Origin of the sequence: Allobosea lathyri (assembly GCF_900108245.1) — a bacterium.
In the GTDB taxonomy this organism is placed as follows: Bacteria; Pseudomonadota; Alphaproteobacteria; order Rhizobiales; family Beijerinckiaceae; genus Allobosea; species Allobosea lathyri.
In genome coordinates, this window is sequence record NZ_FNUY01000022.1 from 1 (window position 1) to 46,874 (window position 46,874).

Annotated in this window: 51 protein-coding genes; 30 read left to right on the forward strand and 21 right to left on the reverse strand. The window is 65.7% G+C overall.

The genetic code is table 11. The annotated features are described in order from the left end of the window. Positions 1-550: 550 nt before the first annotated feature. The gene (gene rplS / locus C4S73_RS27290; protein ID WP_103875740.1) at positions 551-946 is read right to left on the reverse strand and encodes a 50S ribosomal protein L19; all 396 of its coding nucleotides are present in this window, start codon (positions 944-946) and stop codon (positions 551-553) included. A gap of 194 nt (positions 947-1,140) precedes the next feature. Between rplS and C4S73_RS27295 the strand changes: the two genes are divergently transcribed. From C4S73_RS27295 to C4S73_RS27330, 8 genes are all read left to right on the forward strand, one after another. After that, positions 1,141-1,929 (forward strand): SDR family NAD(P)-dependent oxidoreductase, encoded by a 789-nt coding sequence (locus tag C4S73_RS27295; protein WP_103875741.1) that lies wholly within the window; start codon positions 1,141-1,143, stop codon positions 1,927-1,929. A gap of 295 nt (positions 1,930-2,224) precedes the next feature. After that, entirely contained in the window at positions 2,225-3,088 is an 864-nt protein-coding gene (gene motA, locus C4S73_RS27300; RefSeq protein ID WP_103875742.1) for a flagellar motor stator protein MotA, read from the forward strand. A 22-nt stretch (positions 3,089-3,110) separates the two neighbouring features. Then, positions 3,111-3,980, forward strand: coding sequence for a flagellar motor protein MotB (locus C4S73_RS27305; RefSeq protein WP_200828113.1), 870 nt, complete (start codon positions 3,111-3,113; stop codon positions 3,978-3,980). Between the two features lie 459 nt (positions 3,981-4,439). Next, entirely contained in the window at positions 4,440-6,518 is a 2,079-nt protein-coding gene (locus C4S73_RS27310) for an elongation factor G (protein WP_103875743.1), read from the forward strand. Positions 6,519-6,811: 293 nt separating this feature from the next. Further along, a complete protein-coding gene (locus tag C4S73_RS27315; RefSeq protein ID WP_103875785.1) occupies positions 6,812-8,557 on the forward strand; it encodes an AMP-binding protein in 1,746 nt (581 codons plus the stop codon). 124 nt (positions 8,558-8,681) lie between these two features. Next, entirely contained in the window at positions 8,682-9,791 is a 1,110-nt protein-coding gene (locus C4S73_RS27320; RefSeq protein ID WP_160115923.1) for a sulfite oxidase, read from the forward strand. Positions 9,792-9,857: 66 nt separating this feature from the next. Further along, positions 9,858-10,094 carry a type II toxin-antitoxin system Phd/YefM family antitoxin gene (locus C4S73_RS27325; protein WP_103875745.1) on the forward strand — a complete coding sequence of 79 codons (237 nt, stop codon included), beginning with the start codon at positions 9,858-9,860 and terminating at the stop codon, positions 10,092-10,094. Continuing rightward, the gene (locus tag C4S73_RS27330) at positions 10,094-10,480 is read left to right on the forward strand and encodes a type II toxin-antitoxin system VapC family toxin (RefSeq protein WP_103875746.1); all 387 of its coding nucleotides are present in this window, start codon (positions 10,094-10,096) and stop codon (positions 10,478-10,480) included. The genes C4S73_RS27325 and C4S73_RS27330 overlap by 1 nt, the downstream gene beginning before the upstream one ends. Positions 10,481-10,489: 9 nt before the next feature. On the opposite strand, the gene mtaB is transcribed toward C4S73_RS27330, so the two are convergent. Both mtaB and dapF read right to left on the reverse strand, forming a co-directional pair. Next, complete coding sequence (gene mtaB / locus C4S73_RS27335; RefSeq protein ID WP_103875747.1) at positions 10,490-11,764, reverse strand: tRNA (N(6)-L-threonylcarbamoyladenosine(37)-C(2))-methylthiotransferase MtaB; 1,275 nt, start codon at positions 11,762-11,764, stop codon at positions 10,490-10,492. Next, a complete protein-coding gene (gene dapF / locus C4S73_RS27340; protein WP_103875748.1) occupies positions 11,764-12,648 on the reverse strand; it encodes a diaminopimelate epimerase in 885 nt (294 codons plus the stop codon). The genes mtaB and dapF overlap by 1 nt, the downstream gene beginning before the upstream one ends. Positions 12,649-12,790: 142 nt before the next feature. On the opposite strand from dapF, the gene C4S73_RS28970 reads away from it, so the two are divergent. Next, complete coding sequence (locus tag C4S73_RS28970) at positions 12,791-13,672, forward strand: GyrI-like domain-containing protein (RefSeq protein ID WP_146071523.1); 882 nt, start codon at positions 12,791-12,793, stop codon at positions 13,670-13,672. Between the two features lie 237 nt (positions 13,673-13,909). Here C4S73_RS28970 and C4S73_RS27350 read toward each other — a convergent pair whose 3' ends face one another. The 4 genes from C4S73_RS27350 to C4S73_RS27365 form a co-directional block, all read right to left on the reverse strand. Then, the gene (locus tag C4S73_RS27350; RefSeq protein WP_103875750.1) at positions 13,910-14,968 is read right to left on the reverse strand and encodes an MBL fold metallo-hydrolase; all 1,059 of its coding nucleotides are present in this window, start codon (positions 14,966-14,968) and stop codon (positions 13,910-13,912) included. Positions 14,969-15,017: 49 nt separating this feature from the next. Then, a complete protein-coding gene (locus C4S73_RS27355; protein WP_103875751.1) occupies positions 15,018-15,644 on the reverse strand; it encodes a LysE family translocator in 627 nt (208 codons plus the stop codon). Positions 15,645-15,889: 245 nt separating this feature from the next. Then, entirely contained in the window at positions 15,890-16,315 is a 426-nt protein-coding gene (locus tag C4S73_RS27360) for a hypothetical protein (RefSeq protein ID WP_146071524.1), read from the reverse strand. Between the two features lie 34 nt (positions 16,316-16,349). Next, positions 16,350-16,880: a CAP domain-containing protein gene (locus C4S73_RS27365; RefSeq protein ID WP_160115924.1), complete on the reverse strand. Its 531-nt coding sequence runs from the start codon at positions 16,878-16,880 to the stop codon at positions 16,350-16,352. Positions 16,881-16,894: 14 nt separating this feature from the next. On the opposite strand from C4S73_RS27365, the gene C4S73_RS27370 reads away from it, so the two are divergent. From C4S73_RS27370 to trmD, 9 genes are all read left to right on the forward strand, one after another. After that, entirely contained in the window at positions 16,895-17,428 is a 534-nt protein-coding gene (locus C4S73_RS27370) for a YybH family protein (RefSeq protein WP_244595827.1), read from the forward strand. 71 nt (positions 17,429-17,499) lie between these two features. After that, entirely contained in the window at positions 17,500-17,739 is a 240-nt protein-coding gene (locus C4S73_RS28090; protein WP_146071525.1) for a hypothetical protein, read from the forward strand. Between the two features lie 7 nt (positions 17,740-17,746). After that, entirely contained in the window at positions 17,747-19,345 is a 1,599-nt protein-coding gene (gene ffh / locus C4S73_RS27375; protein ID WP_103875755.1) for a signal recognition particle protein, read from the forward strand. Continuing rightward, positions 19,342-19,605, forward strand: coding sequence for a hypothetical protein (locus tag C4S73_RS27380; RefSeq protein WP_103875756.1), 264 nt, complete (start codon positions 19,342-19,344; stop codon positions 19,603-19,605). Before ffh ends, C4S73_RS27380 begins: the two co-directional genes overlap by 4 nt. Positions 19,606-19,613: 8 nt before the next feature. Continuing rightward, a complete protein-coding gene (locus C4S73_RS27385) occupies positions 19,614-19,874 on the forward strand; it encodes a hypothetical protein (RefSeq protein WP_146071526.1) in 261 nt (86 codons plus the stop codon). Positions 19,875-19,888: 14 nt separating this feature from the next. After that, positions 19,889-20,248 (forward strand): 30S ribosomal protein S16, encoded by a 360-nt coding sequence (gene rpsP / locus C4S73_RS27390; protein WP_103875758.1) that lies wholly within the window; start codon positions 19,889-19,891, stop codon positions 20,246-20,248. Between the two features lie 147 nt (positions 20,249-20,395). Further along, on the forward strand, positions 20,396-20,920 hold the full coding sequence (rimM, locus tag C4S73_RS27395) for a ribosome maturation factor RimM (RefSeq protein ID WP_103875759.1): 525 nt from the start codon (positions 20,396-20,398) through the stop codon (positions 20,918-20,920). Next, positions 20,910-21,581 (forward strand): HAD family hydrolase, encoded by a 672-nt coding sequence (locus C4S73_RS27400; protein ID WP_103875786.1) that lies wholly within the window; start codon positions 20,910-20,912, stop codon positions 21,579-21,581. The genes rimM and C4S73_RS27400 overlap by 11 nt, the downstream gene beginning before the upstream one ends. A gap of 163 nt (positions 21,582-21,744) precedes the next feature. Then, complete coding sequence (gene trmD, locus C4S73_RS27405) at positions 21,745-22,449, forward strand: tRNA (guanosine(37)-N1)-methyltransferase TrmD (RefSeq protein WP_103875760.1); 705 nt, start codon at positions 21,745-21,747, stop codon at positions 22,447-22,449. Positions 22,450-22,545: 96 nt separating this feature from the next. Here trmD and C4S73_RS27410 read toward each other — a convergent pair whose 3' ends face one another. Continuing rightward, the gene (locus C4S73_RS27410) at positions 22,546-22,977 is read right to left on the reverse strand and encodes a rhodanese-like domain-containing protein (protein WP_103875761.1); all 432 of its coding nucleotides are present in this window, start codon (positions 22,975-22,977) and stop codon (positions 22,546-22,548) included. 8 nt (positions 22,978-22,985) lie between these two features. Further along, a complete protein-coding gene (locus C4S73_RS27415) occupies positions 22,986-24,188 on the reverse strand; it encodes a pyridoxal phosphate-dependent aminotransferase (protein ID WP_103875762.1) in 1,203 nt (400 codons plus the stop codon). A gap of 239 nt (positions 24,189-24,427) precedes the next feature. Here C4S73_RS27415 and C4S73_RS27420 point away from each other — a divergent pair, with 239 nt between their 5' ends. Next, positions 24,428-25,243, forward strand: coding sequence for a transglutaminase-like domain-containing protein (locus C4S73_RS27420; RefSeq protein ID WP_103875763.1), 816 nt, complete (start codon positions 24,428-24,430; stop codon positions 25,241-25,243). A gap of 230 nt (positions 25,244-25,473) precedes the next feature. Here the strand turns inward: C4S73_RS27420 and C4S73_RS27425 are convergent, their stop codons facing one another. Both C4S73_RS27425 and C4S73_RS28975 read right to left on the reverse strand, forming a co-directional pair. After that, positions 25,474-25,707, reverse strand: coding sequence for a hypothetical protein (locus C4S73_RS27425; protein ID WP_146071527.1), 234 nt, complete (start codon positions 25,705-25,707; stop codon positions 25,474-25,476). A 42-nt stretch (positions 25,708-25,749) separates the two neighbouring features. Further along, positions 25,750-25,878: a hypothetical protein gene (locus C4S73_RS28975; protein ID WP_280177623.1), complete on the reverse strand. Its 129-nt coding sequence runs from the start codon at positions 25,876-25,878 to the stop codon at positions 25,750-25,752. Between the two features lie 332 nt (positions 25,879-26,210). Here C4S73_RS28975 and C4S73_RS27430 point away from each other — a divergent pair, with 332 nt between their 5' ends. Continuing rightward, complete coding sequence (locus tag C4S73_RS27430) at positions 26,211-26,687, forward strand: YaiI/YqxD family protein (RefSeq protein WP_425290383.1); 477 nt, start codon at positions 26,211-26,213, stop codon at positions 26,685-26,687. A gap of 83 nt (positions 26,688-26,770) precedes the next feature. Here C4S73_RS27430 and C4S73_RS27435 read toward each other — a convergent pair whose 3' ends face one another. Beyond that, positions 26,771-27,583, reverse strand: coding sequence for a crotonase/enoyl-CoA hydratase family protein (locus C4S73_RS27435; protein ID WP_103875766.1), 813 nt, complete (start codon positions 27,581-27,583; stop codon positions 26,771-26,773). A 142-nt stretch (positions 27,584-27,725) separates the two neighbouring features. On the opposite strand from C4S73_RS27435, the gene C4S73_RS27440 reads away from it, so the two are divergent. Then, positions 27,726-28,700, forward strand: a complete 975-nt coding sequence (locus C4S73_RS27440) for a Bug family tripartite tricarboxylate transporter substrate binding protein (protein WP_160115925.1) — start codon at positions 27,726-27,728, stop codon at positions 28,698-28,700. Positions 28,701-28,812: 112 nt separating this feature from the next. Next, positions 28,813-29,946 carry a PQQ-dependent sugar dehydrogenase gene (locus tag C4S73_RS27445; protein WP_200828114.1) on the forward strand — a complete coding sequence of 378 codons (1,134 nt, stop codon included), beginning with the start codon at positions 28,813-28,815 and terminating at the stop codon, positions 29,944-29,946. Between the two features lie 123 nt (positions 29,947-30,069). Here C4S73_RS27445 and C4S73_RS27450 read toward each other — a convergent pair whose 3' ends face one another. The 3 genes from C4S73_RS27450 to C4S73_RS27460 form a co-directional block, all read right to left on the reverse strand. Beyond that, the gene (locus tag C4S73_RS27450; RefSeq protein ID WP_103875768.1) at positions 30,070-30,363 is read right to left on the reverse strand and encodes a hypothetical protein; all 294 of its coding nucleotides are present in this window, start codon (positions 30,361-30,363) and stop codon (positions 30,070-30,072) included. Between the two features lie 73 nt (positions 30,364-30,436). After that, entirely contained in the window at positions 30,437-31,216 is a 780-nt protein-coding gene (locus C4S73_RS27455) for a class I SAM-dependent methyltransferase (protein ID WP_146071528.1), read from the reverse strand. 58 nt (positions 31,217-31,274) lie between these two features. Then, positions 31,275-31,631: a DMT family protein gene (locus C4S73_RS27460; RefSeq protein WP_103875770.1), complete on the reverse strand. Its 357-nt coding sequence runs from the start codon at positions 31,629-31,631 to the stop codon at positions 31,275-31,277. Between the two features lie 193 nt (positions 31,632-31,824). Between C4S73_RS27460 and C4S73_RS27465 the strand changes: the two genes are divergently transcribed. From C4S73_RS27465 to leuB, 4 genes are all read left to right on the forward strand, one after another. Then, on the forward strand, positions 31,825-33,009 hold the full coding sequence (locus tag C4S73_RS27465) for a lytic murein transglycosylase (protein ID WP_103875771.1): 1,185 nt from the start codon (positions 31,825-31,827) through the stop codon (positions 33,007-33,009). A gap of 149 nt (positions 33,010-33,158) precedes the next feature. Continuing rightward, a complete protein-coding gene (locus C4S73_RS27470) occupies positions 33,159-33,560 on the forward strand; it encodes a RidA family protein (RefSeq protein ID WP_103875772.1) in 402 nt (133 codons plus the stop codon). 101 nt (positions 33,561-33,661) lie between these two features. Then, complete coding sequence (locus C4S73_RS27475) at positions 33,662-35,251, forward strand: ABC transporter substrate-binding protein (protein ID WP_103875773.1); 1,590 nt, start codon at positions 33,662-33,664, stop codon at positions 35,249-35,251. A gap of 451 nt (positions 35,252-35,702) precedes the next feature. Then, the gene (gene leuB / locus C4S73_RS27480) at positions 35,703-36,812 is read left to right on the forward strand and encodes a 3-isopropylmalate dehydrogenase (protein ID WP_103875774.1); all 1,110 of its coding nucleotides are present in this window, start codon (positions 35,703-35,705) and stop codon (positions 36,810-36,812) included. Between the two features lie 80 nt (positions 36,813-36,892). On the opposite strand, the gene C4S73_RS27485 is transcribed toward leuB, so the two are convergent. Then, entirely contained in the window at positions 36,893-38,005 is a 1,113-nt protein-coding gene (locus C4S73_RS27485; protein WP_103875775.1) for a branched-chain amino acid ABC transporter substrate-binding protein, read from the reverse strand. A 280-nt stretch (positions 38,006-38,285) separates the two neighbouring features. On the opposite strand from C4S73_RS27485, the gene msrP reads away from it, so the two are divergent. Further along, the gene (gene msrP / locus C4S73_RS27490) at positions 38,286-39,245 is read left to right on the forward strand and encodes a protein-methionine-sulfoxide reductase catalytic subunit MsrP (protein ID WP_103875776.1); all 960 of its coding nucleotides are present in this window, start codon (positions 38,286-38,288) and stop codon (positions 39,243-39,245) included. 142 nt (positions 39,246-39,387) lie between these two features. Continuing rightward, positions 39,388-39,951 carry a methylated-DNA--[protein]-cysteine S-methyltransferase gene (locus C4S73_RS27495; protein WP_103875788.1) on the forward strand — a complete coding sequence of 188 codons (564 nt, stop codon included), beginning with the start codon at positions 39,388-39,390 and terminating at the stop codon, positions 39,949-39,951. Between the two features lie 553 nt (positions 39,952-40,504). On the opposite strand, the gene C4S73_RS27500 is transcribed toward C4S73_RS27495, so the two are convergent. The 3 genes from C4S73_RS27500 to C4S73_RS27510 all read right to left on the reverse strand — a co-directional run bounded on the left by C4S73_RS27500 (position 40,505) and on the right by C4S73_RS27510 (position 43,618). Then, on the reverse strand, positions 40,505-41,395 hold the full coding sequence (locus C4S73_RS27500) for a LysR family transcriptional regulator (protein WP_103875777.1): 891 nt from the start codon (positions 41,393-41,395) through the stop codon (positions 40,505-40,507). A gap of 144 nt (positions 41,396-41,539) precedes the next feature. Further along, on the reverse strand, positions 41,540-42,505 hold the full coding sequence (gene trxB, locus C4S73_RS27505) for a thioredoxin-disulfide reductase (protein ID WP_103875778.1): 966 nt from the start codon (positions 42,503-42,505) through the stop codon (positions 41,540-41,542). A gap of 129 nt (positions 42,506-42,634) precedes the next feature. Continuing rightward, positions 42,635-43,618 carry a mitochondrial fission ELM1 family protein gene (locus C4S73_RS27510; protein ID WP_103875779.1) on the reverse strand — a complete coding sequence of 328 codons (984 nt, stop codon included), beginning with the start codon at positions 43,616-43,618 and terminating at the stop codon, positions 42,635-42,637. Positions 43,619-43,845: 227 nt separating this feature from the next. Here C4S73_RS27510 and C4S73_RS27515 point away from each other — a divergent pair, with 227 nt between their 5' ends. Beyond that, positions 43,846-44,310 carry an Lrp/AsnC family transcriptional regulator gene (locus tag C4S73_RS27515; RefSeq protein WP_103875780.1) on the forward strand — a complete coding sequence of 155 codons (465 nt, stop codon included), beginning with the start codon at positions 43,846-43,848 and terminating at the stop codon, positions 44,308-44,310. A gap of 190 nt (positions 44,311-44,500) precedes the next feature. Here the strand turns inward: C4S73_RS27515 and C4S73_RS27520 are convergent, their stop codons facing one another. Together C4S73_RS27520 and C4S73_RS27525 are read right to left on the reverse strand one after the other, a co-directional pair. Then, positions 44,501-44,992: a hypothetical protein gene (locus tag C4S73_RS27520; RefSeq protein WP_103875781.1), complete on the reverse strand. Its 492-nt coding sequence runs from the start codon at positions 44,990-44,992 to the stop codon at positions 44,501-44,503. Positions 44,993-45,049: 57 nt separating this feature from the next. After that, positions 45,050-45,619, reverse strand: a complete 570-nt coding sequence (locus C4S73_RS27525) for a hypothetical protein (protein WP_103875782.1) — start codon at positions 45,617-45,619, stop codon at positions 45,050-45,052. Between the two features lie 185 nt (positions 45,620-45,804). Here C4S73_RS27525 and C4S73_RS27530 point away from each other — a divergent pair, with 185 nt between their 5' ends. Next, the gene (locus C4S73_RS27530; RefSeq protein ID WP_103875783.1) at positions 45,805-46,416 is read left to right on the forward strand and encodes a MarC family protein; all 612 of its coding nucleotides are present in this window, start codon (positions 45,805-45,807) and stop codon (positions 46,414-46,416) included. Positions 46,417-46,874: the final 458 nt, after the last annotated feature.

A 46,874-nucleotide genomic window follows, 5' to 3' on the forward strand; every position in this document is an offset into this window, starting at 1 on the left:
GTCGATGGCGGCCTGGGTGTTGGCGATGCGCTCGGGCCGGCCGACGCTGCCGTCGAACAGATCGAGATGGTCTTTCGAGATATCGATTCCGACAAAGCCAGGGGTTATGATCATGCTGCCTATCCCTGTACTGCGAGGTCCGGGTGCAAAGCGGCCTCGATCAACTGTTCAGGCTTGGGTCTCAAAGGCGGGCGAGGACCGGGCCGGGTCGCGATCTCCAAAGGGATCAGGGATCCAACGGTCTCTCGCCCGCTCAATAATCCCACAAAACAAACACACAGGGATCCATTCTGGAGCGCTTTTCGGTGACGTTCCGGCATGGATCCCGGGTTTCCCTACGGTCGCCCGGGATGACGGAGCGTTTTGCGCTGATGTTCAAGTCCTTGAAAACTGGGACATCATTTTCGGCTAGGCTCCGAGAGGCTGACCGGAAATGCCGGCAAGGCGACGCCGGACATGCCGCCCAAACAAAAACGCGGCCCCGAAGGACCGCGTTTGAATTCTTTTGCAAGCAGAAGAACCTGCCCGGGCAATCTTACTTGCCCGCAGCTTACTTGCCGGCAGCCTTGGTGGCCTTCGGCGCGCGGGGCTCGACGCGCTCGGCGATACGGGCCGACTTGCCGCGACGATCGCGCAGGTAATACAGCTTGGCGCGACGCACCTTGCCCTTGCGGATGACCTTGATGGAATCGAGGTTCGGGGAGAACAGCGGGAAGACGCGCTCGACGCCCTCGCCATAGGAAATCTTGCGAACGGTGAAGCTCTGGTTCAGGCCGCCGCCATTGCGCGCGATGCAGACGCCTTCATAGGCCTGGACGCGGCTACGCTCGCCTTCCTTGACCTTGACGTTGACCTGCACGGTGTCGCCGGGCTGGAAATGCGGGATTTCCTTGCCTTCGCTGAGCTTGGCGATCTGCTCTTTGTCGAGCTGTTCGATGATGTTCATGGGTCTCTCCATTGCCGCGGTCGCGTGTGTTCACGCGGGCGTTACGGCGCGCTGTTTTCAGTTGAGTGCCGGGCCTTACAGCAGAGTCGCGCGCTTGTCGAGCGATAGCGGCGGCAAAGCTGCGCTTGGCGACTGAAGCGCGGCCGTGCATAGGCTAGGGCCGACAGCAATAGCACCATTCCGGATCGAAAAACATGCCCGAGAACCCCAGCAAGGTCGCCCTCGTCACCGGAGCCGCGCGCGGCATCGGGCTGGCGACAGCCAGGCGTTTTCTCGGCGAGGGCTGGCATGTCGCGCTGCTCGATATCGATGCCGCAACGCTCGACACGGCGATGGCCGCGCTGGCGCAGCCCGACGCGACGCTGGCGCTGACCTGCGACGTATCCGATCCCGCCGCGGTCGCGGCTGCCTTCGACACGGCGATGAAGCGCTTGGGGCGGCTCGACGCGCTCGTCAACAATGCCGGCACAGCGGTATTCAAGCCCCTGCTGGAAACGACGCATGAGGAGTGGCAGCGGGTGCTGGCGGTCAACCTGACCGGGCCGTTCCTGACCACGCAGATCGCCGCGCCGCTGATGGCCGACACCGGCGGCGGCGCCATCGTCAACATCACCTCGATCTCGGGCCTGCGCGCCTCGACGCTGCGTGTCGCCTACGGCACCAGCAAGGCTGCGCTGGCCCATCTCACCAAGCAGCAGGCGGCGGAACTCGCCTCGCTCGGCATCCGGGTCAACGCGGTCGCGCCCGGCCCGGTCGATACTGCGATGGCCAAGGAGGTACACAGCGCCGAAATCCGCGCCGATTATCACGACGCGATCCCGCTCAACCGCTACGGGCTGGAGGAGGAGCTGGCCGAGGCGATCTTCTTCCTGTGCAGCGACAAGGCGAGCTACATCACCGGCCAGACGCTCGCCGTCGATGGCGGCTTCGACGCAGTCGGCATCGGGCTCACGACGCTGCGAGGCACGCGGCGCAATCTTTGACGGGGCGGGGTTGGGTTTCGGCCGTGCTCTACTCTGCGGTCATTGGCCAGCAACGTCCGCAAAAGGCTGGTGAGCCGAAGTACGGTGCGGCTGCTCGGCGGATCAGGATCGCGCCAACAGCTGCACGCCGAATTCCCACTCTGGCACGCCCCAAACCTCAAAGCCGTGGCCGTAGGACGACGCTTACAAACCTGCGGCGCCATGGCTCTTAACTCACCGTTAACCTTGATCGGTCATTCGGACCAGTAGTGGCTTCGCGCGGGCTGTACCTGCTGCGGCGCGAGGGTGGCAAACCATGCGGCTGATCGTCGGCGCAATCATCGTCTTTGTCTGCGTCTTCGGCAGCTACGCGGCTATGGGTGGCCACCTCGAGGTCCTTTGGCAGCCGTTCGAGTTCGTCATCATCCTCGGTGCAGCGATCGGTGCCTTCATCATCGGCAACCCCCCGCCGGTGCTCAAGGCCGTGCCCTCCATGCTCGGCACGATCCTGAAGGGCTCCAAGTACAAGCAGGAATGCTATGTCGAACTGCTGGGAATGCAGTTTTCATTATACAAGCTTGTGAAGCAGAAGGGCATGCTCGCGGTCGAGCAGCACATTGAAAATCCGAGCGAGTCGACGCTGTTCAACGCCTTCCCGACTTTTGCAGCGAACCATCATGCGGTCGAGTTCGTCTGCGACTACATGCGCATGTTGACGCTGGGCGCCAACAACGTCCACGAGATCGACGCCCTCATGGACGAGGAACTGGAGACGCACCACCAGGAGCAGGAGCGTCTCGTTTCGGCCATGCAGTCGCTCGCCGACGGAACACCGGCGCTCGGCATCGTCGCCGCCGTGCTCGGCGTGATCAAGACGATGGGGGCGATCAAAGAGCCCCCGGAGGTGCTGGGACATCTGATCGGCGGCGCGCTCGTCGGCACCTTCTTCGGCGTCTTCGTCGCCTACGGCTTCTTCGCGCCCATGGCGGCTTCGCTCAAGAGTGCCTTCGAGGCGGAAGCCAAATACTACCTTTCACTCAAGGCGGGCCTCCTCGCCCATATCAGCGGCCAGCCGCCGGTGATGGCGGTCGAATTTGCCCGCAAGGCTCTGATGAGCGACGTCCGCCCGACCTTCAGCGAAGTGGAAGCGGCAACCGCCGCTCTGCCCGCCAGCGTCTGACCCGATCTCCAGCAGGAACTCGATGGACAAGCCCATCCGGCCGATTATCATCAAAAAGGTCAAGAAGGCCGCTCATGCGCACCATGGCGGGGCCTGGAAGATCGCCTATGCGGACTTCGTGACCGCCATGATGGCGTTCTTTCTGCTGATGTGGCTGATCAGCATGACGACGCAGGAGCAGAAGATCGGCCTGGCGGAATACTTCGCGCCGGGGGCTGCGAGTCCTACGACCAGTGGTGCAGGCGGCATCCTGATGGGCAGCGCCCTGGACAAGTCGGGCAACAAGTCGTCGGTGCCTCGCGACGCGGCGACGGGCACCACCGCGCAGGACGACGGGCGCCCGGCTTGGTGGGGCAACGCCCGCGACCGCGAGCTCAACCGCCCCGCCGCCAGCGTGCAGGCCAACCACAGCGCCATAGCCAGCATCCGGCAGGCGCTCCAGAACATGCCCGAAATCGCCGAGCTGTCGCGCAACATCGTGATCGAGCAGACCAAGGAGGGGGTGGACGTGTCCCTCGTGGACCAGGACGGCCGCTCCATGTTCCGCGAGGGCTCGGTCCAGCCCTACGAGCGCACCCGTCTCGTGCTGGAGGCGATCGCGCCCACCCTGCGCCGGCTGCCCAACCGCCTGCGTGTCACCGGCCACACGGCCGCCGCGCGCCCGGGCTCGGTGGGAGGCGTCGAACCCTGGAGCCTCACCGCCGGGCGCGCGCTCGCCGTGCGCGATATCCTGTCGGGTGCCGGGCTCCCCAGCGACAACTTCTTCTCCGTGGTTGGGCGCGCCGACGCCGAGCCGGTCTTCCCCGACAATCCCTACCTCGCGCCGAACCGACGGGTGACGATCACGCTGCTCAATGCGGAGCCGCCGCTGCCCCCGAACCTCTTTCGCTGACGACAAGGCGCCTCGGTCGCCAGGTGTCGTGCGCCGGGAGCATGGTTGTCTTCGCGGTCGATATGGAGCCGCCGCATGATGGGGCTTCGCGGGCGCCCCTGGCGGCATGAGGGCGAACGCCCTCTCAGCGACCGGTTCAGCATCAATCGGCAGCCGACCCCAGCGCCGACTTCTTCAACACAATCGGTCGATGGCAGACCCGCCATCCCGCCATCCCGCCATCCCAGCCGACGCCGCGCATCCCGCTCCGCAGCGCAGCAGATAATTCGCTTGCGCAGGCCCCCTGACGGCGCAAACATGGCCTGACGATCCCTCTTCGACGGCCGCCCGACTCCGTCGGGCCGGTGCGACCGCCGCCCGACCGGCGTGGGCATCCATCCGTCCCCGCCGGCTTCACGCCGCGCGGGAAGCCTTGAGGCTTTGCCTTCCCCTTCGCGGCCAGTCCCGAAGGAGGACATCATGCCTGCGTCACCCCGGACCGGAGATACCGCGAACGGCGTCAGAGGCGCGGGGCCACGGTGCATCGCCATCGTCGGCCCCTTCCAGAGCGGGAAGACGACGCTGCTCGAAAGCATCATCGAGCGTTGCGGCGGGCTCTCCCGCGCCGGCTCGGTGAAGACCGGCAACAGCGTCGGCGATGCCGCCGCTGAGGCCCGCGCCCATCAGATGAGCACCGAGCTCAATGTCGCCGGAGTCGAGTTCCTCGGCCAGCGCTTCCATTTCATCGACTGCCCCGGTTCGGTCGAATTCATGCACGAGATGCGCCATGTCCTGCCGGTGGTCGACGCCGCGGTGGTGGTCTGCGAGGCCGATGACCGCAAGGCGCCCGCGCTCGAACTCGTGCTGCGCGAGCTGGAGGAGGCCGATATTCCGCGCTTCCTGTTCCTCAACAAGATCGACACGGCGACGCGCCGCGTGCGGGAGACGCTCGGCATCCTGCAGCGGGCCTCGCGCACGCCCTTGTTGCTGCGCCAGATCCCGATCTGGAAGAACGGCATCGCGATCGGCTTCATCGACCTCGCGCTGGAGCGCGCCTTCATCTACCGCGAGCATGCGCCCAGCGAGATCGTGCCGCTTGCCGTCGATGAATCCGTCCGCGAGAAGGAGGCGCGCTTCTCGATGCTGGAGAAGCTCGCCGATTACGACGATGCGCTGATGGAGGATCTGCTTGGTGATATGGAGCCGCCGCGCGACCGCATCTTCGACGATCTCGCCCGCGAATTGCAGGATCGCCATGTCGTGCCGGTCCTGATCGGCTCGGCCGAACGCGGCAATGGCGTGACCCGCCTGCTCAAGGCGCTCAGGCATGAGGCGCCCGGCCTCGACGAGACCCGCGGCCGCATCGGCGTCGTCGCCGACGGCCTGCCGCTCGCCCAGGTGATGAAGACCTGGCATTCCAGCCATGGCGGCAAGCTCTCGCTTGCGCGTGTACTGCGCGGCCGGCTGGCGGAGGGCGATGTCGTGACGTCCTCGGGCGGCACGGAGGCCCGCATCGCCGGGCTGCTCGATCTCAAGGGCGCCGAGCAGACCCGCCGTCCGGCGGTGGAGGAGGGCGAGGTCGTGGCCTTCGCGCGGCTCGACGGTATCGCGACCGGCGAGGCCTTCATGCTCGGCAAGAACCGCGCCGACGTCATCATTGCGATCGCGCCGCCCGAGCCGGTGCATGCGCTCGGCGTCGCGGTGAAGGACCGCAAGGACGATGTCAGGCTGAACGCTGCGCTGGCGCGGCTGGTCGAGGAGGATACCGCGTTGTCGATGGCGCATCTGGCCGAACTCGGCGAGATGCGCCTGTCAGGCCAGGGCGAAATGCATCTGCGCGTCACGCTGGAGAAGCTCTCGGGCCGCTATGGTGTCGCGGTCGACAGCCGGCCGCCGCAGATCGGCTATCGCGAGACGATCCGCGGCCATGCGAATGCGCGCGGGCGGCATCGCAAGCAGAGCGGTGGCCATGGCCAGTATGGCGATGTCGTGCTGGAGGTGGCGCCGCTGGCGCGGGGCGAGGGAATCCGCTTCGTCGACCGCATCACCGGGGGCGTCGTGCCCCGGCAATACATCTCCTCGGTCGAGGCAGGCGTGCGCGATTTCTGCCAGCGCGGACCGCTCGGCTTTCCGATCGTCGATATCGAGGTGACGCTGACGGACGGCTCGTACCACACGGTCGATTCCTCGGACATGGCGTTCAAGCAGGCGGCGAGGCTCGCGATGAGCGAGGCGTTGCCGCAGGCCAAGCCGGTCCTGCTGGAGCCGATCCTCACGGCGGAGGTGGTGATCCCGTCGGATGCGATGTCGCGGGCCTCGGCCATCGTCTCCAGCCGGCGCGGGCAGATCCTGGGCTATGACGGACGGGCGGGCTGGCGCGGCTGGGACCAGATCAACGCGCTCCTTCCCGAGGCGGAGATGGCGGGGCTGATCGTCGAGCTGCGCTCGGCGACATCAGGTGTCGGCTCGTTCAGCGCGCGCTTCGACCATCTCTCCGAACTTGCCGGCAAATCGGCCGACGCGGTCGTTTCGGCGCATGCGCTGGCACAGGCCAGATAAGGGCGGGCCAGATAAGGGCGGGCCAGATAAGGGCGGGCCAGATAAGGGCGGGCCAGATAAGGGCGGGCCAGATAAGGGCGGGCCAGATAAGGGCGGGCCAGATAAGGGCGGGCCAGATAAGTGCGGGCCAGGTGAGGGAGGTGTGACGAGAAAGGTTCATATCTAAACCTTTGATGGATGGTCGGCCGATCGGCGCTTGCGCGCGCCGCTGCGGTTTCGCAGTGTATGGTCATGAAAATGCGCCGGAACCCTCGTCATGACGAGGGCAGCCGGACGAGCGGGGGAGGATGACCATGAATGCGATCGGCTCCGTGGGCAGCGTTGGGCAAGGCAGCGCTGGCCATGACAAGGCCGGCCTGCGCCCTTGGCTGGCCCATTACCCGCCGGCGGTGCCGCCCGTGCTGGACGAGACGCAGTTCGGCACGCTGGCGGACCTGATCCGGGCGGCCTGCGCGACCTATGCCGAGCGTCCGGCCTTCGAGAGCTTCGGCAAATCGATCAGCTTCGCCGAGACCGGGCGCGCGGCGCAGGCCTTTGCGGCCTGGCTGCAGGCGCAGGGCTTCCAGAAGGGCGATCGTATCGCGCTGATGATGCCCAACATCCTGGCCTATCCGGCGACGATCTTCGGCGCGCTGCTCGGCGGGTTCACGGTGGTCAACGTCAATCCGCTCTACACGGCGCGCGAACTGACCCACCAGCTCAACGATGCCGGCGCACGCGGGCTCGTGGTGATCGAGAATTTCGCGCATGTCGTCGAGGAGGCGAAGCCGAACCTGAAGCTCGAGACCATCATCATCGCCACCGCCGGCGACCTGATGGGCTTCAAGGGCGCGATCGTCAATTTCGTGGCGCGCAAAATCAAGAAGGTGGTCAGGCCCTTCCACCTGCCGGGATCGGTCGCGCTGAAGGACATTCTGGCGGGGCCTGCGACGATGTCCCCGGTCAGCGTGATGCCCGGCGATGTCGCCTTCCTGCAATATACCGGCGGGACGACCGGCGTCGCCAAGGGTGCGACGCTGACGCACCGCAATGTCGCGGCCAATGTCGAGCAATCCGCGCTCTGGCTCGGCTGGGCGCTGGAGCCGCCGCTGGGCCGCAGCGACTATCAGCATGTCATGGTCACGGCGCTGCCGCTCTACCACATCTTCGCGCTGACCTGCTGCTGCCTGTTCATGCTGCGCATCGGCGCCAAGGGGCTGTTGATCGCCAATCCCCGCGACATCGCCGGCTTCGTCAAGACGCTGAAGTCGAGCCGCTTCACGCTGATCTCCGGCGTCAACACGCTCTACAACGCGCTCGCCAATCATCCCGAGATCGGCCAGGTGAATTTCGACGAACTGCGTTTCGCGGTCGCCGGGGGCATGGCGACGCAGGCGCCGGTCGCCAGGCACTGGAAGGAGGTCACGGGCCGGCCGATCGTCGAAGGCTACGGCCTGTCGGAGACCTCGCCGGTGGCCTCGATCAACCGGCCCGATATCTCCGAATTCACCGGCACGATCGGCTTTCCGGTGCCCTCGACCGATTTCGCAATCCGCGATGCGGAGGGCCATGATGTGCCTCCCGGCGAACCCGGCGAGATCTGCATTCGCGGGCCGCAGGTGATGGTCGGCTACTGGAAGCGTCCAGACGAGACCGCGAAGGTGATGACGCCGGACGGCTTCTTCCGCAGCGGCGATATCGGCGTGATGCTGCCGGACGGGCAGTTCAAGATCGTCGATCGCATGAAGGACATGGTCCTGGTCTCCGGCTTCAACGTCTATCCCAACGAGGTGGAGGAGGTGCTGGCCTCTCATCCCGGCGTGCTGGAAGCCGCTGTCATCGGATTGCCGGACGAGCATTCCGGCGAGGCGGTGACGGCCTTCGTGGTGCGCAAGGACGACACGCTGACGGCCGACGCGCTGCGCGCTTTCTGCAAGGACAGCCTGACCGGCTACAAGGTGCCCAAGCAGATATTCTTCCGCGACAGCCTGCCAAAGACCAATGTCGGCAAGGTGTTGCGGCGAGCTCTGCGCGAGGAGGTCTTCGCCGCGAAGGTGTAGGCGTCCTGAGGGCCCTTTCCGGGCAGGGTTGCGGCGAGCGGCCGGCTTGGCTAGCGTTCGGCGACTCAAGCCATCGCCGCCGACATGCGACGCAACCCCTTCGCCAGCCCGAAAAGGTCGCTGTTTGCCCCGTCGCCTTGTCGAATTGCCGCTGCTGCGCCGTCTCAAGCCTGGACTCTACGTCCATGACGAGGAGGCGCTGAACGCCGAGCCAGGGTTGGAACTGCTCGACGAGCCGATAACGCCGATCGATGCCTTCTTCATCCGCAACAATGGCGCGCTGCCGGAGATCGATCCGGCCCGGGAATGGACGCTGACCATCGACGGCGAAGTCGAGCGGCCCAGGGTCTGGACGCTGCCGGAGCTGCGCGCGACCTTCGAGACGGTGACGCTGACGGCGGTGATCGAATGCGCCGGCAATGGCCGGTCGCAGTTCTCGCCGGTGACGGACGGCCTGCCATGGCGGCTTGGCGCGGTCGGCTGCGCCCGCTGGACGGGCGTGCGGCTGAAGGATGTGCTGGAGCATTCCGGCGTGAAGCCCAGCGCAGTCTATACCGGGCATTATGCGCCCGACCGGCAGATCAGCGATCCAGCCAAGCCCGCGCTCTCGCGTGGCCTGCCGATCGCCAAGGCGCTTGCTCCGGAGACGCTGATCGCCTTCGGAATGAATGGCGAGCCGCTGGCGCCGCTGCATGGTGCCCCGCTGCGCATCGTAGCGCCCGGTTTTCCGGGGTCGGCCTGGCAGAAATGGCTCGACCGCATCTCCCTGCGGCCGCATGAGCACGATGGCGAGAAGATGTGCGGCACGAATTACCGCTTGCCCATCGTCCCGGTGCGACCCGGTGAGGCGATCGCCGACAGCCAGTTCGCCGTGATCACCGACATGCCCGTGAAATCGCTGATCAGCCATCCGACGCATGGTTTCATCTCGGCCGTAGGTTCCACCCTGACCGTCGCGGGCTACGCCTGGAGCGGCTCGATCCCGGTTGAATCCGTGCGGGTCTCCTGCGATGGCGGCGAAAGCTGGCGCGAGGCGGAGCTGCTGCCGGGCGAAGGCCCGTTCGCATGGCGCCGCTTCACGGCGGATTTCGCAATCGAGAAGGCAGGGCCGCTGATGGTTCTTGCGCAGGCCCGCGATCGCGACGGCAATGTCCAGCCGCTCGATGCGGCGCCCTGGAATCCGCGTGGTTATTGCAACAATCAGGTGCAGCGCGTCAGCGGGGCTGCGCGATAGGCAAGGTCGATGGCTTGTACTCTCTGTGAGATGGACTAACTTAGTCCACTCGAGCCGGGGCGCGTCATGAAGACAGTCAATATCCACGCTGCGAAGACGCATCTGTCCCGCCTTGTCGATGATGTCGCGGCTGGCGAAGAGGTGGTCATCGCCAAGAACGGCAAGCCGATGGCGCGGCTGGTGCCGTTCGAGACCGAGGCGAAAAAGCGCGTGTTGGGGCGCCTGGCGGGCAAAATTCGCATACCCGACGATTTCGACGCGCCGCTGCCCGACAATCTTCTGAAAGAGTTCCTCGGCGGTTGATGCGCATCCTGCTCGATACGCATGTGCTGATCTGGGCGCTGTCCGCGCCGGAGCGGCTGGGTGCTCAGGCGCGGTCCGATATCGAGAGCACCTCGAATGTCGTTATGTTCAGCGCCGCCAGCATCTGGGAAATCGCGATCAAAGCTGCTTTGCGCCGGGCCGATTTCGAGATCGAGCCGGATGAGATCGCTCTTGAAGCGAGCGCTGCCGGCTTCGTCGATCTAGCGATCTCGTCGCGTTCGGCGGCTGCCGTCAAAGACCTGCCGCTGCTGCATGGCGACCCGTTCGATCGACTTCTGGTCGCGCAGGCCACATCCGAACAGGCCGTCCTGTTGACGGCCGATCGCACGCTCGCGGCCTATCCTGGCCTGATCCGACTGATCTGATCGCGCAGGTCAGGCGGCCAGCAGTGCCCTTGCATCGGCTGCCCCTGCCGTTACCGGGACGATCTCGCCGGCCGGGACATCGCGGGCGAAGCGCACCAGCGTGAAATCCTCGGCGCGGCCGGTATTGCCGCGCTCCGTCAGCACGCGCAGGGGTTGGCCGAGGCGCGATTGAAGATGGCCGGCATGGGCGCTCGCCGCCGCGGCACGCAGGCGGCTGGCGCGCTCGCTCACGATCTCGCCGGCGAGTTGCGGCATGCGTGCGGCTGGCGTGCCGGGCCGCGCTGAATAGGGAAAGACATGGACGTAGCTGAGCCCGCAATCCGCGATCAGGGCGAGCGAGCGGGAGAACATCGCCTCGTCCTCGGTCGGGAAGCCTGCGATGAGATCGGCGCCGAACACCATGTCGGGCCGCAAGACGCGCATGTCCGCGCAGAACTTGACCGCGTCGTCGCGGCTGTGCCGGCGCTTCATCCGCTTCAGGATCAGATCGTCGCCGGCCTGAAGCGAGAGATGCAGATGCGGCATCAGGCGGCTTTCCGTCGCGATGACCTCGCGCATGATATCGTCGACCTCGACGGCGTCGATGGAGGACAGTCGCAGACGCGGCAGCTCGGGCACTTCGCGCAGGATCGACCGCACGAGCCGCCCCAGGCTCGGCGCGCCCGGGAGATCGCGGCCATAGCTTGTCAGGTCGACGCCGGTCAGGACGATCTCGCGCGCGCCGGCCTCGGTCAGGCGGCGGCATTGCGCGACCACCTCGTCCAAGGCGAGCGAGCGCGAATTGCCGCGTCCGAAGGGAATGACGCAGAAGGTGCAGCGATGGTCGCAGCCGTTCTGGACCTGAACGAAGCCGCGCGTATGGGCGGCAAAGCGCCCGGTCGGCTGCGCATGCAGCGTCACCTGCGCCATGATGTCGCCGACATCGGCCTTGTCCTCGGGCGCTAGGCCGGGCGCAGCGTTGAGGCTGTTCGAGCGGGCAAGCGCAGCCCAGGTCCCGGCCTGCATCTTCTCGGCATTGCCGATGACGCGCGCGGTCTCCGGCATGGTGGAAAAGGCCTGGGGCTCGATCTGGGCGGCGCAGCCGGTGACCACGACCGGCCGGTCAGGCTGCTCGCGTTTCAGCCGGCGGATCGCCTGCCTTGCCTGACGCGTCGCCTCGGAGGTCACGGCGCAGCTGTTGACGATGGCGATGTCGCGCAGGCCGGCGGCCTCCGCCTGCAGCCTGATCGCCTCGCTCTCGACGATATTGAGACGGCAGCCGAAGGTGACGACCTCCAGCGCCATCAGGCGGCTCCCTCGAACAAGGCAGGCGCAAGCGTGCCTTCCCATTCGAACTCGACGGGGCCGGTCATCAGGACGTGGTCGTCGCTCTCGCGCCATTCGATGGTGAGATCGCCGCCCGGCAGGCTGACGACGGCCTTGCGTGCGGAAAGTTCGCGCCTGACGGCCGCCACCAGCGCGGCGCAGGCGCCCGAGCCACAGGCCTGGGTGATGCCGGCGCCCCGCTCCCAGACGCGGAGCACGATATGGTCCGGCGCCATGACAGCGGCGAGCTCGATATTGGCGCGGTCGGGGAAGATCGGGTGGTTTTCGAGCAGCGGGCCGATCTGCTCGAGGTTGAAGCGATAGGGATCGTCGACGAAGAACACCGCATGTGGGTTGCCCATGTTGACCGCGCAGGGCGTGTGCAGAATCGGGTCGTCGATCGGGCCGATCTGGAGCTCGAAATGAGCGGTATCGAAAAAGGGATCGGCCAGCGGAATCTCGTCCCAGGCCAGCTTTGGCCGGCCCATATCGACGGTGAAGACCAGTTCCTCGTTGCGGATGGCGGGCAGCAGGCCGGCCTTGGTCTGGAGCGTCAATTGCTGCTTGCCGGGATCGCCCATGAGGGGGTCGGCAATCATGGCCCAGGCGACGCAGCGCGTGCCGTTGCCACAAGCGCCGGCTTCCGAGCCATCGGTGTTGTAGATTCGGATGAAGGCGTCGGTGCCGGGCGTCACGGCATCGTGCAGCACCATCAGCTGGTCGAAATGCGCGCGCGGCTCGGCTGCGATGGCGCGCGCGTCATCGGCGCTGACGCGCAGCTTCGTCCCGCGCAGGTCCAGCACGGTGATCTGGTTGCCAAGTCCGTTCATTTTCAGGAACCGGCGATGCGCCAGAGCGTTCATTCGGTCACACGTCCCACAAAGAGCGGCTCTATGACGGAGGCGACGTGAAAAAGCCACTCTCCAATCCATTCCTCCGTCAAGGTGGACATTCTATGCTGCGCCGCAAGGGCGCGAATCGTTTCCTTTGGTCAGGACCGTGAAGATGCGGCATTTCCGGATTGGTGTTCTGGCGCTCGTCGCCATGACTGGGGCGGCCCCCGTCGCACTGGCGCAGACGCGTGTCGCGCCGCCGACAGCTGTCGAATCGACCCCGCTGGCGCCGCCTCCCGGGGTGGCGGTTCCGGCGCAGGTCCCGGTTCCCGCGCAAACACCGCCGGCTGCCGTGCCCGAGATTCCGGCCGGGCCGCAGCCGGTGCAGCCCGCGCCCGCGCCGCAAGGCCCGGTCACGCCGACCCCGGTTCAGCCGCCGCCGATGCCGCAGGTTCCCCTCGAGCCCCAGCCGGTGCAGCCGCCGCCGCGTCTGCCGCAGCCGGGCGAGACCCCGCCGGTCGCGCCCCAGCAGCAGACCGGTATTCCCAATCCCGATGCGACCATGGCCGGCAAGCGCGGCGACACCAGCGATGTCGACGAGGTCCTGCTGGTACCCAAGCCTGTCCTGATGATCTCCGGACAGTCGAGCTGGGATGATGGCTTCCAGCGCCTGTCGCAGACCTTCCGCATGCTGCGCGAAGAGGCGGCCAGAGCGGGGCTGCCGGTTGCGGGGCGGCCGCTGACGCTGTTCGTCTCCACCGACGACAATGGCTTCCGCTATGAGGCGATGCTGCCGGTGGCGCCGGTTGCGGGTGGGCCCGCGCCGGCCTTCGGCAATGGCGTGCGCCTGGGCGCCTCGCCGGCGGGACCGTCGCTGCGCTTCCTGCATGTCGCGCCCTATGACGACATCGATTCGACCTATGAGACGATCACCGCCTATCTCGAAGCGAAGAGCATCGTGGTGAAGGACGCATTCCTCGAGGAATATGTCAGCGATCTCAACGATCCCGCCGATCCCAATCTCGAGATCAACGTCTACGTCCAGCCGAAATGAGCGTCTGAGTTTGGTGTTTTTGCGTGGAAACACGCCGTCATCCTGGGCGACCGCAGGTCGGCCCGGGATCCATCGTAGAGTTCTGTTCCCTACGATGGATCCCGGAGCTGCGCGGCTTCGCCGCTTGTCCAGGATGACGACGCGTTTCCAGATCAAATCATCAGGCTCAGGAGCCATACTGGATGTCATCCCGGGTCTTCGCTGCGCTGCGCCCGGGATGACCCAGCGGATAAAAACTCAAGCCGTCCAGCTCAGCCCCGGCCGCAGCGGCGTGAAGCGCTCCTGCGGCAGCCCGGCCTGATCCAGCGCCTGTTTCAGCGCCTCGGGCGGGCGTTCGATGCCTTCGTCGGTCAGCTGGAAGGTGCCCCAGTGGTGGCCCAGCGCCTGCTCCGCCTTCAGCGCCAGCATCACCTTCACGGCCTCCTCCGGGTTCATGTGGTTGTCGGACATGAACCAGCGCGGCTCATAGGCGCCGATCGGCAGCACGGCGAGGCGGAAGGGGCCGTATTCGGCGCCGAGAACCTCATAGAGCGAGCCGTCATGATAGCCGGTGTCGCCGACATGGAAGATCTTCGTCTCCCGGGTTTCAATGACGTAGGAGCACCATAGCGCCATGCGCCGGTCGAAAGCGCCGCGCGCCGACCAGTGATAGGTCGGCACCAGCGTCACCGCGACAGCGTCCGACAGCGCCACGCGCGCCTTCCAGTCATGGGCCTCGGTGCGGGCATCGGGAATGCGCGCCTTGACGATGGTGTCGTTGCCCAGGGGCATGATCATGCGCGGCCGGTCGCGCTGATGGATGCGCGCCAGCGTCTCGATGTCGAGATGGTCGTAATGGTTATGGGTGATCAGCACGACGTCGATCGGCGGCAGATCGGCGAAGGCTATTCCGGGCTCGTTCACCCGCTTGGGCCCAATGAAGGAAAACGGGCTCGCGCGCTGCGCATAGACGGGGTCGACCAGCAGGTTCAGCCCCGCGACCTGATACAGGAAGGAGGCATGGCCGAGATGGACGATGCGCGCGCCCTCGACGCGCGCGGGCGGCTTGTCCTGCGGCGGAGCCGGATAATGCGGCGGGAAGGCCTCGCGCTGGCGCTTAGAGGTCTGCCATTTCCAGACATCGGCGAGCCCCTTGGTGACGGGCCTGCCGTCGCTGAAGCTCACCCCGTCGAAATGGGCGCTGACAGGCCCCCGATAATAGGGATTGCGCGAGCGACTGAGGGCTGCCCAGGCCATGCTGGGAAGGCCGACCAACGCCGTGATGCCGAGGACGGAGAGGAGTTTTCGACGATTCATGACGAGAGAGGTGGGGCGCAAGGGCGCCGGATCAAGCCCGGTCGGGCTTTCAGTTGCTGCCCGAGCGCATAGCGACGGTGGCGATGCCGGCCCCGACCAGCAGCGTGCCGCCGGCCTTGTTGAACAGTCCGATCGCGCGCGGGTTGCTCACCATCGCCCCGGCCCGCGAGGCGATCAGCGCGTAGCCCATGGCATTGGCGAAGGCCAACGTGATGAAAGTCGCCTCGAAGATCAGCATCTGCATCCAGAAATCGGCCTTGGGGTCGAGGAACTGCGGCAGGAAGGCAACGAAGAAGGTGATGCTCTTGGGGTTCAGCGCCGTCACCAGCCAGGCATGCGCCAGCATCTTCCAGGGCGAGACGGCGTCCTTGCGCGGTTTTGCGTCCAAGGTACCGCCGGCGCGGAAGAGCTTGATGCCGAGCCAGACCAGATAGGCCGCGCCGAGCCATTTCAGCGCCGTGAAGATGGTGGCCGAGGTCGCCAGCAACGCGCCGACGCCGAGCATCGAGAGCGTCATCGCGGTGAAATCGCCGAGCGCGACGCCGACAGCCATCGGAAAGGCGGTGCGCCAGCCCTGGCCGAGCGCATAGGAAATCACCAGCAGGATGGTGGGACCGGGGATCACGAGGAGGACGGCGGTGGCGGCGGCGAATGTCGCCCAGGCTTCGAATGTCATGACTGCTGGCTCCCACTAGACCATCGGACCGGATCGTATCCGTCCCGATAATCTAGCTCTTTGTTTTTGCATCGGCTTTTTCCGAAAACCGCGTTCCACTTTTCGGGCCGATGCTCCAAGCGAGCGGAGCCAGCCCCAGATGCGGCGCCTTGTAAAGAGCCGGGCCGCAGATCGGTGGCGGGGACCGGCTCGATCTACGGAGCTCGTGTTTCGCGACGGCGCTCGTGTGTAGCGTTCGCGCCGCCTCAGCGTGCGCTGGCGAGGAAATCGCAGAGGGCCGTCCGGACAGCTCCTTCCGGCGACATCTGGCCGGGCTGCACCGTGAAGGCAATGTCGACGCGCGTGCCGGTAGGCTGCTTGCGCGCGGTCACTTTCAGGATCTGCGGCCGGCCGGAGCCTGTCACTTCCTGCATAGCGGAGATCGTGCCGTTCGCCTTGTCGGTGCGGATGTCGATAAAGTCGCCATCGGCCTGGATCGCTCTGGCGATCGCAGGCAGCACAGCGGTGGGCGGCTTCTTGAACAGATCCCAGGTCTTGTAGGTGATCTGCGAGATCATCGGCACGCCGGCCGAGCTGAAGTTCGACAGGCAGGGCTGGGCCTGCGCCGAATTCAGGCCGCCAAGCAGGGCGGCGGCGGAGAACAGGAGGGGTCTTGCGAGGCGAACAGGCATCATCATGCTCGGATAGAGGGAAGGGATGTCCCTGTTACCGTCGCTGCGACCGCTTGTCATCGTCACCCAAGGTTATGCGCCTTTCCGGCTCGGCGGCGATGACCATGGCCCAATAGGCGCGATAGGTCGTGTTCGGGTCCTTGGCCAGCGCGATGCCGAAACGGGTCGCCTCCGGCATCAGCAGATTGGCGTTGTGGCCGGGCGATTTCTGCCAGCCGTCGAAGACCTCCTGCGTCGAATAGGAGCCGCCGCCGAGATTTTCCGCGACGCGGACGCTGTCGACACCGGCAGCATGGACGCGTGCGGTAAAGCTGCCGCCGACATCGTGGGAGAGCGCATTGCCCGCGACCATCGCATCGGCCTGGCGCTGGGCCATCGCGGTCAGCATCGGGTCGAGCCGCACAGGCCCAAGACCGCGGCCGGCGCGATAGGCGTTGATGAGCCGGGTCGCAGCGGCCGGGTCGTTGCGAACGGCCGCCAGCTGCTCGGCCGACTTGGCGCTGATCGGGCGCGTCGGCCGCGGATCGCCGGCGCAGCCGGCTACGAGCAGCGCTGCTGCGAGCACGGCAGCACTGCCTCTTGTCATCGATCGCATATGGTTTTCTGCTCCGGCAGATTGGTTGGCGGGCCAAGTGGGAGCTGTCTGGTCGGCAATGGTGGCGGCGTTGTGATCGTCAGGGAACGAAGGCTCCGGCCTGCCAGCCGGTGAAGGACAGGGAGATGCCTGACATGAACGATGACGAACTGGCCATCCGCCAACTGGTCGAGACCTGGATGGCGGCCACCAAAGCGGGCGATCTGCCGACCGTCCTCGATCTCATGAGCGAAGACGTGATCTTCATGACGCCCGGCGCGGAGCCGTTCGGGAAAGCAGCATTCGCAGCCGCTTCCGAATCGATGAGGAATGCCCGGATCGACGGACGAAGCGACATCCGGGAAATCCAGATTCTCGGTGACTGGGCCTATCTCCGCAACCATATCGAGATGAGTGCGACGCTCGATGGCGGTAAGGTCATGCGTCGATCCGGCTACACCTTGACGATTCTGCGCAAGGAGCCCGATGGGCGCTGGCGGCTTGCGCGCGATGCCAACCTGCTGACTGATCAAAAATAGGTTGCGGAGCAGACATAGGCGCATTCGCGGCCGGAGAACCCGAACTCGTTGCCGGGCGGGAAGCGCCAACCTTGACTTTCGCCACATTCTTGGGCTTTAACCCGCGCATTCGTTTCGCCGACATCGTCGAGACCGCATCCGCCGACCGGGCCGCTCACAGAGCTTCCGGCATGATGCTGAAAAGTGCTTTTGCGGTTTTCGGATTACATCATGGCCAGAATCATGAGCCCGGAGGTCAACGCCCGACAGCGCGTCTGCGCCCTCGGGCGCGAAACCGTTTGGCGATAGGGCTCTTCGGCAAGGCATTTTGAGGTCTTCATGTTCGGCACGCTGAGCGACAGGCTATCCGGCATCCTCTCGGGTCTCACCCGCAGGGGCTCGCTGACGGAAGAGGACGTCAACGCCGCGCTTCGCGAGGTGCGCAAGGCGCTGCTCGAGGCCGACGTCGCCCTCGAGGTCGTCCGCAGCTTCACCGACAAGGTGCGCGAGCGGGCCGTCGGCGCCGAAGTCCTGAAGTCGGTCACGCCCGGCCAGCAGGTCATCAAGATCGTCAATGACGCGCTGATCGACATGCTCGGCGGCGAGGGCGAGGGCATCACGCTCGACGCCGTGCCGCCCGTGCCGATCCTGATGGTGGGTCTCCAGGGCTCCGGTAAAACCACCTCCACGGCGAAGATCGCCAAGCGCCTGACCGACCGCAACAAGAAGCGCGTCCTGATGGCCTCGCTCGATACGCGCCGTCCGGCCGCGATGGAGCAGCTCGCCATCCTCGGCAAGCAGGTCGGCGTCGACACTCTGCCGATCGTGGCCGGCCAGTCGGCCGTGCAGATCGCGCGTCGTGCCATCGAGGCCGGCAAGCTCGGCGGCTACGATGTCGTCATCCTCGACACCGCCGGCCGCGTCACGCTCGACGACACGCTGATGGCCGAGGTCGCCGAGGTCAAGGCGGCGACAAATCCCCATGAGGTGCTGCTGGTCGCCGATGCGCTGACCGGCCAGGACGCGGTCAACACCGCACGCGCCTTCGATGCCCGCGTCGGGCTGACCGGCATCGTGCTGACCCGCATGGACGGCGATGGGCGCGGTGGCGCGGCGCTTTCGATGCGCGCGGTCACCGGCAAGCCGATCAAGCTCGTCGGCACCGGCGAAAAGACCGATGCGCTGGAGGATTTCCATCCCTCGCGCGTCGCCAACCGCATTCTCGGCATGGGCGACATCGTCGGCCTCGTCGAGCGCGCGGTCGAAACGATCGATGCCGCGCAGGCGCAGGCCGCTGCGCAGCGCATGGCCAAGGGCAATTTCGATCTCTCGGACATGCGCATGCAATTGCAGCAGATGGAGAAGATGGGCGGCATCGGCGGCGTGATGGGCATGCTGCCCGGCATGAAGCAGGCGCAAAGCCAGCTCGCCAGCTCCGGCGTAGGCGACAAGATGTTCAAGCGCATGATCGCCGCGATCGACTCGATGACGCCTGCCGAGCGCAAGAACCCCGATCTGCTCAAGAACAGCCGCAAGAAGCGCATCGCGGCCGGCTCCGGCACCACGGCCGAATCCATCAACAAGATGCTGAAGATGCATCGCGGCATGGCCGATGCGATGAAGGCGATGAGCAAGCAGAAGGGCGGCATGCTCGGCAAGCTCGGCCAGATGTTCGGCATGGGTGGCGGTATGGGTGGTTTGCCCGGCGGGCTCGACCCCTCGAAGATGGACCCGGCGCAGCTTGCCGAACTGCAGAAGCAGATGGGGGCCGGCGGTGGCATGCCGGGCCTGCCGCCCGGAGGTTTTCCGGGCCTGCCCAAGGGCGTGACGCCGCCTGCCGGCATGATGCCGAAGCTGCCGGGACTCGGCAGCGGTCTTCCGGGCAGGGGATTGCCGGGGTTGGGGGGATCCAACCCATTCGGAGGCAAGAAGAAGTGACCAAGCCAACCGAAATGCGCGTCGGCATGTTCGACGTGTTCAAGCAGGTCAAGGCACGTCTCGACGACGCCAACCTGTCTTATGAAACCTCGTCCTACCGGGATGACGCCTTCTCCTTCTTCGTGCATGCGCCCGGGGAATACTGGGAGATCGATGTCCTGGAAGATGGATCGATCGACCTCGAAATCTTCACGTCGACCGGCATGAAGGACGATCCCTGGGCGGCGATCGATCAACTCGTCGACGACAACAAGGCTTGAGCAAAATCATGAGTTTCAGCGCCGCGGAGATGCTGGCCAGGATCTGGTCGATCCAGCAGGCCTTGGAAGATGCGGGTATCGATCACTCGCCCACGATCTACCGGGACGACGCGATTTCGATCGTGGCGAATCCTCCCGGAGAGAAGTGGGAGATCGATGTCTGTGAGGACGGAAGCATCGACTTTGAAGTGTTCAAGTCGACGCCGATGCAAGGAGAGGCGGAGCTGGCAGCAGCGATCGCCAAATTGAAAACCGAAAACGAAGTTTAAAAGGAAAGACGACGATGTCCCTCAAGATCCGCCTGACCCGTGGCGGCGCCAAGAAGCGCCCCTATTACCGCATCGTGGTTGCCGATGCCCGCGCGCCGCGCGATGGCCGCTTCATCGAGAAGATCGGCTCCTATGATCCGATGAAGGCGAAGGATGCGCCGGATCGCGTCGTGCTCGACCTCGAGAAGGCCAAGGACTGGCTCGCCAAGGGCGCCCAGCCGACCGACCGCGTGCTGCGTTTCCTCGACGCCGCCGGCCTCGCCAAGCGTCCCGCCCGCAACAACCCCAACAAGGCTGTTCCCGGCGAGAAGGCCAAGGAGCGCGCCGAGAAGAACGCCGCCAAGAGCGCTGCCCCGGCCGAAGCCGAGGCGTGAGCTTGCTGACGCGCGACGCAATTCGTCATGGTCGGGCTTGTCCCGACCATCCACGGCTTCGCTCGTCGCGTGCGGTGGTCAAGACGTGGATGCTCGCCACAGGGGCGAGCATGACGGGAGAGTCCGTGGTTGCGCGGCGTTGCTGTCATGACGTCTGACAATCTCGTTCTGCTCGGCGTCATCGGCGCTCCCCATGGCATCAAGGGCGAAGTCCGCATCAAGGCCTTCACCGGCGACCCGCTGGCGATCGCCGATTACGGCCCGCTCCTCGACGAGAGGGGCAGGCGCTTCGAGATCGCCGAGGCGCGCGCCGCCAAGGAAGTGGTCGTCGCCCGAATCAAGGGCGTGACCAGCCGCGAGGGCGCCGAATCGCTGGCCGGCGTGCAGCTCTTCATCGAGCGCGACAAGCTGCCGGAGACCGAGGACGAGGACGAGTTCCTGCAGGCCGACCTTGTCGGCTGTGCGGTCGTCGGGCCCGATGGCGTGGTGCTCGGCACCGTCACCACGGTCGCCAATTACGGTGCGGGCGACCTTCTGGACATCAAGCTGCCCGATGGCCGCTCGGTCCTGATGCCGTTCACCAAGGCCTTCGCGCCGCGCATCGATATCGCGGCACGGCGGATCGAGGCCGAGCCGCCCGCCGGACTTTTCGAGGCCGATGATGACAAGTGAAGCGCCTGTCCGTGCCCTGATCTTCGATATGGACGGCACGATCGTCGACAATATGCGCTTCCATGAGGATGCCTGGGAGCATCTGCATGTGACGCATGGGCTGCCTTTCGATCGCGACAGGTTCTTCCTGCACACCGCCGGCATGGCGGTGGGCGAGATCATCGGCCCTCTCTTTCCCCATGCGACGCCGGCCGAGATCGAGGCGCTGGGCAAGGAGAAGGAGCTGTTCTACCGGCGGGAATACGCGCCTCATGTCAAACCCATGATCGGCCTTCTCGACCTGATGGCGCGGGCCGATGCGGCGGGAATCCCCATGGCTGTCGCCACGGCGGCGCCGCCCGGCAATATCGACGTCGTGCTCGACACGCTGGGCCTGCGGTCGCGTTTTGCCACGATCATCGCACCATCGCAGGGCTTTCGCGGCAAGCCCAACCCGGACCTGTTCCTGGGGGCTGCCGAACGCATGAAGGTCGCGCCCGAGGCCTGCGTCGTCTTTGAGGACGCCCCCAACGGCATCGAGGCCGCCCGCCGCGCCGGCATGCGCGCGGTTGCTATCTTGAGCATGCTGGGCGCGCAGGAGTTCGCTGCGTTCGACAACGTCATCGCGAGCGCAAAGGATTTCGCCGCGCTGGACGGGCTGCCCGCGCTGCGCTTCGATTAGTCACTGCTTTCGGAAACCCGCTGGGTCATCCTGGACAAGCCGCGAAGCGGCGCAGATCCGGGATCCATCGTAGGGCGCCGCGCTTTACGATGGATCCCGGCACTCCGCTTCGCTACGGCCAGGATGACGGCGCGTTTCCCTGCCACCCTTGTAAGGTTCAGCGATGGCTTTCCACGCCTCGATCCTGACGCTCTATCCTGAGATGTTTCCCGGCCCGCTCGGCGCTTCGCTGGCGGGGGAGGGTTTGCGTCGCGGGTTGTGGTCGCTCGACACCCATCAGATCCGCGACCATGGCATCGGCCGCCATCGCAATGTCGACGACAATCCGGCTGGCGGCGGTGCCGGCATGGTGCTGCGCTGCGACGTGCTGGCCGCGGCGATCGACGCCGCAGTCCCCGCTGAAGACACCCGGCCGCGCCTGTTGATGTCGCCTCGTGGCCGCCGCCTCGACCAGGCCTTGGTGCGAGAATTCGTCGCCAGCGAAGGTGTCGTCATTGTCTGCGGCCGCTTCGAGGGTGTCGACGAGCGGGTGATCGAGGGCCGCAACCTGATCGAGGTTTCGGTCGGCGACTATATTCTGTCGGGCGGCGAGATGGCCGCCTTCGTCCTGCTCGATGCCTGCGTGCGGCTGATCCCCGGCGTGATGGGCAAGGTCGCGTCCGGCCAGGACGAGAGTTTCGAGAACGGGCTGCTCGAATATCCGCAATATACCCGGCCGCGCGAATGGGAGGGCCGGGGCTTGCCCGAAGCCCTGCTCTCGGGCGATCACGCCCGCATCGCCAAATGGCGGCGCGAGCAGGCCGAGGCGATCACGCGTGAACGGCGGCCGGACCTGCTCAATCCTTCTCCCCCGAGGGGAAAAGGCTAGAGGGGCTGTTCATGCTCGGAACCACGCCGTCATCCAGGGTCTCCGCTTCGCTGCGCCCAGGATGACGGCGTGTTTCCGAGATAATACAGCGCACTCTCAAGGGTAGGGCGTCACCGGCAGACCCTCTGCAAGCCAGCCCTTTTCGCCGGGACTGCCCAGCATTCCCCCACGCACCACGACGAGGTCGCGCCAGCTTCTGCCGGCGAATTTCTGGCGGATCGCGGCGCTGAGCGAGCCGGTGCGGTCGATGAGCGCGATGCGCCTGGCCGGATGATCCAGCCGCAGGCCCGCAAGCCTGACCTCGAAGCCCGATCCGTCCGCATCGAGCTTTTCCGCGCCCTGGGGCACGCCGGTGTCGGCCCATTCGTCGGGCGTGCGGATGTCGACAAGAAAAAGGGTGCCGGAACGGGCACCCTCATAGGCTTCGCGCGGAGAGAGCGAAGCGATCTGCGCTGTCGCCGGCTGCGCCAAGAAGGCGAGTGCGGCCAGCAGGAGCGCGCGGCGGCGCAGATCGGTCGCGCCGCCCAAGGCCGGTTTCAGCGCAGTTCGGCGCAGAAGCGCTGGATGCGGCGGCAGGCCTCTTCCAGCTTCTCGTCGGACGTCGCGTAGGAGATGCGGAAGTTGGGGCCGAGCCCGAAGGACGAACCGTGCACGGCCGCGACCGCCTCGTCTTCCAGCAGGCCCATGACGAGATCCTCGTCGGTCTCGATCGTCTTGCCGTTGGGCAGCTTCTTGCCGATCAGGGCCGAGCAGTCGGGATAGACGTAGAAGGCGCCTTCCGGCTTGGGGCAGACCAGTCCGCGCGTCTGGTTCAGCATGGAGACGACGAGGTCGCGACGACGCTCGAAGGCCTTGCGGAAGACCGGGATGTGCTCCTGCGTGCCATCCAGCGCCTCGACGGCGGCCCATTGCGAGATCGCCGAGGTGCCCGAGGTCTGCTGGCCCTGGACCAGGTCCATGGCGTTCATCAGATGCTGCGGGCCGGCCGCGTAGCCGATGCGCCAGCCGGTCATGGCATAGGACTTCGAGACGCCGTTCATGGTCAGCGTGCGCTCGTAGAGGCCGGGCTCGACCTGGGCCGGCGTGACGAACTGGAAGTCGCCATAGACGAGGTGCTCGTACATGTCGTCGGTCAACACCCAGACATGGGGGTGGCGCATCAGCACGTCCGTCAGCTTCTTCATCTCGGCATGGCTGTAGGCGGCGCCCGACGGGTTCGACGGTGAGTTCAGGATGACCCATTTCGTCTTCGGGGTGATGGCGCGCTCGAGCTCTTCGGGCTGCAGCTTGAACTCGTTCTCGATGCGGGTATGGGCGAAGGTCGCCGTACCCCCGCACAGCGCCACCATCTCGGGATAGCTGACCCAATAGGGCGCGACGCAGATGACTTCATCGCCGGGGTTCAGCGTGGCGAGCAGCGCGTTGTAGATGACATGCTTGCCGCCGGTCGAGACGATGGTCTGGCTCGGCTTGTAGTCGAGGCCGTTCTCGCGCTTCAGCTTGCGGGTGATCGCCTCGCGCAGCTGCGGGATGCCGGAGACCGGCGTGTACTTCGTCTCGCCGCGATTGATCGCCGCGATGGCCGCCTGCTTGATGTTATCGGGCGTATCGAAATCGGGCTCGCCGACGGAGAGCGAGATCACGTCCTTGCCCTGTGCTTTCAGATCGCGCGCCTTCTGCGTGATGGTGATGGTCGCAGACGGCTTCACGCGCTTCAGGGCGTCGGCAAGAAAGGCCATGGGACTGATCTCCGGAGGGGCGGACAAGGATGGCGCCGGAACGGGCGCGCGCGTGGTTTAGGACCCAAGCGCCGGCACCGCAAGCAAGAGTGCTTGATCATTCGCAGAAGCGACATGAATTGACGGCGCGCTCGCGTAAGGCTGCGGCCATATCGCCTTGGCCGGAAACGTGCATGGTGGGCCGACAGGCTGAGGGGCCACCCATCACCAGCGCGCAATCGCCGCGCGGAAGGAACCGTGTGAAACTCAGGATCGGCTACGAGCTCGACTACGACTTTCCGCAACCGACCCCGGTCATCCTGATGCTGAACGTGCATTTCAGCCGGGTTTCCGACCTTGCGATGCCCGATCACATCCGCATTACACCCTCGGTCCCGGTCAGCGCCTATCGCGACGGTTTCGGCAACTGGTGCAGCCGCCTGCTCGCGCCGCAGGGGCATATGCGCATCACCGCCGACGCGATCATTTCCGATAGTGGCTTGCCGGAAAGCTTCAACCGGAGCGCGGGGCAGGTGCCGGTCGAGAATCTGCCGGAGGAATGCATCGTCTTCCTGCTGGCCAGCCGGTTCTGCGACAGCGACCGCCTGCTCGATCTCGCCTGGCAACTCTTCGGCCAGACCCAGCCCGGCGCGCCGCGCGTGCAGGCGATCTGCGACTTCGTGCACCAGCGCATCGCTTTCAACTACAACGACGCCAGCGTGACGCGCACGGCGTCGGACGCCTATGCGGAAGGGCGCGGAGTCTGCCGCGACTATGCCCATCTCGCCATCGCTTTCTGCCGGGCGATGAACATTCCGGCGCGTTACTGCACCTGCTATCTCGGCGATGTCGGCACGCCGCCACCCTGGGCGCCGGGCGATTTCGCGGCCTCTTTCGAGGCCTATCTCGACGGCGGCTGGCAGATGTTCGATCCGCGCAACAACGTGCCGCGCATCGGCCGCGTGCTGATCGCGCGCGGCCGGGACGCGGCCGATGTCGCCATCGCCACCACCTTCGGCCCCAACACGCTGACGAGCTTCAGGGTCTGGACCGATGAGGTGGTCGAGGAGGTCTAGCGTGCGGCCTTCGCGCCGGCGTGTGCTGCCACCGCATGTGCGGTCTCAAGCTCGGAGCCACCGCGTCATCCTGGACAAGCGGCAAAGCCGCGCAGATCCGGGATCCATCGTAGGGAACAGAGCTCTACGATGGATCCCGGGTCGACCTGCGGTCGCCCAGGATGACGTTTTTCCAGGCCAAACGCCCGGTCCAAACACCGGGTTCCAAGCACCCACGCTCCAGCGTCGCTCTAGCCTTCGAACAACCGCGCGGTTTCAGGCTTCTTGGCCCGCAGCGGCGTCTTGCGGGCCAAGCCTTTCGGCTTGGTCGCGCCGGGCGGGGTTGCGCCGGGTTGGGCCTCGTCGGTTGCCTCGCCCTCAATCGGCTGAGCCTGCTCCCGAGGCGGTGCGGCCGGCGCAGCGGCTGCGGGCGCCTTGGCTGGCTTTGCCGCCGGCTCCGGCTCGATCGTCTTGAAGCGTATCATCATGCGTCCTGTGGGCTGTGCGAGCGCGACTGAGCGGCCCGCTTATTTCTTCTTCGGAGCGGCTGCCTTGGCGACGACGGCCGCGAAGGTCGATGGCGCGGCGGCCGAGACCTTCGGCTTGTCCTTCTTGGGCTTCTTGGCTTCGCGATTGCTGCGTTGTTCTTTCGACATGATCCGGCTCCTTTTTCTGGAGGGTCGCGGGTGCGAGCCTCGGTGGTCCCCACGCGCGAGCTAGACTGCAGACGAGCCTGTCTCTGCGGTGATTGGCGATCTAGGTGCGGGTTCGATCATGGCTTGCCGGCTTTCGCCTGCCGCGGCCGGCCCGACGGAAGGCCGGGACTCGTCATGTCGAAGCAGGAGCTGAGCCTAGGACAGAGCCAGAGCCGGCGCACGCGCTTTCTTCAGGCGTTTTCCAGTTGTACCGGGCGTTTGCTTTTCGGGTTTGTCTCCCCGGTTTGTCTGCGACTTGCGCAACCGCGCCGTCCCTGCGATGCGCTATGACGATGGAACCGTCAAAACCGATCGCGATCTATGTCGATGCCGACGCCTGTCCGGTGAAGCCGGAGATCTATCGCGTCGCCGAGCGCCATCGCCTCAAGGTCTTCATCGTCGCCAACAGCTTCATGGCCGTGCCGCGCGAGCCCTGGATCGAGCGCGTGATCGTCTCCGACGGTTTCGACGCGGCCGATAACTGGATCGCCGAGCGGGTCTCGCGCGGGGACATCGTCATCACCTCCGACATTCCGCTGGCCGATCGCTGCATCAAGGCGGGAGCCGACGTCATCGGGTCGACAGGCAAGCCCTTCACCGAGGCCTCCATCGGGATGGCGCTGGCGACGCGGGACATGATGGAGGACCTGCGCGCGATGGGCGCCGCGAGCGGCGGTCCCAAGCCGTTCTCGGTGAAGGACCGCTCGGCCTTCCTGCAGGCTCTCGACCTGTCGATCCAGCGCCTGAAGCGGGCGGGGTTTGGAGCCTGACCGTCATTGCGAGCGGAGCGAAGCAATCCAGAGCCGCGCGCTCGACGCCCCCTGGATTGCTTCGCTCCGCTCACAATGACGATTTAAATATCCCCGAAATCGCCGCCGCGCCCCTTGCCGCTGGCGAAGCGTCCGGCTCCCGCTGCTCCCTCCGTGGCGATCGTCCGGACCCCGTCGATCCATTCGCGCGCCAACGCCTCGCGCACGGGCAGGCCGTGTCCGGCGATGGCGCTGCGCCTGTCGGCCAGCATCGCGCCTTGCGGGAAGCGGGCGATCTCCTGGGCCATCGTCTCGGCGGCGGCGCGAGCCTCGCCATGGGGCACGACCTTTTCGCACAGGCCGATGCGCAGGGCCTCGTCGGCGGCCACCTTGCGGCCGGTCATGATGATCTCCAGCGCGCGGCCCTGGCCGACGAGACGCGGCAGGCGCACCGTGCCGCCATCGATCAGCGGGATGCCCCAGCGCCGGCAGTAGACGCCGAAATAGGCATCTTCCGCCATGACGCGAACATCGCACCAGAGCGCGAGTTCCATGCCGCCGGCAACGGCGGGGCCTTCGACTGCGGCGATCAGTGGCTTGCTCATCTCCAGCCGCGACGGCCCCATGGGCCCGCGTGGCGGCGCGGTGCCATCTTCTGGAAAGGCCAGCCCGGCGACGATCTCGCGCTCGAAACGCGAGGGGTCGGTGAAGGCCTGCGCGTATTTCAGGTCCCAGCCGGCGCAGAAGGCGCCGCCTTCGCCCCAGAACACGATGGCCGAGATGTCGGGATCGGCATCGAGCATCAGGAAGGCCTCGGTCAGGGCCTCCGCGCTGGCGGGGTCCATGGCGTTGCGCGCCTCGATGCGGCTGTGGATCACGGTTGCGACCCTGCCATCGCGCTCGATGCGAATGCTCATTTGCGTTCTCTCCCCGTCCTGTCGTTGTCGTGAGGCTACAGCTTTCCGGGCAGGCGGAACCGCCGCTGGACGCATGGCGCCTTTGTCCGTAAATCTGCCACGGCAAAGCCCGTTTCCAATTCGGGCCGCTGGGAGGAATTTCATGTCGTTGACCCGCCGCTCCGCGCTCGGCCTGATGGCCGGCGCCGTCTTCGCTCCGTCCATCGTGCGGGCCCAGGCCTTCCCCTCGAAGCCGATTACGCTGGTCGTGCCGTATCCGGCGGGCGGGCCGACCGACGCGATCGCGCGCTTCGTCGCGCAGGACCTCTCGACCTCGATCGGCCAGAATGTGCTGGTCGACAACCGTGCCGGCGCCTCTGGCGCGGTCGGGACGCGTGCCGTCGCCCATGGCGCGGCCGATGGCTACACCATCATCTTCGGCAACAACCAGACGCACGGCAACAACATGTTCCTGCTGAAGGATCCGGGCTACGACGCCGTCAAGGATTTCGAGCCGCTGGCCGGCGTAGGCGCCTTCGAGCATGCCTTCGTCGTGCGCAACGACCTGCCGGCCAAGAACATCAAGGAGCTGATCGCGCTGGCCAAGGCCGATCCCGGCAAGCTCAACTATGGCTCGACCGGCGTCGGATCAGGCTCGCATCTCGCCATGGAGCTGTTCATGCAGCGCACGGGCATCAAGATGACGCATGTGCCGTTCCGCGGCGCGGCGCCGCTGGTGCAGGAGATCATCGGCGGGCGCATCGATATCGCGAACTCGACCCTGCCGAGCGTGCTGGAGCAGATCAATGCCGGCACCCTGCGCGCGCTGGGGCTCGCCAGCCCGGAGCGCAATCCGCGCGCCAAGGACATCCCCACTCTGCGCGAGCAGGGCGTGAGCAATGCCGACGCCGATTCCTGGGCGGCGTTCTTCGCACCGGCCGCGACGCCTGCGCCGGTTCTGGACACGCTGTCGCGGGCGATCATCGCCTCGATCGCCAAGCCTGCGATCACCGAAGCGATCCTGAAGCTCGGCTTTACGCTGAAGGTGCGCGACCCAGCCGCGTTCCGGCCCTATCATCTCCAGGAGATCGCGACCTGGAAGCAGATCATCGCGGATGCGGGCGTGAAGCCGGAATAGCGGCTTCATCCGACCGTCGGCGCTCACTTCGGCGTGAGCGCGACGCTAAGGCTTGGTCATCGGCGCGGTTCTTTCCTATCTGACATCTCGAATGGCAGATCAGGAGACCGCGATGCATCGATCCCTTCTCGCGCCGGCACTCGGCGCGTTTCTGTCTCTGCCGGCGGCGATGTCGCCGGCTTCCGCCCAGCAGCGCTTCCCGTCCAGCGTGGGCGATCTCGCAGTCGAGACGGTCGCGAGCGGGCTTGAGAATCCCTGGGGTCTCGCCTTCCTGCCGGACGGGCGCATGCTGGTAACCGAGCGCCCCGGCCGCCTCAGGCTGGTGGCGGGCGACGGCAAGCTTTCAGCCCCGATTACCGGGGTGCCCAGCGTGACCGGGCGCGGGCAGGGCGGCTTGCTCGATGTCACGCTCGACCCGAATTTCGCACAGAACCGCCTGATCTATCTCTCTTTTGCCGAGCCGCGGGCCGGCGGCAACGGCACCAGCGTCGCCCGCGCCCGGCTGAACGAGCGCGGCACTGCGCTCGAAGGCATGAGCGTGATCTTCCGGCAGATGCCGACGATCAACAGCAACATGCATTTCGGCTCGCGGCTGGTCTTCGACCGGACGGGGGCTCTGTTCGTCACGGTGGGCGATCGCTACAGCCAGCGCGACCAGGCGCAGAACCCGGCCAATCATATCGGCAAGGTCATTCGCATTCGCCCCGAAGGCGGCGCCCCCGCCGACAATCCGAAGAAGCAGGGCTGGCAAACGGAAATCTGGTCGATCGGCCATCGCAATGTCCAGGGCGCCGCGCTCCACCCCGATACCGGCCAGCTGTGGACGGCCGAGCACGGCGCGCGCGGCGGCGACGAGGTCAACACGCCCAAGGCCGGGCTGAACTATGGCTGGCCGGTCGTTACCTATGGCATCGACTATTCCGGCGCCAAGATCGGCGAGGGCACCACCAAGGCCGGCATGGAGCAGCCGCTATTCTATTGGGACCCTTCGATCGCGCCCTCGGGCGCGGCCTTCTATACGGGGCCGGTCTGGCCGGCCTGGAAGAACTCGCTCTTTGTCGGCGCGCTCGCCGGGCAGATGCTGATCCGGCTGTCGACGCAAGGCGAGACAGTGACTGGGGAGGAGCGCCTGCTGACCACTCTGGGCGAGCGCATCCGCGACGTCCGGCAGGGGCCGGACGGGTTCCTCTATCTGCTCAGCGACGCGGCGGACGGGAAAGTGCTGCGGGTGCGGCCGGCGCGTTAGTCGAAACGACCGCGAGCCGTCATTGCGAGCGCAGCGAAGCAATCCAGAGCGGCAGAGCTCGACGTCCCCCCTGGATTGCTTCGCTGCGCTCGCAATGACGGGGAATCGCGGGGAATGAGAGCGCTACGGCCCGCAATCCCATTCGTTCTCGATGACGAAGACGTTGCGCTGGCTCAGGCTTCCATCGGCGGCGTAGAGATCGCCGACGTAATACGAGGTTCCGGTCGCGTCGCGGGTGCTCTTGTCGACCTGCAGCGACCAGCCGTAGCCGACATGCTTTCCGCCGCGCCAGTCACGGTGGACGGCGTTGCGCGAGGCCGCGGAGAGGATGCGGGCGCTGTCATCGCTGGGGCTGCAGGTGGGGCCGGCGGAGGCCTGGGTCGACAGGACGGCAAGGCAGCCGGCGATCAATGCCATCGTTCTCAAGGCAGGTTCTCTCTTCAAGGCAAGTGTTGGCTAGAGGCAAATTCGTCGTATTCGGCTCAGGAGGTCAGGTGATTTGCGCCAGCCGCGTGTCCTGCGACAGCACAAGGCACCAATGCGGCTCGAAATCCGCACCGAGCGGCCAGATCTGGTCCTTGAAGATAGCCAGCATCCGGGTCTGATAGCGCTCGAACCAGCGGCGCTGGCAAAGCACGAATTTGGCCGCGCCGACAATCGTCTCGCGGTCGATTATGCACAGCGGGACGATCTCGGGATTGGCGTCGAGATAGTGCTGAACCGCCACCATCAGCGTGGGGTAGCCGGGGTGGAGCATGTCGTCGAGCACGATCATGCCGCCCTCGTCGAGGCAGGCCGTGGCGAGCGCGAGGTCCTTCGCAAGAGCTGCGCGGGAATGCTCGCCATCGATATGGACGAAGCGCAGCTTGCGCCCACCGGCATGGCCGATGAGATCGCTCGGCCTCATTGCGCCCGCATCGCCCTTGATGGTGACGCGCTGGCCGGGGTTGATGCCGTGCCGGAAACAATTGGCCTCGAAACGATCCTTCACCTCCGGGTTGGGCCAGGAGAAGATGTCGATGGCGAGCGCCAGTTCTCCGGGCTCCAGCGCATGGGCGAGCGCGATGAAGAAGCGGCCCTCGAAGGCGCCGATCTCCGCGATGGGGCCGTGCACGCCCTCCTCGGTCTGCAGACGCAACAGCCTTGCGCAGATCGCCGCGGCAAAGCGCGAGGACATGCCGACGACGCTGTCATAGCCATCCGCGAGATAGGCTGCGACGGCGGGATGGCCGGGCGAGGGGAGGTTCTTGCCGATATCCGGGGTGTTCAAGCCTGTATCCTGCCCGCTTGTGCCGCTGTCGTGTCTGCTCACGTGTTCGCCTGGACGATCAGGTTTTGGCCTGGAAGATGAAGAACGCGCCGGCCGCGATCAGCGTGAAGCCGATGGCGTGGTTCCAGGTCAGCGATTCCTTTAGCCAGAACACCGAGAAACCGGCGAAGACGGTGAGAGTGATGACCTCCTGCATCGTCTTGAGCTCGGCGGCGGAATAGACGGCCGAGCCGATGCGGTTGGCCGGCACGGCGAGCATGTATTCGGGTGCCGCGATCATCCAGCTGACGAAAATGGCGAGCCAGATCGCCGTGCTCTTGTAGCTGAGATGCCCGTACCAGGCGAAGGTCATGAAGATGTTTGAGCCGATCAGCATCGCGATCGGGAGGACATGGGCAATCGTCGGCGCTGGCATGGATCTGTTCCGGTGGGCTCGAGCGAACCCTAGAGGGCGCCGCAAGTTCCTGAAAGCGGGCGGCGGCGATGACGGTGGATGAAAGTCGCAGGCTGGGTGCGACGCTGCGCAGCAGGGCGGAAAATGCCATGGTTAACCTCCGTTAACCGCCTCGCCCTAGTTTCGCTCTACCTTTCCGATTCGGTGGAGACCCATGCGCGCACTCACATTGGCCTTGCCCCTCGTCATTCTCGCCTCGGCCGCCCAGGCCCAGGGCGATTTCCAGTCCTGCCTGTCGGGGCTGCGCTCGGCGGCTGCCGAGAAGGGAGTTTCGGCCGCGACTTTCGATCGGGCGATGGCGGGCGTCACGCCCGACATGAAGGTGATCGAGGCGATGAACAACCAGCCGGAGTTCAAGACTCCGATCTGGGATTATCTGGGCACGCTCGTCGATGACGAGAAGGTCGCGGAAGGCCGCGCCATGCTGCGCCAGCACGCCTCGACGCTGGCCGCCGCCGAGAGCCGCTTCGGCGTCGATCGCCATACCATCGTTGCAGTCTGGGGTGTCGAGAGCGATTTCGGCAAGGCGCGGGGCAAGATGCCGCTGGTGCAGGCGCTCTCGACGGGCGCCTGTCTGGCGCCGCGCCGCAACGCCTTCTTCCGAGGCGAACTGATTGCCACCCTGCAGATCATCCAGCGGGGCGATGTGCGCGCCGATCGGCTGTTCGGCTCCTGGGCCGGAGCCTTTGGCCACACCCAGTTCATTCCCTCGACCTATCTCAGGCTTGCCGTCGACGGCGATGGCGATGGCCGGCGCGATCTGGTCGATTCCATTCCCGACGCGCTGCATTCGACGGCGAATTTCATGGCCAAGGCCGGCTGGGTCACCGGCGCGACCTGGGGTTACGAGGTGCGCGTGCCCGGGGGCTATTCCGGCCCGACCGGGCGTAATCCGAAGCAGCCGGTCTCGAGCTGGGCTGGGCGCGGCATCGTCAAGTTCGACGGTTCGTCGCTCTCAGGGACAGGCAATGCCGGGTTGCTGATGCCGGCGGGCCGCAACGGCCCGGCCTTCCTCGTCTTCAAGAACTATGACGCCGCCTACAGCTATAACGGCGCCGATTCCTACGCCCTGGCGATCTCGCTCCTGTCCGACCGCATCCGTGGCCGGCCCGGCGTACAGGGGGACTGGCCGACCGACGATCTGCCGCTCTCGCGTGAGCAGCGCCGCGAATTGCAGCGCCTGCTGATCGCGCGCGGCTTCGATGTCGGCGAGCCCGACGGCGCGGTCGGGGCGCTGACGCGCGCCGCCATCAAGCAGATCGAGGGCAAGATCGGCATGCCGCAGACCGGGCGGCCCGGCGAGAAGGTGCTGCGGGCGCTCAAGGGCGGGCAAGTCTAGTTTCTTCGGCCCCCAATCGTCATTCCGGGCGACCGCAGGGAGACCCGGAATCCATTCCTGAGCCCCGTCGACTGAAGTTCGGGAATGGATCCCGGCTCTGCGCTGCGCTTCGGCCGGGATGACCACCTCAAACTGCCGGAGCAAACAGTATGACACGCCGACTGATCTCCACCGGCTCGCCTTTTGAGACCGCCTTCGGCTATTCGCGTGCGGTGATCGACGGCGACCTCGTCTTCGTCTCCGGCACCACCGGCTACGACTATGTCACCATGACCCTGCCGGAAGACCCTGCCGAACAGGCGCGGAATATCTTCCGTACGATCGACGCCGTGCTGACGGAGGCCGGATCGGCGCTCTCGAAGGTGGTGCGGGCGCAATATTTCGTCATCGACCGCAGCTATTGCGAGCCGGTCCTGACCGTCTGTGGCGAGGTTTTCTCGACCATCCGCCCGGCTGCGGGCATGTATATCGTCGCAGGGCTGCTCAAGCCCGAGATGAAGGTCGAGATCGAAGTCACGGCGCGGCTGCTGACTGTCGACCCTTCCGCCTGATCTCCGGCCGACGATCCGCCCATCGGGGTGGTTGACGTCTGGTATATCTCTTGCTTGAGTTGCTGCGGTCCTTGACCTCAGCAACAGCAGGAGCAGACGCCATGCCGATCGATCGCCGCACGATGCTGAAGGGGACGGCGGCGCTCGCCTCCTCCGCTTTCATGCCGAACCGTGCCTTTTCGCAGGGCAGGGCGAGCACTCTGCGTTTTATTCCGTCGACGCCGCTGCCGTCGATCGACCCGATCACTGCGACCAGCTACGTCATCCGCAATCACGGCTATCTGATATATGATACGCTGTTTGCAACCGATGCGCAGTTCCAGATCAAGCCGCAGATGGTCGAGGCCTGGGAGACGGCGCCGGACGGTCTGAAATGGAGCTTCCGTCTGCGCGACGGGCTGACATTCCATGACAACGAGCCCGTCCGCGCGCAGGATTGCATCGCCTCGATCGCGCGCTGGTCGAAGCGCGACGCCTTCGGCCAGACCTTCGCGACCTTCGTCGATGGCTATGACGTGGTCGATCAGCGGACATTCGCGATCCGCTTGAAGAAGCCCTTCCCGATGATGACGGCGGCGCTCGGCAAGCTCTCCTCCAACGTGCCGTTCATCATGCCCGAACGGGTGGCGATGACCGACCATCTCAAGAACATCACCGAGGCTGTGGGTTCAGGCCCCTGGCGGTTCATGGACAAGCAGTGGGTGCCCGGCCAGAACGCGATCTACGAGCGTTTCGCGGCATACAAGCCGCGCGAGGAGGCGCCGTCCTGGGCGGCAGGCGGCAAGGTCGCCAGGATCGACCGCATCGAGTGGCTGCCGCTCACCGAGGCTCCGGCTGCCGTCGGCGCGCTGATGCAGGGCGAGGTCGACTGGTACGAGCAGCCGCCGGTCGACCTGCTGCCGGTGCTCAAGGGCAATAAGGACATCCAGATCGAGAACGTCCCGCTCGGGCTGTTCCTGCTGATGCGCTTCAACCAGATGCAGCCGCCCTTCAACAATCCGGGCATCCGGCGCGCCGTAATGATGGCGGTCAACCAGACCGACTACATGGAGGCCGTCGTCGGCAGCAAGGACTACTATCAGGAGGCCAAGACCTTCTTCACGCCGGGCTCGCCGATGTCGAGCGGCGCGGGCGGGGCGGCGGCGATGCAGGCCAATATCGAGAAAGCCAAGGCCATGCTCAAGGAGGCCGGCTACAAGGGCGAGAAGATCATCCTGCTTGCCCCGGCCGATCAGCCGATCGCCTATCAGCAGTGTCTGGTGACGGAAGATCTGTTCAAGAAGCTCGGCATGAACGCCGAACTCGTGGCGACCGACTGGGCGAGCTTCATCGGCCGGCGGGCCAATCGCGGCCTGCCGGAACAGGGCGGCTGGTCGGCCTTCCACACGCTGTGGTCCTGCGCCGACACGCTCAATCCGGCGCTGCATCCGCTGGTGCGCGCCAATGGCGGCTCGGCCTGGTTCGGCTGGCCCGACGATCCGGCGCTGGAGGGCCTGCGCGACCAGTGGATCGCGGAGCCCGACGTCGCCAAGCAGAAGGCGCTCGCAGCGGCGATCGAGACCCGCGCCTTCGAGACGGTTCCTTACGTGCCGGCCGGTCTGGTGCAGCAGCCCATGGCCTATCGCAAGAGCCTGACCGGCATGGTGCTCTCGCCGGTGCAGTTTTTCTGGAACATGGAGAAGAAGGCCTGAGGAGGGACGCCGTAGCCCGGGAGGAAGCGCGCGGGGACCCTCTCCCGGAGGGAGCGGGCAGGGTGAGGGGTCGGCCGTTGGACGTCTTGGCCGTCGCCTGGGTGCGATGATTTTACGTGGAAACGCGCCGTCATCCTGGGCGACCGCAGGTCGACCCGGGATCCATCGTAGAGCTCGGCTCCCCATGATGGATGCCGGATCTGCGCGGCTAAAGCCGCTTGTCCGGGATGACGGCGCTCTTCCAGATCAAATCATCAAGCTCCAACCGTTGCGGTGAGGTTGGTCGCCCGCTGGTCCAGCGGCCGACACCTCACCCCTTCCCCTCTCCTTACAGGAGAGGGGTTCTGCGTTGAGCTTGCCTATGCCCCGCTCGTCCAACGCTTGCGCGTCGCGCTCCAGCCGCTTAATCACCCGCGCAACAACCGCAGAAAACCACGCGCGAGGCGACCCCATGGCAACTCACAAGCTCCTGCTCCTGCCCGGCGACGGCATCGGCCCCGAAGTGATGGGCCAGGTCGAGACCGTGGTGTCCTGGTTCGAGAAGCAGGGTCTTGCTTCCTTCGCGATCGAGAAGGGGCTTGTGGGTGGCTGCGCTTACGATGCGCATAAGCAGGCGATCTCCGAAGGCGACATGAAGCTCGCTCAGGACGCCGACGCCGTGCTGTTCGGCGCGGTCGGCGGGCCGAAATGGGCCGATGTGCCCTATCAGCACCGCCCCGAGGCCGGGCTGCTGCGCCTGCGCAAGGATCTCGGCCTGTTCGCCAATCTGCGCCCCGCGATCTGCTATCCGGCGCTGGCCTCGGCCTCCTCGCTCAAGCCCGAGGTCGTCGAAGGGCTCGACATCCTGATCGTGCGCGAGCTCACCGGCGGTGTCTATTTCGGCGAGCCCAAGGAGATCGTCACGCTGGAGGACGGTTCCAAGCGTGGCATCGATACGCAGGTTTACACCACGCCGGAGATCGACCGGATCTGCCGCGTCGCCTTCGAACTGGCCCGTACCCGCCGCAACAAGGTCTCCTCGGCCGAGAAGCACAATGTCATGAAGACCGGCGTGCTCTGGAAGCAGACGGTCACGGCGCTGCACGCCAAGGACTACGCGGACGTCGAGCTGGAGCATGTGCTGGCCGACAACTGCGCCATGCAGCTGGTGCGCTGGCCCAAGCAGTATGACGTGATCGTCACCGACAACCTGTTCGGCGACATCCTTTCCGACGTGGCGGCGATGCTGACGGGATCGCTGGGCATGCTGCCCTCGGCCTCGCTGGGCGCCGAAGATGCCGCCACCGGCAAGCGCAAGGCGCTCTATGAGCCGGTCCATGGCTCGGCTCCCGACATCGCCGGCAAGGGCCTTGCGAACCCGATCGCGATGATCGGCTCCTTTGCCATGGCGCTGCGCTACTCGTTTGGCGCGATCGAGGCCGCCGACAGGCTGGAAGGCGCGATCGCCGATGTGCTCGGCTCCGGTACGCGCACCAAGGACATCGCGGCTGATGGCGCCAACGCGGTCTCGACCAGCGAGATGGGCGCGGCGATCGTCAAGGCGCTCGAAGCGCGCGGCTGAGGCCAAGCTCGGGGTCTAACAACAAAGGCGACCGGCTTCGCGCCGGTCGCCTTTTTATTGCGCTCGAACATGCTCCGCCGTCAGTCCACCGCGACGATCTTGCCGTCCTCCCATTTGAACAGGGAGAAGCTCGGCGAGCTCAGGTCGCCGGTCTTGCCGTAGGACAGCTTGCCGATGGCGGTCGTGATCGGCGCGCCGGATTTGAGCGCTGCCGCGACGGGGGCGGATTTGTCGGCCTTGCCGACGCGCTCGATACCGGCCTTGAGCACCTCGACGGCGGCATAGGCATTCAGCGTGAAAGCTTCCGGCGGGATGCCCTTGGCCTTCAGGACTGCGACAGCCGCCGCTGAATCCGGGTTCTTCAGCGCGTCGGTGGCGTTGGTGAACAGGGTTCCCGCGCCGGTCTGATCGGCGATCGCCCAATACTCGGTATTGGACAGGCCCTCGCCGCCGATGATGGTGGCTTTGACATTGGCGTCGCGCAGCTGACGGGCGAGAAGCCCGCCTTCGGGATGGTAACCGCCGAAATAGATCACATCGACATTGCTGGACTTGATCCGGGTGATGACGGCCGAGAGGTCCTTTTCGCCGGGGTTCAGCGAGAGATAGAGCACCTCGTTCAGGCCGCCGGCATTGATCGTCTTCTTGAAGGCGTCGGCCAGGCCCTTGCCATAGGTGCCCTTGTCATGGACGACGGCGATCCGCTTGTCCTTGAGGGTCTTGAGGACATAGTTCGCGGCGACGTCGGCCTGCTGGTCGTCGCGACCGCAGGTGCGCAGGACGTTGCTCAGGCCGCGGTTGGTGAGGGCGGGCGCGGTGGCCGTCGGGGTCACCATCAGCACGCCGCTTTCGGCGAAGACGTCCGACACCGCCATGGCGACGCCGGAGGTCACGGGACCGACGGCGAAACGGACGTTTTCGCCCACCAGCAGATTGGCGGCGGACACACCCTGCTTGGGATCGCCTGCGTCATCGGCTAGCTTCAGCACGACCTTCTCGCCCAGGATGCCGCCGGCCTTGTTGATGGTTTCGACCGCCGCTTCGGCGCCGTTGCGGACCTGATCGCCATAGGCAGCCACCGAGCCCGTCAAGGGCGCAACAAGGCCGATGACGATGTCTGCCTGCGCGACCTGTGCCTGGACGAGCAGCGTGGCAGCAAATGCCGTGCTGGCAAAGACGTTGAACCTGCTCATCTGAATGCTCCCTGGACCTGTACGCGTTCTCGTTCGAGAACCAATTTGCGGAAAACGGGATTTTTGGAACAAATTGCCGCGGCGTCAGACATTTCACCGCTGGTCGCGCGGGAATCCCGGTCCGATTGCTTGCGGAGTTTTTCTATCATAGCTGAAGCTTGCTCGTCACTGCTGAAGCCTGTGCGTCCCACGCAGGACAGCACCTCTCCCCCTCGTGAATTGCGCGGGACGGGAGACCGTGCGCACCATCCCGGCATCTCAAACGGAGCATGTCCGTCCGATGCTGATCAAGAATCGCCCTGGCTGGGAAATGCCCGAAAGCCAGGCTACGCCGGAAGCCGCCTTCCTGAATCGCCGCAGCCTGCTGGGCGCTGGCGTCGGGTTGATCGCAAGCGCGGCATTGCCGCAGACCGCAGGGGCACAAGCGCCGCCCGACCCGTCGCTCGATCTCTATCCGGCGAAGCGCAACGCGGCCTACACGCTCGACCGTCCGATCACGGAGCAGGACCTCGCGGCGAACTACAATAATTTCTACGAGTTCGGCACCTCCAAGGATGTCGCTGCCGCCTCCAAGAAGCTGGTCACACGGCCCTGGACGATCACCGTCGACGGCATGGTCGAAAAGCCCTTCGAGATCGGCATCGACGATCTCGTGCGCAAGCTGCCGCTGGAAGAGCGGCTCTACCGCTTCCGCTGCGTCGAGGCCTGGGCCATGGCCGTGCCCTGGACCGGCATTCCGCTGAAGGATTTCGTGGCCTTCGCCAAGCCGCTCTCGGCTGCGAAATACATCCGCTTCGAGACCTTCATGAATCCACGCGTGGCGCCCGGCCAGTCGCAGCGCTGGTACCCCTGGCCCTATACGGAGGGGCTGACCATCGCCGAGGCCACCAACGAACTGCCGCTGCTGGTCACGGGCATCTATGGCAAGCCGACGCCGACCCAGCATGGCGCGCCGATCCGCCTGATCACGCCGTGGAAATACGGCTTCAAATCAGTGAAATCCGTCACCAAGATCAGCTTCGTCGCCGAGCGTCCCAAGACGTTCTGGGAGGGGCTGCAGGCTTCGGAATACGGCTTCTGGGCAAATGTGAACCCGGCGGTGCCGCATCCGCGCTGGAGCCAGGCGAGCGAGCAGGTGCTGGGCACGCGCGAGCGCCAGCCAACGCAGCTGTTCAACGGCTATGCCGAGCAGGTCGCCGGCCTCTACAAGGGCCTGGAAGGCGAGCGGCTCTACGTTTGAGCCATCGCGGCGTTTAGTTCGTCATTGCGAGCGTAGCGAAGCAATCCAGAGAGAATGCGTGAGCCCCTGGATTGCTTCGCTACGCTCGCAATGACGAAAGTCGGGTTGTTGCGCGTCAGGGCGACCGGGTATCATGCCGACCATGCAGCACTTCTGCCTCTTCGATACCGCCATCGGCCCCTGCGCGCTCGTCTGGCAGGGCGAGCGCATCATCGGCGCGCAATTGCCCGAGGGGGACGAGGAGACGGCGCGGCGCAGGCTGAGCCGGCGCTTTCCCGATGCGGCCGAGACGCAGCCGCCCGCTTTCGTCGCTGAGGCGATCGGCGGCGTTGTCGCCCTGTTGAAGGGCGAGCCGCGCGATCTCTCGCATCTGCCGATCGCGCTCGACACGGTGTCGGAATTCAACCGCAAGGTCTATGACGTCGCGCTGGCCATTCCGCCCGGGGAGACGCTGACTTATGGCGAGGTCGCGGCGCGTATCGGCGAGCCCGGCGTGGCGCGGGCGGTGGGCGTCGCTCTCGGGCAGAACCCGTTCCCGATCATCGTGCCCTGCCATCGTGTGCTGGCCGCCGGCGGCAAGACCGGCGGTTTCTCGGCCGATGGCGGCGTCGAGACCAAGCTGCGGATGCTGACCATCGAGAAGGCGCGCACGAGCACGGAGCCCGGCCTGTTCGACGCGCTGCCGCTGGAAGCGCGGCGTCGCTGAAGCGCGATCATCTGACGAGGAAACTTGATCGGAACCGCCCCGGAATGGGTCCCGGGTCAAGCCCGGGACGACGGCGTGTTTTCGCACGCGTCTGCGAAACAAGCCCTCGACGCAAAAAAAGGGCCGGCGTCCCCGAGGGGAGCCGGCCTTAAAAGTTTGAAACATCCGGTGTCGCCACCAAACATCTCAGAGGGGAACGGCTGAAACGAACTCAACGCCGGGAGGAGATTGCGGAGCCCGTTTCGAACAACCGTGATTGCTATATCGGACAGCACATGCCGTTTTGCAATGCAGCATTGCTTGGGTCCGCTATGCGCAACGCGCATAACCTGTGGTCATATGCCACAAATTTGAGCTTAAACGTTTGATAACATGCGCGCATTGCAGTTCGAGCCGCGTGCCCGATGCATGGCCAGGCAGCGGGTTGCACCGCATTGCAATGCAAACAGGCGCCCCCTCGGAGGCGCCTGTCATGCGTTCTTAATATGAGCCGGGTTCGAGATCGCGGGAATCATGCGTCGACATGCAGGTGCCGTCTGAACCCCGAATCGACTCAGTAGGTCCAGCGCTGGGCCTTCTGGATCAGGAAGTCGCGGAAGACCTGCACGCGGGCAACCGACTTCATCTCCTCCGGATAGACCAGATAGCTCTCGAGCTGCGGCATCTCGGTCTCGCGCATCAACTGCACGAGCGGGGAGCCGGTCTCGATCAGATAGTCCGGCAGGACGGCGATGCCGGCGCCGGAATCCACAGCGCGCTTCATCGCGGTGATGTTGTTCACCGTCAGATGGATCGGGCGCGGGTTGCGCTGGTCGCGGCCCAGCGATCCCAGCCAGTGCACCGCCGTGAGGTAGGATGGCGAGGTGCCGCCGAAGGAGAGGATGCGGTGGTTGTCGAGATCCTCATAGGCCTTGGGCTCGCCGAAGCGCTTCACATAGGCCGGCGATCCATAGACGTGGAAATGCACGGTGAAGAGCTTGCGCTGGATCAGGTCCGGCTGCTGCGGCTGGCGCAGGCGGATGGCGATGTCGGCCTCGCGCATCGAGAGGTCGAGCTCCTCGTCGGTGAGGATGAGGTCGACCTTGATGTCGGGATAGAGATCGAGGAATTCGGCGAGGCGCGGCGTCAGCCAGTGGCCGCCCAGCCCGCGCGTAGCCGTGACCTTCAATTCGCCGGACGGGTGCTCGCGGGTCTCGGATAGCTGCGAGCGTGTCCGTTCGAGTCGCTGCGTCATCTCGCGTGCGGCGCGCCAGAGCAGTTCGCCCTGTTCGGTCAGGATCAGACCGCGCGTATGCCGGTGGAACAAGGGCGCCCGGAGCTCGCGTTCGAGCGCGCCGATCTGCCGGCTGACGGCGGATTGGCTGAGGCCCAGAACGTCCCCAGCCTTGGTGAAGCTGCCGGATTCAGCGACCGTATAAAAAATTCTGATGCGGTCCCAATCCACGACGCTTCCCCCTGTTATGCGTTTCACGCATGTTGGGGGGTAAAGTCCTTGAACGTCAACGTCTGCGTGGCCGGCTACAGGTCTTTTCGCACTGAATCTGGTTAGGAAATCCATCAGTTCCTGTGATGGATTGCGAATAAGGGCCTATTCGGCCGCTTCTCGCTGTTCCAGGACGTTGGCAGCGAGCCAGCGCTCGGCGTCGAGCGCGGCCATGCAGCCGAGGCCGGCGGCCGTCACGGCCTGGCGATAGTGCTCGTCGGTGACGTCGCCGGCGGCGAAGACGCCCGGGACATTGGTCTGAGTCGTGCCGGCCTCGACCTCGAGATAGCCGGAGACGTTCATGGCGAGCTGTCCGACGAACAATTCGGTCGCCGGCTTGTGGCCGATGGCGATGAAGACGCCGTCGGCCCTGAGATCGCTCTCGACGCCGGACTTCAGATTGCGCAGGCACAGATGCGTGACATTGAGCGGTTGCGTGCCGCCGCAGATCTCCGCGATCTCGCTGTCCCAGACGACTGCGATCTTCGGGTGCTTGAAGAGCCGGTCCTGCATCACCTTCTCGGCGCGCAGCGAGTCGCGGCGATGCACCAGCGTCACCTTCGAGGCGAGGTTGGCCAGATACAGCGCTTCCTCGACGGCCGTATTGCCGCCGCCGACGACCACGACCTCCTTGTTGCGGAAGAAGAAGCCGTCGCAGGTGGCGCAGGCCGACACGCCGAAGCCCTGGAAGGTCTGCTCGGAGGGCAGGCCCAGCCATTTCGCCTGCGCGCCGGTGGCGATGATCAGCGCGTCGCAGGAATAGGTCTCGGCCCCGTCGCCCCAGAGCCGGAAGGGGCGCTGCGAGAGATCGACCCTGGCGATATGGTCGGACACCATCCTGGTCCCCATATGCTGCGCCTGGGCGCGCATCTGCTCCATAAGCCAGGGTCCCTGGATCACATCGGCGAAACCGGGATAGTTCTCGACATCGGTCGTGATCATGAGCTGGCCGCCGGCCTGCATGCCGGAGATCAGAACAGGCTCCATCATGGCGCGGGCGGCGTAGATCGCGGCTGTGTAGCCGGCGGGGCCGGAGCCGACGATCATGACGCGGGCATGGGTGTGGGCCATGGAGTGTCGTCCTTATTGCGCGGCCCGAGCCGCGTCGTTCACCAGTTAGATATGGCCTGAATGGCCATAGACAAATGCATCCAGATCAACCCGCGTCGTCATCCCGGGCAGGCGGCAAGGCCGCGACGCTCAGCCGAGGCCGAGTTCGGCGCGATGCCGCAGCCAGCCCTCGCGCACCGCGCCCGCTATGACGGGCGTGGAGTCTACCGGTTCATAGCGGGCGCCAGCAAGACGTCCCTCGAAGTGATGCACAGCGCCTTGCTGCCTGAGCGCGCTCATGAATGCGGCGAGCTTGCCATGCCCGCCATGGGGCTCGAAAATCAGGATCGGGACGCCCGACGCCGTCGCCTCGCCGATCATGTTGGTCGAATCCGCCGTGGTGACGATCGCGTCGGCATTGGCGAGCAGGGCGAGAAAAGGATTGTCGCCGCTGCCATCCCACCACCAGCCGCCATGGCGGCTGAAGACCTCCGCGACGGCCTTGTCGAGCGAGCTCTGCGTGCGGCGCGAGCGCGAGCCCATCAGCGCGACGCCTGACGTGGCCAGCTGGTCGAGCAGGCCGGCGAAGCGGGTGATGTCCGCGGGTTCGAAACGATGATGCCGGCTGTCGCCGCCGACCAGCACTGCGGCGCGGGGCGAGGGCAGCGCGGCGATGGGGGCGGGCGGATTGGCCCGCGCCTGCGCCAGGCGCTCGGGCGCAAGCCGGTGCGGCGAGGTCGCCGTCACCAGCACATTGTCGCCGCGCAGGCGGTCATGCGTCGAGACCCAGATCAGATCGGCCGCGCCTGTCCCGACGCGCGGGTCCTTGAGGAAGACGGTGAAGCTGCGCCCGTTCGAGGCCTTCTTGATGGCGCGCAGATAGGGCACGGCCCGCCGGCCGGAGGCGATGACGATGTCGGGATAGGGCGGGGCGATCGGACTGCCGGGACGTTCGGGCGCTTCGCGCGGGTCGATCGGCCCGCGCGGCATCAGCCAGACGAAGGGCGGGCGTGGCGCGATGCGCCTGACCTGCGGGGTGACGCCCAGCCGCTCGGCCACGCCGAGGCACTGCAGCTCGTCGCCGGCCTTGCCGTCACTCAGCACCCAGATGGTCGGGATCGGTTCGGCGGGCAAGGCGATCTCCGTCCTTCGCGACTTTAAATTCCGCAGCCCTCATCCTGAGGAGCGCCGCAGGCGCGTCTCGAAGGAGGGTTCAGTGCGCTCTGGACCATCCTTCGAGACGCCGCTTCGCGGCTCCTCAGGATGAGGGCTGAGATTGGACCAAGCCTGGCTGGCATGGGCGATGCCTTGTATCGCTCAAGCGCTGCGTCTACACCAGCGCGGCTTTCCTGGGGGCTTTTGTGCGTTCAAAACTCGACGACATCGATCTGCGTATCCTGCGCGAACTTCAGGCCGATGGGCGCATGACGAATGTCGAGCTGGCGAGGCGCGTCGGCATTTCGCCGCCGCCATGCCTGCGCCGCGTGCGGGCGCTGGAGGAGGCAGGGCTGATCACGGGCTACCGGGCCCAGCTCGACGAGAGCAAGCTCGGGCTCGAGGTGGTCTGCTTCGCCTTCGTGCATCTCGCCAGCCAGACGGAATCCGACCTCGCGCAGTTTCAGGCGCGCATCCGGGCCTGGAACCCCGTGCGCGAGTGCTGGACGCTGTCGGGCGATATCGATTTCATCCTGAAATGCGTCGCGCCGGACCTGAAGGCCTTTCAGGATTTCGTCGGCGAACTCACGGCGCTGCCCAATGTCCGCAATGTCCGCACGGCGCTGGCGCTCGGCCGGGTCAAGGACGAGCCGATCGTTCCGTTCGGCTAGGGCCTGCGGCAATAACTAGGAAACACGCCGTCATCCTGGACAAGCGGCGAAGCCGCGCAGATCCGGGATCCATCGTAAACTGCCAATTCTTGCAATGATTTGCCCCTTCGATGGATCCCGGGTCTTCGCTTCGCTACGCCCAGGATGACGGCGCGTTTCCCGGCATAAGCGGCATGTTTCCAGGCCAGAATCAGCCCACGAAGTAGCGCCTGATCCAGAGCGCGTGGTTGGTCACCAGCAGCGCGACGCGCTTGTCGATCAGCCCGGGGCTGGCATCGTACCAGGGGCCGGCATCGCCGGGGCTGCTGGAGGAGGTGATCGGATAGGTCGCGATCACGCCGCCGCCTGCCGCCACCAGCGTCACGACGCTCTCGAGCGAATCCTGGCCCGGCGAATCGTCCATGGCGCTGCCGACATAGGTCTCCAGCGTCAGTGTGCGCATGGTGATGACGAGCGTCGCATCGCCACGCCGTCCGGTCGGGCGCAGCTGCCGCGCCAGTTCCCGTTCGAGCTGCGTCTTGATCAGTGCGGCGCGGGGGCCGACGCCGAGTTCGACAAGGCGGGACACATCGACGTGCACCGCCCCGATCGGCGTGCCCGGCGGCAGTTGCGAAACTGTCTGGCAGCCGGCGAGGACCGTCGCCGCGAGGACCGAGCCCAGAAGGGCGCGACGGTTGAGCATCACTTCGGTCCTCTCGACTTCGGTCCTCTCGGCTTCGGGCTTGGCAGGCGCAGCCCGTCAACCCACGACGTAGCGCTTGATCCAGGCGGCGTTGGTCTGGATCAGCGCGTTGATCCGGCGCTGGTCGATATCGGGCAGGTACCACGCGCCGCTATAGCCCGACGAGAGCGAGGACAGGATCGGATAGGTCGCGAGCACGCGATTATCGGGGCCGATCAGCGTGGCGACGCTGTCGAAGCTGTCGTTGCTGCCGCCGCCACCGCCGAAGCGCCCGCCACCGCCGCCGCCGGCATAGCTCGGCATGAAGATGCCGTTGACCTTGACGAATAGAAGCGGCCCGGCGCCGCGGCGAAAGGCCGGGCCGAGCGCCAGCGCGAGTTCACGTTCGAGGCCGGCCTTGATCGCAGCGGCATTGGGACCCCAGCCCTGCTCGACGAGGCGGGAGACATCGACGCGGATCGCGCCGACGACCGCGGCCTGCGCCAGGGCCGGCAGGGAGGCGAGGGGCGAAACGGCCAGGATGGCTCCGGCCAGCGCAGCCGCGAGGGCATTGCGGCGCGTCGGGCGGCGAAATGCTGTTTTGCCAGCTGTTGTGTTGCCAGCAGTTGTCTTGCGAGCTGTTGTCATGGCCGGACCTCCAGCGACGTCTGACTTTGATGTAGTGAGCGCCAACTGCATTGCCACTGCCTTGATAAGTTGCGCTTTCAGGCCTTTCTGGCAATGGCGATAAAGCAGTGCATCGACCGTGTACGGCGCATGCCTTTTCGGTATGCATGGCGCTTCGGGTTGACGCAGATGATCGGGATGAGCGGATGGAGCGGCTGGTTACGGAATTCGTGAAGCTCTGGGTGGTGATCGACCCGATCGGGACGTTGCCGATCTTTCTGGCGGTGACGGCCGGTATGAGCGCTGCCGCGGCGCGGCGTGTCGCTGTTCGCGGCATCCTGGTCGCCACCGTGGTGCTCATATTCTTCGTCGTCGGGGGGCAGGTGCTGCTCGGCGCGATGGATATCGAAATGAGTTCGTTCCAGGTCGCGGGCAATATCGTGCTCTTCCTCTTCGCTCTCTCGATGATCTTCGGGGAATCGAAGCTCGAGGAGGATGAGAAGCTGCTGCGGACCACCGATCTGGAGCGCGCGGTCTATCCGCTGGCGATCCCCGGCATCGCCAATCCCGGCGCGATGCTGACGGTGATGACGATCACCGACAATTCGAAATTCAGCATCGCCGAGCAGACCGAAACCGTGATTCAGGTCCTGGTGATCCTGGGGATCCTGCTGCTCCTGCTGTTTGCGGCCTCGCGCATCATCGCCGTGATCGGCAATGCCGGCGCCAGCGTCGTCAGCCGGGTGATGGGGCTGATCCTGGCCAGCGTCGCGGTCGACGGGATCGTCCGGGCATTGCGGGTCATTCTGGCCGGGTGAGGGACCGCCTGAGACCTCAGCCCTCATCCTGAGGGACTGGCCTGAAAAGTAGGTGGTGGTATCAACGACTTGGGTATTTCCATCAAAGCGCCGTCATCCCGGGCGACCGTAGGGAGACCCGGGATCCATTCCTGAGCTTCACCGGAAGGCGCTCCGGCATGGATCCCGGGTCTCCGCTTCGCTGCGCCCGGGATGACTGCATCTTATTCGATGATGGCACGGCTAAAGCGGCGTCTCGAAGAACGAGGGCTGTGGAAATTTTCAGGCAGTCTCTAGAGCGCGATGATTTGATCTGGAAACGCCATGTCATCCTGGACAAGCGGCGAAGCCGCGCAGATCCGGATCCATCATAGGGAGCAGCGTTCTACGATGGATCCCTGTGTGTTTGTTTTGTGGGATTATTGAGCGGGCGAGAGACCGTTGGATCCCTGATCCCTTTGGAGATCGCGACCCGGCCC

Bases quoted from the DNA above. Each gene is read 5' to 3' on its own strand.
- msrP (WP_103875776.1), top strand. From the start codon at position 38,286: ATGCTGATCAAGAATCGCCCTGGCTGGGAAATGCCCGAAAGCCAGGCT.
- C4S73_RS27430 (WP_425290383.1), top strand. From the start codon at position 26,211: ATGGAACCGTCAAAACCGATCGCGATCTATGTCGATGCCGACGCCTGT.
- C4S73_RS27400 (WP_103875786.1), top strand. From the start codon at position 20,910: ATGACAAGTGAAGCGCCTGTCCGTGCCCTGATCTTCGATATGGACGGC.
- motA (WP_103875742.1), top strand. From the start codon at position 2,225: ATGCGGCTGATCGTCGGCGCAATCATCGTCTTTGTCTGCGTCTTCGGC.
- C4S73_RS27450 (WP_103875768.1), bottom strand. From the start codon at position 30,363: ATGGCATTGATCGCCGGCTGCCTTGCCGTCCTGTCGACCCAGGCCTCC.
- mtaB (WP_103875747.1), bottom strand. From the start codon at position 11,764: ATGGCGCTGGAGGTCGTCACCTTCGGCTGCCGTCTCAATATCGTCGAG.
- C4S73_RS27495 (WP_103875788.1), top strand. From the start codon at position 39,388: ATGCAGCACTTCTGCCTCTTCGATACCGCCATCGGCCCCTGCGCGCTC.
- dapF (WP_103875748.1), bottom strand. From the start codon at position 12,648: ATGAACGCTCTGGCGCATCGCCGGTTCCTGAAAATGAACGGACTTGGC.
- C4S73_RS27310 (WP_103875743.1), top strand. From the start codon at position 4,440: ATGCCTGCGTCACCCCGGACCGGAGATACCGCGAACGGCGTCAGAGGC.
- leuB (WP_103875774.1), top strand. From the start codon at position 35,703: ATGGCAACTCACAAGCTCCTGCTCCTGCCCGGCGACGGCATCGGCCCC.
- C4S73_RS27485 (WP_103875775.1), bottom strand. From the start codon at position 38,005: ATGAGCAGGTTCAACGTCTTTGCCAGCACGGCATTTGCTGCCACGCTG.
- rpsP (WP_103875758.1), top strand. From the start codon at position 19,889: ATGTCCCTCAAGATCCGCCTGACCCGTGGCGGCGCCAAGAAGCGCCCC.
- rimM (WP_103875759.1), top strand. From the start codon at position 20,396: ATGACGTCTGACAATCTCGTTCTGCTCGGCGTCATCGGCGCTCCCCAT.
- C4S73_RS27465 (WP_103875771.1), top strand. From the start codon at position 31,825: ATGCGCGCACTCACATTGGCCTTGCCCCTCGTCATTCTCGCCTCGGCC.
- C4S73_RS27445 (WP_200828114.1), top strand. From the start codon at position 28,813: ATGCATCGATCCCTTCTCGCGCCGGCACTCGGCGCGTTTCTGTCTCTG.
- C4S73_RS27435 (WP_103875766.1), bottom strand. From the start codon at position 27,583: ATGAGCATTCGCATCGAGCGCGATGGCAGGGTCGCAACCGTGATCCAC.
- C4S73_RS27530 (WP_103875783.1), top strand. From the start codon at position 45,805: ATGGAGCGGCTGGTTACGGAATTCGTGAAGCTCTGGGTGGTGATCGAC.
- C4S73_RS27385 (WP_146071526.1), top strand. From the start codon at position 19,614: ATGAGTTTCAGCGCCGCGGAGATGCTGGCCAGGATCTGGTCGATCCAG.
- C4S73_RS27525 (WP_103875782.1), bottom strand. From the start codon at position 45,619: ATGACAACAGCTCGCAAGACAACTGCTGGCAACACAACAGCTGGCAAA.
- C4S73_RS27470 (WP_103875772.1), top strand. From the start codon at position 33,159: ATGACACGCCGACTGATCTCCACCGGCTCGCCTTTTGAGACCGCCTTC.
- C4S73_RS27360 (WP_146071524.1), bottom strand. From the start codon at position 16,315: ATGCCTGTTCGCCTCGCAAGACCCCTCCTGTTCTCCGCCGCCGCCCTG.
- C4S73_RS27315 (WP_103875785.1), top strand. From the start codon at position 6,812: ATGAATGCGATCGGCTCCGTGGGCAGCGTTGGGCAAGGCAGCGCTGGC.
- C4S73_RS27325 (WP_103875745.1), top strand. From the start codon at position 9,858: ATGAAGACAGTCAATATCCACGCTGCGAAGACGCATCTGTCCCGCCTT.
- C4S73_RS27355 (WP_103875751.1), bottom strand. From the start codon at position 15,644: ATGACATTCGAAGCCTGGGCGACATTCGCCGCCGCCACCGCCGTCCTC.
- ffh (WP_103875755.1), top strand. From the start codon at position 17,747: ATGTTCGGCACGCTGAGCGACAGGCTATCCGGCATCCTCTCGGGTCTC.
- C4S73_RS27440 (WP_160115925.1), top strand. From the start codon at position 27,726: ATGTCGTTGACCCGCCGCTCCGCGCTCGGCCTGATGGCCGGCGCCGTC.
- C4S73_RS27330 (WP_103875746.1), top strand. From the start codon at position 10,094: ATGCGCATCCTGCTCGATACGCATGTGCTGATCTGGGCGCTGTCCGCG.
- trmD (WP_103875760.1), top strand. From the start codon at position 21,745: ATGGCTTTCCACGCCTCGATCCTGACGCTCTATCCTGAGATGTTTCCC.
- C4S73_RS27520 (WP_103875781.1), bottom strand. From the start codon at position 44,992: ATGCTCAACCGTCGCGCCCTTCTGGGCTCGGTCCTCGCGGCGACGGTC.
- C4S73_RS27415 (WP_103875762.1), bottom strand. From the start codon at position 24,188: ATGGCCTTTCTTGCCGACGCCCTGAAGCGCGTGAAGCCGTCTGCGACC.
- C4S73_RS27425 (WP_146071527.1), bottom strand. From the start codon at position 25,707: ATGATACGCTTCAAGACGATCGAGCCGGAGCCGGCGGCAAAGCCAGCC.
- C4S73_RS27305 (WP_200828113.1), top strand. From the start codon at position 3,111: ATGGACAAGCCCATCCGGCCGATTATCATCAAAAAGGTCAAGAAGGCC.
- C4S73_RS28975 (WP_280177623.1), bottom strand. From the start codon at position 25,878: ATGTCGAAAGAACAACGCAGCAATCGCGAAGCCAAGAAGCCCAAGAAG.
- C4S73_RS27295 (WP_103875741.1), top strand. From the start codon at position 1,141: ATGCCCGAGAACCCCAGCAAGGTCGCCCTCGTCACCGGAGCCGCGCGC.
- trxB (WP_103875778.1), bottom strand. From the start codon at position 42,505: ATGGCCCACACCCATGCCCGCGTCATGATCGTCGGCTCCGGCCCCGCC.
- C4S73_RS27350 (WP_103875750.1), bottom strand. From the start codon at position 14,968: ATGAATCGTCGAAAACTCCTCTCCGTCCTCGGCATCACGGCGTTGGTC.
- C4S73_RS27460 (WP_103875770.1), bottom strand. From the start codon at position 31,631: ATGCCAGCGCCGACGATTGCCCATGTCCTCCCGATCGCGATGCTGATC.
- C4S73_RS27475 (WP_103875773.1), top strand. From the start codon at position 33,662: ATGCCGATCGATCGCCGCACGATGCTGAAGGGGACGGCGGCGCTCGCC.
- rplS (WP_103875740.1), bottom strand. From the start codon at position 946: ATGAACATCATCGAACAGCTCGACAAAGAGCAGATCGCCAAGCTCAGC.
- C4S73_RS28970 (WP_146071523.1), top strand. From the start codon at position 12,791: ATGCGGCATTTCCGGATTGGTGTTCTGGCGCTCGTCGCCATGACTGGG.